Annotated in this window: 60 protein-coding genes (2 of these 60 cut by a window edge); 28 read left to right on the forward strand and 32 right to left on the reverse strand. The window is 56.1% G+C overall.

Annotation, left to right across the window (positions count from 1 at the left end):
• From ruvA to folD, 15 genes are all read left to right on the forward strand, one after another.
• On the forward strand, positions 1-146 hold the 3' end of the coding sequence (ruvA, locus tag ACFIO0_RS02590; RefSeq protein ID WP_390913303.1) for a Holliday junction branch migration protein RuvA. 505 nt of this gene lie to the left of the window's left edge; 146 of the gene's 651 nt are visible here — the last part of the coding sequence; the start codon falls outside the window, past its left edge; it ends in the stop codon at positions 144-146.
• Between the two features lie 58 nt (positions 147-204).
• Positions 205-1,236, forward strand: coding sequence for a Holliday junction branch migration DNA helicase RuvB (gene ruvB, locus ACFIO0_RS02595; RefSeq protein ID WP_390913305.1), 1,032 nt, complete (start codon positions 205-207; stop codon positions 1,234-1,236).
• A gap of 18 nt (positions 1,237-1,254) precedes the next feature.
• Positions 1,255-1,878 (forward strand): hypothetical protein, encoded by a 624-nt coding sequence (locus ACFIO0_RS02600; protein ID WP_390913306.1) that lies wholly within the window; start codon positions 1,255-1,257, stop codon positions 1,876-1,878.
• Complete coding sequence (locus ACFIO0_RS02605) at positions 1,875-2,264, forward strand: YbgC/FadM family acyl-CoA thioesterase (RefSeq protein WP_390913308.1); 390 nt, start codon at positions 1,875-1,877, stop codon at positions 2,262-2,264. The genes ACFIO0_RS02600 and ACFIO0_RS02605 overlap by 4 nt, the downstream gene beginning before the upstream one ends.
• 97 nt (positions 2,265-2,361) lie before the next feature.
• Positions 2,362-3,057, forward strand: a complete 696-nt coding sequence (gene tolQ, locus ACFIO0_RS02610) for a protein TolQ (RefSeq protein ID WP_390913310.1) — start codon at positions 2,362-2,364, stop codon at positions 3,055-3,057.
• A 3-nt stretch (positions 3,058-3,060) separates the two neighbouring features.
• Positions 3,061-3,549, forward strand: coding sequence for a protein TolR (tolR, locus tag ACFIO0_RS02615; RefSeq protein ID WP_390913312.1), 489 nt, complete (start codon positions 3,061-3,063; stop codon positions 3,547-3,549).
• A gap of 51 nt (positions 3,550-3,600) precedes the next feature.
• Positions 3,601-4,677, forward strand: coding sequence for an energy transducer TonB (locus ACFIO0_RS02620; RefSeq protein WP_390913314.1), 1,077 nt, complete (start codon positions 3,601-3,603; stop codon positions 4,675-4,677).
• Positions 4,674-5,993, forward strand: coding sequence for a Tol-Pal system beta propeller repeat protein TolB (tolB, locus tag ACFIO0_RS02625; RefSeq protein WP_390913315.1), 1,320 nt, complete (start codon positions 4,674-4,676; stop codon positions 5,991-5,993). The genes ACFIO0_RS02620 and tolB overlap by 4 nt, the downstream gene beginning before the upstream one ends.
• Before the next feature lie 96 nt (positions 5,994-6,089).
• Positions 6,090-6,608, forward strand: coding sequence for a peptidoglycan-associated lipoprotein Pal (pal, locus tag ACFIO0_RS02630; RefSeq protein WP_390913317.1), 519 nt, complete (start codon positions 6,090-6,092; stop codon positions 6,606-6,608).
• 23 nt (positions 6,609-6,631) lie between these two features.
• Positions 6,632-7,453 carry a tol-pal system protein YbgF gene (gene ybgF / locus ACFIO0_RS02635; protein ID WP_390913319.1) on the forward strand — a complete coding sequence of 274 codons (822 nt, stop codon included), beginning with the start codon at positions 6,632-6,634 and terminating at the stop codon, positions 7,451-7,453.
• The gene (gene tilS, locus ACFIO0_RS02640; protein ID WP_390913321.1) at positions 7,444-8,706 is read left to right on the forward strand and encodes a tRNA lysidine(34) synthetase TilS; all 1,263 of its coding nucleotides are present in this window, start codon (positions 7,444-7,446) and stop codon (positions 8,704-8,706) included. Before ybgF ends, tilS begins: the two co-directional genes overlap by 10 nt.
• An 83-nt stretch (positions 8,707-8,789) precedes the next feature.
• A complete protein-coding gene (gene ftsH / locus ACFIO0_RS02645) occupies positions 8,790-10,706 on the forward strand; it encodes an ATP-dependent zinc metalloprotease FtsH (RefSeq protein ID WP_390913323.1) in 1,917 nt (638 codons plus the stop codon).
• Positions 10,707-10,825: 119 nt separating this feature from the next.
• Positions 10,826-11,425, forward strand: coding sequence for an MOSC domain-containing protein (locus tag ACFIO0_RS02650; RefSeq protein ID WP_390913324.1), 600 nt, complete (start codon positions 10,826-10,828; stop codon positions 11,423-11,425).
• 154 nt (positions 11,426-11,579) lie between these two features.
• Complete coding sequence (locus ACFIO0_RS02655) at positions 11,580-13,256, forward strand: formate--tetrahydrofolate ligase (protein ID WP_390913325.1); 1,677 nt, start codon at positions 11,580-11,582, stop codon at positions 13,254-13,256.
• Positions 13,257-13,390: 134 nt separating this feature from the next.
• Positions 13,391-14,293 (forward strand): bifunctional methylenetetrahydrofolate dehydrogenase/methenyltetrahydrofolate cyclohydrolase FolD, encoded by a 903-nt coding sequence (gene folD / locus ACFIO0_RS02660; RefSeq protein ID WP_390913326.1) that lies wholly within the window; start codon positions 13,391-13,393, stop codon positions 14,291-14,293.
• Here folD and ACFIO0_RS02665 read toward each other — a convergent pair.
• Complete coding sequence (locus tag ACFIO0_RS02665) at positions 14,290-14,688, reverse strand: DUF2306 domain-containing protein (protein ID WP_390913328.1); 399 nt, start codon at positions 14,686-14,688, stop codon at positions 14,290-14,292. The two genes, folD and ACFIO0_RS02665, sit on opposite strands and share 4 nt — an antisense overlap.
• A 108-nt stretch (positions 14,689-14,796) precedes the next feature.
• Between ACFIO0_RS02665 and ACFIO0_RS02670 the strand changes: the two genes are divergently transcribed.
• Positions 14,797-15,534: a LytTR family transcriptional regulator DNA-binding domain-containing protein gene (locus ACFIO0_RS02670; protein ID WP_390913330.1), complete on the forward strand. Its 738-nt coding sequence runs from the start codon at positions 14,797-14,799 to the stop codon at positions 15,532-15,534.
• A 118-nt stretch (positions 15,535-15,652) separates the two neighbouring features.
• The gene (locus tag ACFIO0_RS02675) at positions 15,653-16,435 is read left to right on the forward strand and encodes a LytTR family transcriptional regulator DNA-binding domain-containing protein (protein WP_390913331.1); all 783 of its coding nucleotides are present in this window, start codon (positions 15,653-15,655) and stop codon (positions 16,433-16,435) included.
• 1 nt (position 16,436) lies between these two features.
• On the opposite strand, the gene pdeM is transcribed toward ACFIO0_RS02675, so the two are convergent.
• The 17 genes from pdeM to ACFIO0_RS02760 form a co-directional block, all read right to left on the reverse strand.
• Positions 16,437-17,099 carry a ligase-associated DNA damage response endonuclease PdeM gene (pdeM, locus tag ACFIO0_RS02680; protein WP_390913333.1) on the reverse strand — a complete coding sequence of 221 codons (663 nt, stop codon included), beginning with the start codon at positions 17,097-17,099 and terminating at the stop codon, positions 16,437-16,439.
• A gap of 44 nt (positions 17,100-17,143) precedes the next feature.
• Positions 17,144-19,552, reverse strand: a complete 2,409-nt coding sequence (locus tag ACFIO0_RS02685; RefSeq protein ID WP_390913334.1) for a ligase-associated DNA damage response DEXH box helicase — start codon at positions 19,550-19,552, stop codon at positions 17,144-17,146.
• Positions 19,553-19,602: 50 nt separating this feature from the next.
• Positions 19,603-20,397, reverse strand: a complete 795-nt coding sequence (locus ACFIO0_RS02690) for an NAD(P)-binding domain-containing protein (protein ID WP_390913335.1) — start codon at positions 20,395-20,397, stop codon at positions 19,603-19,605.
• The gene (locus ACFIO0_RS02695; RefSeq protein ID WP_390913336.1) at positions 20,394-21,704 is read right to left on the reverse strand and encodes an ATPase; all 1,311 of its coding nucleotides are present in this window, start codon (positions 21,702-21,704) and stop codon (positions 20,394-20,396) included. The genes ACFIO0_RS02690 and ACFIO0_RS02695 overlap by 4 nt, the downstream gene beginning before the upstream one ends.
• A gap of 87 nt (positions 21,705-21,791) precedes the next feature.
• Positions 21,792-22,289: a prepilin peptidase gene (locus tag ACFIO0_RS02700; RefSeq protein WP_390913338.1), complete on the reverse strand. Its 498-nt coding sequence runs from the start codon at positions 22,287-22,289 to the stop codon at positions 21,792-21,794.
• Between the two features lie 8 nt (positions 22,290-22,297).
• Positions 22,298-23,155, reverse strand: coding sequence for a tetratricopeptide repeat protein (locus tag ACFIO0_RS02705; RefSeq protein ID WP_390913340.1), 858 nt, complete (start codon positions 23,153-23,155; stop codon positions 22,298-22,300).
• 30 nt (positions 23,156-23,185) lie between these two features.
• The gene (locus tag ACFIO0_RS02710; protein WP_390913342.1) at positions 23,186-23,755 is read right to left on the reverse strand and encodes a tetratricopeptide repeat protein; all 570 of its coding nucleotides are present in this window, start codon (positions 23,753-23,755) and stop codon (positions 23,186-23,188) included.
• A 3-nt stretch (positions 23,756-23,758) separates the two neighbouring features.
• Positions 23,759-24,718, reverse strand: a complete 960-nt coding sequence (locus ACFIO0_RS02715; protein WP_390913344.1) for a type II secretion system F family protein — start codon at positions 24,716-24,718, stop codon at positions 23,759-23,761.
• 12 nt (positions 24,719-24,730) lie between these two features.
• A complete protein-coding gene (locus ACFIO0_RS02720; RefSeq protein ID WP_390913346.1) occupies positions 24,731-25,693 on the reverse strand; it encodes a type II secretion system F family protein in 963 nt (320 codons plus the stop codon).
• Positions 25,694-25,706: 13 nt separating this feature from the next.
• Complete coding sequence (locus tag ACFIO0_RS02725; protein ID WP_390913348.1) at positions 25,707-27,152, reverse strand: ATPase, T2SS/T4P/T4SS family; 1,446 nt, start codon at positions 27,150-27,152, stop codon at positions 25,707-25,709.
• 30 nt (positions 27,153-27,182) lie between these two features.
• Complete coding sequence (locus ACFIO0_RS02730) at positions 27,183-28,418, reverse strand: AAA family ATPase (protein WP_390913350.1); 1,236 nt, start codon at positions 28,416-28,418, stop codon at positions 27,183-27,185.
• Positions 28,419-28,661: 243 nt separating this feature from the next.
• Positions 28,662-29,345 (reverse strand): OmpA family protein, encoded by a 684-nt coding sequence (locus tag ACFIO0_RS02735; RefSeq protein ID WP_390915277.1) that lies wholly within the window; start codon positions 29,343-29,345, stop codon positions 28,662-28,664.
• Between the two features lie 19 nt (positions 29,346-29,364).
• Positions 29,365-30,801, reverse strand: coding sequence for a pilus assembly protein N-terminal domain-containing protein (locus ACFIO0_RS02740; protein ID WP_390913352.1), 1,437 nt, complete (start codon positions 30,799-30,801; stop codon positions 29,365-29,367).
• 226 nt (positions 30,802-31,027) lie between these two features.
• On the reverse strand, positions 31,028-31,897 hold the full coding sequence (gene cpaB / locus ACFIO0_RS02745; RefSeq protein ID WP_390913354.1) for a Flp pilus assembly protein CpaB: 870 nt from the start codon (positions 31,895-31,897) through the stop codon (positions 31,028-31,030).
• 202 nt (positions 31,898-32,099) lie between these two features.
• Positions 32,100-32,276: a hypothetical protein gene (locus tag ACFIO0_RS02750; RefSeq protein ID WP_390913355.1), complete on the reverse strand. Its 177-nt coding sequence runs from the start codon at positions 32,274-32,276 to the stop codon at positions 32,100-32,102.
• Between the two features lie 118 nt (positions 32,277-32,394).
• Positions 32,395-32,577: a hypothetical protein gene (locus ACFIO0_RS02755; RefSeq protein ID WP_390913357.1), complete on the reverse strand. Its 183-nt coding sequence runs from the start codon at positions 32,575-32,577 to the stop codon at positions 32,395-32,397.
• A 207-nt stretch (positions 32,578-32,784) separates the two neighbouring features.
• Positions 32,785-32,967 (reverse strand): hypothetical protein, encoded by a 183-nt coding sequence (locus tag ACFIO0_RS02760; protein WP_390913357.1) that lies wholly within the window; start codon positions 32,965-32,967, stop codon positions 32,785-32,787.
• Positions 32,968-33,341: 374 nt separating this feature from the next.
• Between ACFIO0_RS02760 and ACFIO0_RS02765 the strand changes: the two genes are divergently transcribed.
• Positions 33,342-34,154, forward strand: coding sequence for a transglycosylase SLT domain-containing protein (locus tag ACFIO0_RS02765; protein ID WP_390913359.1), 813 nt, complete (start codon positions 33,342-33,344; stop codon positions 34,152-34,154).
• Here ACFIO0_RS02765 and ACFIO0_RS02770 read toward each other — a convergent pair.
• From ACFIO0_RS02770 to tldD, 10 genes are all read right to left on the reverse strand, one after another.
• Positions 34,151-34,918, reverse strand: coding sequence for a hypothetical protein (locus tag ACFIO0_RS02770; RefSeq protein ID WP_390913361.1), 768 nt, complete (start codon positions 34,916-34,918; stop codon positions 34,151-34,153). The genes ACFIO0_RS02765 and ACFIO0_RS02770 overlap by 4 nt on opposite strands.
• On the reverse strand, positions 34,915-35,979 hold the full coding sequence (locus ACFIO0_RS02775) for a GSCFA domain-containing protein (RefSeq protein WP_390913363.1): 1,065 nt from the start codon (positions 35,977-35,979) through the stop codon (positions 34,915-34,917). The genes ACFIO0_RS02770 and ACFIO0_RS02775 overlap by 4 nt, the downstream gene beginning before the upstream one ends.
• Before the next feature lie 143 nt (positions 35,980-36,122).
• Positions 36,123-36,749, reverse strand: coding sequence for a 3-oxoacid CoA-transferase subunit B (locus ACFIO0_RS02780; protein ID WP_390913365.1), 627 nt, complete (start codon positions 36,747-36,749; stop codon positions 36,123-36,125).
• Positions 36,750-36,800: 51 nt separating this feature from the next.
• Entirely contained in the window at positions 36,801-37,604 is an 804-nt protein-coding gene (locus ACFIO0_RS02785) for a hypothetical protein (protein WP_390913367.1), read from the reverse strand.
• 13 nt (positions 37,605-37,617) lie between these two features.
• On the reverse strand, positions 37,618-38,016 hold the full coding sequence (locus ACFIO0_RS02790) for a VOC family protein (protein ID WP_390913369.1): 399 nt from the start codon (positions 38,014-38,016) through the stop codon (positions 37,618-37,620).
• Positions 38,017-38,712 carry a 3-oxoacid CoA-transferase subunit A gene (locus ACFIO0_RS02795; protein WP_390913371.1) on the reverse strand — a complete coding sequence of 232 codons (696 nt, stop codon included), beginning with the start codon at positions 38,710-38,712 and terminating at the stop codon, positions 38,017-38,019.
• A 75-nt stretch (positions 38,713-38,787) separates the two neighbouring features.
• Positions 38,788-39,375: a GNAT family N-acetyltransferase gene (locus tag ACFIO0_RS02800; RefSeq protein WP_390913373.1), complete on the reverse strand. Its 588-nt coding sequence runs from the start codon at positions 39,373-39,375 to the stop codon at positions 38,788-38,790.
• Positions 39,372-42,023, reverse strand: a complete 2,652-nt coding sequence (gene topA, locus ACFIO0_RS02805) for a type I DNA topoisomerase (RefSeq protein ID WP_390913375.1) — start codon at positions 42,021-42,023, stop codon at positions 39,372-39,374. Before topA ends, ACFIO0_RS02800 begins: the two co-directional genes overlap by 4 nt.
• A gap of 121 nt (positions 42,024-42,144) precedes the next feature.
• A complete protein-coding gene (gene dprA / locus ACFIO0_RS02810; RefSeq protein ID WP_390913377.1) occupies positions 42,145-43,284 on the reverse strand; it encodes a DNA-processing protein DprA in 1,140 nt (379 codons plus the stop codon).
• A gap of 115 nt (positions 43,285-43,399) precedes the next feature.
• Positions 43,400-44,821, reverse strand: coding sequence for a metalloprotease TldD (tldD, locus tag ACFIO0_RS02815; RefSeq protein WP_390913379.1), 1,422 nt, complete (start codon positions 44,819-44,821; stop codon positions 43,400-43,402).
• A gap of 202 nt (positions 44,822-45,023) precedes the next feature.
• Here tldD and coxB point away from each other — a divergent pair, with 202 nt between their 5' ends.
• The 10 genes from coxB (at position 45,024) to ACFIO0_RS02865 (ending at position 54,034) form a co-directional block, all read left to right on the forward strand.
• Positions 45,024-45,965 carry a cytochrome c oxidase subunit II gene (gene coxB / locus ACFIO0_RS02820; protein ID WP_390913381.1) on the forward strand — a complete coding sequence of 314 codons (942 nt, stop codon included), beginning with the start codon at positions 45,024-45,026 and terminating at the stop codon, positions 45,963-45,965.
• An 84-nt stretch (positions 45,966-46,049) separates the two neighbouring features.
• Positions 46,050-46,991, forward strand: coding sequence for a heme o synthase (gene cyoE, locus ACFIO0_RS02825; protein ID WP_390913383.1), 942 nt, complete (start codon positions 46,050-46,052; stop codon positions 46,989-46,991).
• Positions 46,988-47,149, forward strand: a complete 162-nt coding sequence (locus tag ACFIO0_RS02830) for a cytochrome C oxidase assembly protein (RefSeq protein WP_390913385.1) — start codon at positions 46,988-46,990, stop codon at positions 47,147-47,149. The genes cyoE and ACFIO0_RS02830 overlap by 4 nt, the downstream gene beginning before the upstream one ends.
• Positions 47,146-47,736, forward strand: a complete 591-nt coding sequence (locus ACFIO0_RS02835; RefSeq protein WP_390913386.1) for a cytochrome c oxidase assembly protein — start codon at positions 47,146-47,148, stop codon at positions 47,734-47,736. The genes ACFIO0_RS02830 and ACFIO0_RS02835 overlap by 4 nt, the downstream gene beginning before the upstream one ends.
• An 11-nt stretch (positions 47,737-47,747) precedes the next feature.
• Positions 47,748-48,590, forward strand: a complete 843-nt coding sequence (locus tag ACFIO0_RS02840; RefSeq protein ID WP_390913388.1) for a cytochrome c oxidase subunit 3 — start codon at positions 47,748-47,750, stop codon at positions 48,588-48,590.
• Positions 48,591-48,680: 90 nt separating this feature from the next.
• Positions 48,681-49,370, forward strand: a complete 690-nt coding sequence (locus ACFIO0_RS02845; RefSeq protein ID WP_390913390.1) for an SURF1 family cytochrome oxidase biogenesis protein — start codon at positions 48,681-48,683, stop codon at positions 49,368-49,370.
• A 1-nt stretch (position 49,371) separates the two neighbouring features.
• Positions 49,372-50,760: a threonine synthase gene (thrC, locus tag ACFIO0_RS02850; RefSeq protein WP_390913392.1), complete on the forward strand. Its 1,389-nt coding sequence runs from the start codon at positions 49,372-49,374 to the stop codon at positions 50,758-50,760.
• Positions 50,757-52,037 carry an insulinase family protein gene (locus tag ACFIO0_RS02855; protein ID WP_390913394.1) on the forward strand — a complete coding sequence of 427 codons (1,281 nt, stop codon included), beginning with the start codon at positions 50,757-50,759 and terminating at the stop codon, positions 52,035-52,037. Before thrC ends, ACFIO0_RS02855 begins: the two co-directional genes overlap by 4 nt.
• Positions 52,037-52,621, forward strand: coding sequence for a GNAT family N-acetyltransferase (locus tag ACFIO0_RS02860; protein ID WP_390913396.1), 585 nt, complete (start codon positions 52,037-52,039; stop codon positions 52,619-52,621). Before ACFIO0_RS02855 ends, ACFIO0_RS02860 begins: the two co-directional genes overlap by 1 nt.
• A complete protein-coding gene (locus tag ACFIO0_RS02865) occupies positions 52,622-54,034 on the forward strand; it encodes an FAD-linked oxidase C-terminal domain-containing protein (RefSeq protein ID WP_390913398.1) in 1,413 nt (470 codons plus the stop codon).
• Here ACFIO0_RS02865 and ACFIO0_RS02870 read toward each other — a convergent pair.
• The 4 genes in view from ACFIO0_RS02870 to ACFIO0_RS02885 are tightly spaced (at most 6 nt apart) and all read right to left on the reverse strand, a layout consistent with a single transcriptional unit that may run on beyond the window.
• Positions 54,031-54,930, reverse strand: coding sequence for a DUF1444 family protein (locus tag ACFIO0_RS02870; RefSeq protein ID WP_390913400.1), 900 nt, complete (start codon positions 54,928-54,930; stop codon positions 54,031-54,033). The two genes, ACFIO0_RS02865 and ACFIO0_RS02870, sit on opposite strands and share 4 nt — an antisense overlap.
• A gap of 3 nt (positions 54,931-54,933) precedes the next feature.
• Positions 54,934-55,464: an adenine phosphoribosyltransferase gene (locus ACFIO0_RS02875; RefSeq protein ID WP_390913402.1), complete on the reverse strand. Its 531-nt coding sequence runs from the start codon at positions 55,462-55,464 to the stop codon at positions 54,934-54,936.
• A gap of 1 nt (position 55,465) precedes the next feature.
• Entirely contained in the window at positions 55,466-56,089 is a 624-nt protein-coding gene (locus ACFIO0_RS02880) for a LysE family transporter (protein ID WP_390913404.1), read from the reverse strand.
• 6 nt (positions 56,090-56,095) lie between these two features.
• Positions 56,096-56,171: the end of a DUF2269 family protein gene (locus ACFIO0_RS02885; protein WP_390913406.1), read on the reverse strand. The gene runs 389 nt beyond the window's last position; 76 of the gene's 465 nt are visible here — the last part of the coding sequence; its start codon lies beyond the right edge, outside the window; the stop codon is at positions 56,096-56,098.

The following is a 56,171-nucleotide window of genomic DNA, read 5'->3' on the forward strand; positions in this document are numbered from 1 at the left end:
CCGAGGCGTTGTCGGCGCTTGGCAACCTCGGGTATGGTCCGGGCGACGCGGCGGGTGCTGTGGCGCAGGCGGCGGGCGAAAATCCGGATGCGCAAACGCCTGCTCTCATTCGCGCGGCATTGAAACTGCTGGCTCCGAAAGGGTAGGCGCGGTGTGTGAACCTTCCTCTGGAAGAACCACACACCTTACTTCATAGATGTGCATATGATCGAACCTGACCCAACATTGCGTGCTCAAGAGCAGCCCGAAGATACGGCCAAGGATTTTGACCGCGCTTTGCGTCCGCAAGCGTTGGACGAATTCGTGGGTCAAGCTGAGGCGCGCGCGAACCTCAAGGTGTTCATCCAATCCGCCAAACAACGCGGCGAGGCGATGGACCACACGCTGTTCCACGGCCCCCCCGGGCTGGGCAAGACGACCTTGGCGCAAATCATGGCGCGCGAATTGGGGGTCAGTTTTCGGATGACCTCGGGGCCGGTTCTGGCCAAGGCGGGTGATCTGGCGGCGATCCTGACAAACCTTGAGGCGCGCGATGTTCTGTTCATCGACGAAATTCACCGTCTAAACCCTGCTGTAGAAGAGGTGCTGTATCCGGCGCTTGAAGATTTCGAACTGGATTTGGTGATCGGCGAAGGGCCCGCGGCGCGCACTGTGCGGATCGAATTGCAGCCCTTCACCTTGGTCGGGGCGACCACGCGGATGGGCCTGCTGACCACGCCACTACGTGACCGATTTGGCATTCCGACGCGACTGCAATTTTACACCGAGGATGAACTGTTCATCATCGTCGAACGCAATGCCCGCAAACTGGGTGCCCCTGCGGATGAAGGCGGCGCGCGCGAAATTGCGCGCCGTGCCCGTGGAACGCCACGCATCGCGGGACGCCTGCTGCGTCGCGTCGTGGATTTCGCTGTCGTCGAGGGCGACGGGCGCGTGACCAAAGCACTGGCCGACAGTGCGCTGACCCGTTTGGGTGTCGACCATTTGGGCCTTGATGGCGCGGATCGTCGCTATCTGAAACTGATCGCTGAGAATTATCAGGGCGGACCGGTTGGCATCGAAACCCTCAGCGCTGCACTCAGCGAAAGCCGCGATGCACTAGAAGAAGTGATCGAGCCGTATTTGTTGCAGCAAGGTCTGATCCAGCGCACGCCGCGTGGCCGGATGCTGGCGCAAAAGGCGTGGGCGCATTTGGGCATGGCCCCGCCACAATCTCGCGGCGATTTGTTTGACTAACACCAACGGGACGTGACGATGGACCATTCTGAGATCGAAAAGATGTTCACCCGCGGCGACGGTAGCTTTGCGTTTGCGCGCTGGGGGCGGCCGTTGGCACCGGTTGTGTTCGGGGTCGATGATGCGACGTTGTCCGTGATCAAAGGCGCAATCGAAGCGGTGTGTCAGGTCGCCGGTCACGAAACCATGGACGGCGACGCCGAGCTTGGCAGCAACTTCATGTGGTTCTTTTTCCGTGGCTGGGACGAATTGCTCGAGGTGCCGCGCCTTGGCGACATGGTGCCTGATCTGGAACCACTGGTGGAACGTCTCAAAGACGTCGACGCCAATCAGTACCGCGTGTTCCGGTTCGACGACAGTGGCGCGATCAAAGCGGTTTTTGTGTTCCTGCGCATGGACCAAGCACTGAGCGACGTGCCTGCGCAAACTTTGGCATTGTCTCAGGTTGTACAGTCGATCTTGTTGTGGTCGGATGTCGCGTTCATGGATCAATCCCCGTTGGCCGTGGCCGGTGAAACGGTTGTGCTGCGCCCTGAAATCGGTGCGCTGATCCGTGCGGCCTATGATCCGGTACTGCCCGCGGCTTCGCAAGATAACACACAATCGCTGCGCCTTGCGGCAAGAGTAGGGACCCTGCAATGACCCACGAATTCCCCGTCACCGTTTATTACGAAGACACCGACATGGCGGGCATCGTCTATTATGCCAACTATTTACGGTTCATTGAGCGGGCGCGATCCGAAGTCGTCGAACAGATGGGCGTTGATCAACGGGCGATGCGCGACATGGACATTGTGTTTGCTGTCACGCGGGTCGAGGCGGATTATTTAGGCTCTGCGCGGCTTGGCGATCGTCTGATCGTGAAATCCGATCATCACGGCCAAGGCGCTGTGCGTTGGGTCTTTGATCAGGTGGTCGAACTGGACGGCAAGCCGATTTTCCGCGCCAAAGTCACCGCCGCCTGCATGACCACGGCAGGTAAACCAACCCGCCTTCCTGCGGAAATCCGCGCATCATTTGCCAAATAACGCAGCCGTGACGCGGTAATGTTGGCTTTCCCCGTTATGATACGGTAACGGTGGGCGTAACGATGGTCTAAAAACTGACCGCAACGAGAGCAGGCAAATGGAAGCAGAAACACTGGCCTTGGCACAGGAGATTGATTTCTCCATGTGGGCCTTATTCGCACGTGCAACACTTACTGTAAAAATCGTCATGATCATGTTGATCGTCGCGTCGTTCTGGTCGTGGTCGATTATCGTCCAAAAACTGATCAGCTTTCGGCGTGCCCGCGCTGAGGCTGCGGAGTTTGATCACAAATTCTGGTCAGGAGAACCGCTAGACGGTTTGTTCGACCAGATTGGAACCGATCCAAAAGGTCAGGCAGAAAAGATTTTTGCATCCGGCATGATGGAATGGCGCCGCTCGCACCGCGATGATGGTGGTTTGATCGCCGGGGCTACGGCCCGCATTGACCGGTCCATGGATGTCGCCATCGCGAAAGAGGCCGAAAAGCTGGAAAAAGGCCTGTCGGTTTTGGCGACTGTCGGATCCACGGCTCCGTTTATCGGTTTGTTCGGGACGGTCATCGGCATCATGAACGCGTTCATCGAGATCGCAGAGCAACAAAACACCAATCTGGCCGTTGTCGCGCCTGGCATTGCCGAAGCGTTGCTGGCTACAGGTCTGGGTCTATTGGCCGCGATCCCGGCGGTTGTGTTTTACAACAAACTGAACGCCGACAGTGACCGCATCCTTGGCGGGTACGAAGCCTTTGCCGACGAATTCGCCACCATCCTTAGCCGCCAGTTGGACAGCTAAGTCATGGGGGCTGGTGTCGCACAAAAGGATTCTGGCGGGACTCGTCGCCGCCGCCGTGGCGGGCGCGCGCGTCCGATGTCCGAAATCAACGTCACGCCGTTTGTTGACGTCATGCTGGTGTTGCTGATTATTTTTATGGTTGCGGCCCCTTTAACGACTGTGGGCGTGCCGGTTGAATTGCCAAAAACCTCAGCCGGCGCGTTGCCCGCAGATCAAGAAGAACCGCTGACCGTAACCATCACGGCCGCTGGGTCCGTCCAGATCCAGACCACCGAAACGCCGCGCAACGAATTGGTTCTGCGGCTGCGGGCTATCGCGGCTGAACGTGACAGCGACCGCGTCTTTTTGCGCGCAGACGGGGCGGTCCCCTATAGTGACGTGATGCAGGTTATGGGCGCGCTGAATGCCGGTGGCTTTTCGAACATCGGATTGGTGACGGATATCGGTGGGCCAAATCTTGACGCCCCCGTTTCCAATCAAACCGACCAATAAAACGGGTGTGTTTTGAACACAGGTCAGATCATATCGGGGACAGGGCACTTTGTGCTGATCAGCTGGTTGCTGGTCGGAAACGTGTTTCGTGCCGAACCCTTGCCGATTGAGGCGACTGAGGTCTCCGTCATTTCTGGCGAGGCATTCGAGGCGTTGATGGCCGCCCAGCAATCCCCGCAGTCTGCGACGGATGTGGCGCAACCTGTGCAGCCCGATGTTGCGAACGACCCCGTCGAGGTGCCGCAGTCAGAAGACACGTCCGTGGCCCAAGAGGCCCCCGAAGTCGCCCCAACCCCGACCGTCGATCCAACGCCTGAAATCGCCGAATTGACCCCCCCGCCCGAGGCTGAGGTCGAAGATACAGCGCCCGTTTTGGAACAGCCCAGCGAAGACGTCGCTGTTGCCGTGCCCGAAGCCAGCGACCGCCCCGTGCCGCGCCCTTCTGATCGTGTCGCCCCCGAACCGGTGGCCCTGCCAGATCCAGAAGCCGTGCCTGATCCGGTGCAGCAGGACGCGGTTGAGCAGGCTGAAACCGGTGAAACTGTGGAAGAGCCGCAAGAGGCGACAGCTCCTGAAGAGGCCACAACCGAGATCGTGACAGAGGCTGAGACTCCGTCAGCGCCCGAAACATCCATGCGTCCACCAGCGCGTCGCCCCAAACCACCCGTGCAGCAGGCAGAAACGCAGCCCGCAGACACGCCGACGCCGGCTGAACCTGCGGAGACGACGGATACCAGCGATGCCATTAATGACGCCTTGGCCGCCGCATTAAACGAACCAGCAGAGACAGCCGCACCCAGTGGTCCGCCATTGTCTGCGGGCGAAAAAGATGCGCTGCGCGTGGCGGTTTCCAGCTGCTGGAATGTTGGCTCGCTATCGTCCGAGGCGTTGCAAACCACGGTCGTTGTGGCCGTGTCGATGGCCCAAGACGGCAAGCCCAATACCAGCTCAATCCGGATGACAGGCAGCTCTGGTGGCTCTGCATCGGCAGCAAAACAGGCATTCGAGGCCGCTCGGCGCGCGATAATTCGCTGTGCCAAGGGGGGGTATGATTTGCCAAGTGACAAATACGGACAGTGGAAAGACATTGAAATGACGTTCAATCCTGAAAGGATGCGCATCAAATGATGGTACGATTTTTGGCCGCCGTTTTGGCGATGATGCTGAGTGTAAGCGTTGGCTTTGCTCAGTCTGGTCCATTGCGGATCGAAATCACCGAAGGTGTGATTGAACCGTTGCCCTTTGCGACCCCCAACTTTGTCGCCGAAAACGCCGGCAGTGCGGACATGGGCGCGCAGCTTGCACGCGTTGTTGCGGCAGATTTGCAAGGCACCGGGTTGTTTCGCGAAATCCCGGCCTCGGCCTTTGTCAGCGGCGTGTCGGATTTTGGCGCAGCCGTAAATTACCCCGACTGGCGCGCGATCAATGCGCAGGCGTTGGTGACGGGGGCGGTCAATGTCTCGGGCAACAATGTCACCGTAAAATTCCGCCTGTACGATATTTTCTCGGGTGCTGAACTGGGCCAAGGCCTGCAGTTCCAAGGGACCACCGCAGGCTGGCGTCGCATGGCGCACAAAGTTGCAGACGCCGTCTACAGCCGGATCACCGGCGAAAGCGGATATTTCGACAGCCGCGTGGTGTTCGTTTCTGAATCCGGCCCCAAGAACAAGCGGGCAAAGCGTCTTGCCGTGATGGATTATGACGGTGCCGGCGTGAAATACCTGACCGACAGCCGGTCTATCGTTTTGGCCCCGCGCTTTAGTCCGACGGGTGACCGCGTGTTGTACACATCCTACGAAACCGGTTTCCCGCGCATCTACGTTTTGGATGTCGGATCGGTTCAGCGCCGCGTTTTGGAAAGCGCGCAAGGCTCCAGCAGCTTTGCCCCGCGCTTTGCCCCCAACGGGCAGACGGTGGTCTATTCCCAAGCGACGGGCAGCAACACTGACATCTACACGATGGACATCAATTCAGGGCGCACCACGCGCCTGACGTCGGCCCCGTCGATCGAAACCTCACCCAGCTTTAGCCCCGATGGATCGCAAATCGTGTTTGAGAGCGACCGTTCGGGCAATCAGCAGCTGTATGTGATGTCGGCAAGTGGCGGCGAGGCCAAGCGGATCTCGTTCGGCGAAGGCCGTTACGGCACGCCTGTTTGGTCACCGCGCGGCGATCTGGTTGCCTTCACCAAACAATCCAAAGGACGGTTCCACATCGGTGTGATGCGTGTGGACGGGTCCGAAGAGCGGTTGCTAACGGCGTCGTTCCTGGACGAAGGTCCGACATGGTCCCCCAATGGCCGCGTGATCATGTTTCATCGCGAAACCCAAGGGGCGTCTGGCCGGTCATCTTTGTATTCGGTCGATATCACGGGGCGTAATTTGCGGCCCGTCCAAACGCCTGATGGCGGATCTGATCCCAGCTGGTCACCGCTGCAGAAATAAAATGAAATGTGCCGTGGTATGACAGGGCGCAAAACACGTGTTAACACATGAGTAAATGTATTCGTACAAATACGGCAAATGATAAGGCAGAGCACTATGAAAATCACCACAAAAGCACTTTTGATCGTTGGGGCGCTGGCCCTTGCAGCCTGTACAAACCCGGACCGCTTTGGCGGCGATGGCGGGGCGCTTGACCCGAATGCGGGTGTCAACACAGGCGTGGTTGCCGGCAGCGCCAATGACCCAAGCTCGGCCGCGTATTTCCAGCAAGCCGTTGGCGATCGTGTGTTGTTCGCGGTTGATCAATCCAGCCTGACCGCGCAGGGCCAAGCCACATTGGACGGACAAGCCGCCTGGCTGACGACCAACGCCGATTACACCGCAGTCATCGAAGGCCACGCAGACGAGCAAGGCACCCGCGAATACAACATCGGCCTTGGCAACAAGCGCGCAGACGCCGCCCGCAGCTACCTGATTTCCAAAGGTGTGCCAGCGAACCGTTTGCAAATTGTCAGCTATGGCAAAGAACGTCCGATCGAAGTATGCTCTGAGGAGGCATGCTATGCCAAAAACCGTCGCGCTGTGACGGTGCTGGCAGCAGGCTTAACTGGATAAACTAGGGTTTGAGTGGGGTTTTGATGCGATACAGTGCTTTGATTGCTGTCTGTGTGATGTGGTTGCCGTTGGCAGCACACGCGCAAAACAGTGAAACGCTGGCAGACGTTCGTCAGGAATTGACGATTTTGAATGTCGAAATCCAAAAGCTTAAACGCGAACTGTCGACCACCGGCGGCTCCAACGGAACGGTTGGTGCTGGTGGTCTGCTGGACCGGGTCAATTCGATTGAATCCGAATTGCAGCGTTTGACGGGCAAAACCGAACAGTTGGAATTCCGCATCGACCGTGTTGTGACTGACGGCACCAACCGCATCGGTGATCTTGAATTCCGTCTGGTCGAACTTGAAGGCGGCGATGTGGGCGCGTTGGCCGAAACATCGACCCTTGGCGGGGCAGGGCAAACGGCCACCACAGCCGTGGTCCCCGAACCAACGACGCCGACCAACACAGGCCAACTTGCAAGCCAAGAACAGGCAGACTTTGAGCGGGCGTCGGAGGCGCTCGCATCCGGTAGCTTTCAAACCGCTGCAGAGCAGTTTGCGACCTTTAATCAGACCTATCCAGGTGGTCCGCTAGCGACCACTGCCGATCTGAAACGCGGCGATGCGCTGGATGCAGTGGGTGACACCCGCAATGCGGCCCGCGCCTATCTCGATGCATTCAGTCAGGACCAAACCGGTGTGGATGCGGCAGAAGCGCTGTACAAACTGGGCGCATCGCTGGGCAAACTGGGTCAAACCAGCGAGGCATGCGTGACTTTGGGCGAAGTGTCTGCGCGGTTCCCGAATGATCCTTCTGCGTTGCTCGCCAATTCGCAGATGCGCAACATCGGATGCAGCTAGACACGGACTGGTTGCTTGCGCAGGGGCAGGACGCGCCGCTTTTGCACAGCGTTAGTACCGGTTTTGGCCGCAAGACCCCTCAAAAAATCGGCATCGCTGTTTCGGGTGGTGGCGACAGCATGGCGCTGCTGCATCTGCTGGCCCGCTGTGCGGCACAAACGGGCCATCTGATCGAAGCGGTCACAGTCGATCATGGTCTGCGCCCCGAAGCCGCGGATGAGGCGGCGATGGTCAGCGCAATGTGCGAGCGCGCGAAAATTCCACACACCACGTTGCAATGGACCGGTTGGACCGGTCAGGGCAATCTGTCGGCCGCCGCCCGCGATGCCCGTTACGCGTTGATGGCGGATTGGGCCAAAACCCGCAGCATCGAAGGTATCGTTTTGGGCCACACCGGCGATGATGTTGCCGAGACATTTTTGATGCGGTTGGGACGCAAGGCTGGCGTCGATGGTCTGGCTACGATGGACGTCAATTTTGAACGCAACGGCATCCGTTGGGCGCGCCCCTTGTGGCAACAAAGCCGGTCTGAGCTGCGCGACTACCTGCGTCGCCATGACGTGCATTGGGCCGAGGATCCGACCAACGATGATCCCAGCTATTCTCGCACCCGTGCGCGCAAAGCGTTGCACACGCTTGCCCCTCTCGGGATCGACGCCGAAACGTTGCATGCGGTCAGTTTCAACATGGCACAAGCCCGCACAGCGCTGGAACACTACACCCGCCAAGAAGCTGACTTGCGCGAGGTTCAGCAGGGCGGTGACATTGTGTTGCCGCTTGCCCCCCCGTTGCCAATGGACATCGAACGCCGGCTGCTGGGCAAAGCGATCCAGTGGATTGGCGGCATCGGGTATCCGCCACGCGCAGATGCGATCCCGCATGTGGAAATGCGCCTGCCAGATGCGCGGCCTCATACGGGTGCCGGTTGCGTGCTGAGCGCTGAAAACGGAGCCATCCGCATCACGCGCGAATTCAACGCAGTTCGGGATGCGAAATGCCCGACGGATCAGATTTGGGACGGGCGTTGGCGTCTGGACGGCCCTCATTCACACGATCTTGAAGTGCGCGCGCTGGGCGATGCGATCACGGACTGCCCGAACTGGCGGGATTCGGGGGTGCCGCGGCGCTCTTTGATGGCCTCACCCGCCATTTTCAGGGGCAAAAATTTGATCGCAGCCCCAATTGCAGGGTACAATCAGGGTTGGAGCGCGCAGATTGTCGCAAATTTCCAAACCTTTCTGCTTTCGCATTGAAGAAATCCCCACGACCTCTATCTTATAGGCAACGGATCGGGCCAAATTCCTAGGCCGCGACCATAGTTTTTAGGAGATTTTCCTTGGGCAACGCACGCAATATCGCCTTCTGGGTGGTTCTGTTCCTTTTGGTTCTTGCACTGTTCAACCTCTTTAACGGGGCGGACACATCGCAGCAAAGCGGTGGCAGCACATATTCCGAGTTCGTGGCTGACGTCAAAAGAGGGGCGGCCAACGACGTCCAGCTTGACGGCGAGCAGGTCACATATGTTCGCAATGGCGAACGGCGCGTGGCGATCATTCCGGGTGACGCAGCCGTCACCGAATTGCTGATCGACAACAATGTCAGCTTTGAAGCGAAAAAGCAGGCCCAAAGCGGCTTTAGCGCATTCCTTTTGACCATCCTGCCAGTGTTACTGCTGATCGGTGTCTGGATCTTCTTTATGAACCGGATGCAGGGCGGCGGCAAAGGCGGGGCGATGGGTTTTGGCAAGTCCAAGGCCAAGATGCTGACCGAAAAGCATGGTCGCGTGACGTTTGACGACGTGGCCGGCATTGATGAAGCCAAGGAAGAGCTGGAAGAGATCGTCGAGTTCTTGCGCAATCCGCAGAAATTCTCGCGTCTTGGCGGCAAAATCCCGAAAGGCGCGCTGTTAGAAGGCCCTCCTGGTACGGGTAAAACACTGCTGGCGCGCGCAATTGCGGGCGAGGCGGGTGTGCCGTTCTTCACCATCTCTGGTTCTGATTTTGTCGAGATGTTCGTCGGCGTGGGTGCATCGCGTGTGCGCGACATGTTCGAGCAAGCCAAAAAGAATGCGCCGTGTATCGTGTTTATCGATGAAATCGATGCGGTCGGCCGTTCACGTGGCGCAGGCTACGGCGGTGGTAACGACGAGCGCGAGCAAACGTTGAACCAATTGCTGGTCGAAATGGACGGTTTTGAGGCGAACGAAGGTGTCATCATCATCGCCGCCACCAACCGCAAAGACGTGCTGGACCCAGCCTTGCTGCGCCCCGGTCGTTTTGACCGTCAGGTCACGGTTGGCAATCCAGATATCAAAGGTCGCGAAAAGATTTTGGGTGTGCATGCGCGCAAAACCCCGCTGGGCCCTGACGTTGATCTGCGCATTATCGCGCGTGGATCCCCGGGCTTTTCCGGTGCTGACCTTGCGAACCTCGTGAACGAAGCCGCCTTGACCGCAGCGCGCATTGGGCGTCGGTTTGTTGCGATGGCTGATTTCGAATCCGCCAAGGACAAGATCATGATGGGGGCCGAGCGCCGCTCTATGGTTATGACCACAGCGCAAAAAGAAATGACAGCGTACCACGAGGCGGGCCACGCGCTGGTTGGCATGACGTTGCCGAAATGTGATCCAGTTTACAAAGCGACGATCATTCCACGCGGGGGTGCGTTGGGCATGGTGATGAGCCTGCCTGAAATGGATCGTCTCAACATGTTCAAGGACGAATGCCACCAGCGTTTGGCCATGACCATGGCGGGCAAAGCGGCTGAAATCCACAAATACGGTGCGGATTCTGTTTCAAACGGTCCTGCGGGCGACATCATGCAAGCGTCAGGTTTAGCGCGTGCGATGGTTCTGCGCTGGGGCATGTCCGACAAAGTTGGCAACATCGACTACGCCGAAGCGGCCGAAGGCTACAACGGCAAGACCACCGGCCTGTCCGTGTCCGCCAACACCAAAGAGCTGATCGAAGAAGAAGTGCAGATGTTCATCCAAGACGGTTATGACTGGGCGATGAAAATCATTCAGGAAAAAGACGTCGAATTTGAACGTCTGGCCCAAGGCTTGTTGGAATATGAAACGCTGACAGGTGAAGAAATCGGGCGCGTGATGCGGGGCGAACCACCGCATGCACCTGAGGACGAGGATGACAATGCCTCAGACGGCGGTAATGCACCCAGCTTGACTGCGATCCCAAAGGCAAAGTCGAAAAAGACGCCGCCACCTGCGGATGACGGTCTGCCGGAGCCGACGTAAACTCTGATCACGAAATCAGATAGGTTTCTCACAAAACATCATCACAGATCAAAGGCCTCGCAACTTGCGGGGCCTTTGTTTTTGGATCAATATTTGGGGGAACCGATCAGGAGAATCCGATGCCAGCCCTTGCCCCCACAGAGTACACCGCCCGCATCACGTGGCTTGGACGTGTCGTGCAGGACGGCGGCACGCTGCGCTCTGAGCCGTTGCAAAGCGCATTCGCCAGCTTTGACGGGTTTGAAGGCGAGGCGCACGGCGGTGCGACACGGTCATCGTGTGTGCGGGTGCGATCACAGTATCCTGAGGGCACGGAAATCCGAAATGTGCGCCAGCTGAGCGTGCTCTCTGTTGAAGAGATCGCCGGGATCGCCGCGACCATGAAACTGGCCGACATCGACCCGAGCCTGATGGGGGTGTCGATGGTGATCGAGGGCATTCCTGATTTCACGCACGTTCCGCCCTCGGCACGATTGCAATGCGAAACCAGCGGAGCGAGCATCGTGATCGACATGGAAAACCGCCCCTGCGTGTTTCCAGGCCGCGAAATCGAGGCCGAGCACATAGGCTTTGGCAAAGCGTTCAAGCCTGCGGCCAAAGACCGGCGCGGGGTGACAGCGTGGGTCGAACGCGAGGGGCTGTTTCAGATCGGCGATACGCTGCGCCTGCACGTACCTGACCAGCGGGCGTGGTCGCCTTTGGGTGATCTGTTTACCTGAGCACACAGCCCAATCGTTTCCGAAAAGAAACCAGATTGCGCGCCAACGCCGCATCAACGGCGGGAAATGTCGGAAATGCAACCTAGTTGAACCCGTACACGGGAGTATGCAGGCGACAAGCATTTCTGCCTGACCACCGAGTAAAGGGATTCTCATGGGCTATAAAACCGACATCCAAATCGCACGCGAAGCCAACAAACTGCCAATCCAAGAGATTGGCGCAAAGTTGGGCATCTCGACGGACGACCTGCTGCCATACGGCCACGACAAAGCAAAAGTCAGCCAAGAGTTCATCAACTCGGTTCAAGACCGCAAAGATGGCAAGCTGATCCTGGTCACTGCGATCAACCCGACACCAGCGGGTGAGGGTAAAACCACAACAACTGTTGGCCTCGGTGATGGCCTGAACCGCATCGGCAAGAACGCCTGCGTTTGTATCCGCGAAGCGTCGCTGGGACCAAACTTTGGCATGAAGGGCGGGGCTGCTGGCGGCGGTTACGCGCAAATCGTTCCAATGGAAGAAATGAACCTGCACTTTACCGGTGACTTTCACGCCATCACATCCGCGCACAACTTGTTGTCTGCGATGATCGACAACCACGTTTACTGGGGCAACGCACTGGACATCGACGTGCGCCGCATCGTGTGGCGCCGGGTTGTTGACATGAACGATCGCGCCTTGCGCACGATCACGGCATCTTTGGGTGGTGTGGCCAACGGCTTCCCACGTGAGGCCGGTTTTGACATCACAGTGGCGTCCGAAGTTATGGCCATTCTGTGCTTGTCCAAAGATTTGCAAGACCTGCAAACCCGTCTGGGCGACATGATCGTGGCCTACACGCGCGAACGTAAACCGATCTATGCACGCGACATCAAAGCCGACGGCGCAATGACCGTTCTGCTGAAAGACGCAATGCAGCCAAACATCGTACAGACGCTGGAAAACAACCCGGCATTTGTTCACGGCGGTCCATTTGCGAACATCGCGCACGGCTGTAACTCTGTTATCGCGACCACAACAGCGCTGAAACTGGCGGACTATGTTGTGACCGAAGCGGGCTTTGGCGCGGATCTGGGCGCTGAAAAGTTCCTGAACATCAAATGCCGCAAAGCCGGCTTGTCCCCGTCTGTTGTCGTTTGCGTCGCCACAGTGCGCGCGATGAAAATGAACGGTGGCGTGGCCAAGGCTGACCTGGGTTCTGAAAACGTCGAAGCGGTTCAAAACGGGTGCCCGAACTTGGGTCGTCACGTTGAAAACCTGAAATCCTTTGGGGTGCCAGTGGTCGTCGCGATCAACCACTTTGTCACGGACACGGACGCCGAAGTGCAAGCGATCAAGGACTACGTTGAAAGCCAAGGCGCCGAAGCGATCCTGTCGCGTCACTGGGAACTGGGGTCCGAAGGGTCCGCAGATTTGGCGACACGCGTCGCCGAAATCGCAGACTCGGGTGTTGCGAACTTTGCACCGATCTACCCTGATGACATGCCACTGGCCGAAAAAATCAACACCATCGCCAAGCGTATCTATCGCGCGGACGAAGCGTTGATGGACCAAAAGATCCGCGACCAGCTGAAAACATGGGAAGACCAAGGCTACGGCAACTTGCCGGTATGCATGGCGAAAACGCAATACTCGTTCACCACGGACCCAACAGTTCGCGGCGCGCCAACGGGCCACTCTGTGCCTGTGCGTGAAGTGCGTTTGAGCGCGGGTGCGGGTTTTGTGGTCGCCATCTGCGGTGAGATCATGACAATGCCGGGTCTGCCACGTGTCCCATCCGCCGAGGCAATCTGCCTGAACGACAAAGGCGAAGTCGAAGGGTTGTTCTAAACCTTTAGGCTTGCGAGAAAACGGGGCGGAGCGATTGGGCATCGAGCCACAATCGCTCCGCCCTTAACGCTTTTGGCGTCAAGACCGCCACATCGGCGGTGAGTATTTGAACAGCGAATGATGGGGTGTCTCAGATGGCAGCAACAGTAATTGACGGCAAAGCCTTTGCGGCAACCGTGCGTGACAAAGTGAAAACACACGTGACCCGTTTGGTCGCAGATCACGGCATTACGCCGGGTTTGGCTGTGGTTCTGGTGGGCGAAGACCCCGCGAGCCAGGTTTACGTCCGTTCCAAAGGCAAAATGACCGTCGAAGTTGGCATGAAGTCAGTTGAGCATAAGCTGGATGTGAACACCTCCGAAGCCGATTTGCTGGCCGTCATCGATCAGTTGAACAATGATCCTGAAATCCACGGCATCCTGTGCCAATTGCCGCTGCCAAAGCATTTGGACGAAGATTTGATCATCAACTCGATCTCGCCCGCCAAGGACGTTGACGGCTTTCATATCTCGAACGTTGGTTTGTTGGGCACGGGCCAAAAATCTATGGTGCCTTGCACGCCGCTGGGCTGCTTGATGATGCTGCGCGATCACCACGGATCGATTTCGGGCATGGACGCTGTTGTTGTTGGTCGCTCGAACATTGTGGGCAAACCGATGGCGCAATTGTTGCTGAACGACAGTGCGACCGTCACCATCGCACATTCGCGGACCAAAGATTTGGCTGACGTTGTGCGCCGTGCCGACATCGTTGTCGCTGCGGTGGGTCGTCCTGAAATGATCCCGGGCGATTGGATCAAAGAGGGCGCAACCGTCATCGACGTAGGCATCAACCGTTTGGACGCGCCAGAAAAAGGTGAGGGCAAAACCAAATTGGTGGGCGACGTACATTACGAATCTTGTGCCGCGCGCGCAGGGGCCATCACGCCAGTTCCGGGCGGCGTTGGGCCAATGACGATCGCGTGCTTGCTGGCCAATACGGTCACGGCGTGCTGCCGCGCCAACGGTTTGGAAGAGCCGGAAGGGCTGACCGCTTAACCGCCGGTCAACACCTCAAACATAATTCTGCCGGGCAATATTGTGAATATTCCGGCGACGACAAGCGCACCAAAAATGAGGGATTTCATGCCTCTTTGGTGCGCTTTTACGTTGTGCATTCGGGCCGCGCGCACGTTCATCACCAATGCCCCTAGCGTGAAAACAGACAGCAGATGAATAAGGCTGAAAGGCCCGAATTGCTGTATCGTGCTGATCCAAAAGCTGGAAAATGCGACGCAACCCATTGAAATCACCCAAGCCCATCCCAAAATGCGGTGAAACCTTGATCCGCGTTTGAATACAAACAGGACCAGAGTTAGGATGACGAGGAACAGGGCCACCATTGCGTGTGCCTGCACTACAAGTGGTGCGTTTTGAAGGGGGGCGAGGGTCATGTCAGTGTCCGTGTTTCAAAAGATACAACCGTTAGGACGGACAATGATTTTTCTCGCAATTGACCATGCGCCAAAGGGGCGATCCTTTCGTGAAAGTCTGCAATTTGGATGGGCAAACCGTTGACGGTGCGTGAAATGCAGTGGCTTTGGATACCTTTAGGCATCTGGGCGATTGCCAGTGTGCTGACGGCTGTGTCCGGTCCGTTCGGGACGCATGAGGCGATGACATTCTTGCCACGTGCCGTTTATTGGTGCTGTGTGTGCGCGGCCTCGGTCGGTCTAAGTACCGTGGCGGTGCGCCTGCAAGATGGAAAATCTCTGCAAATCAAACTGCTGGTTTGGTTCGGTTTTGCGGCGGTGTTAAGCGCGGGCATTCATACGGCAAATGTCGCGCTGTTCAGTGTGTGGAGCGGTTGGGGAAAGTACTTTTACCTGATGGCTATCGTGGGTGTCGTTGTCGCATTGGTGTTTTTGACGATCAGGCTGCTGCGCCCGGATGTGCCCCAAGTTCAAGACGAAAGCCGGCTGGCAAAATTCCTGGAACGCCTGCCATTGGAAAAGCGATCCCGATTGATCCGTCTCGAAGCACAGGATCATTATTTAAAGGTTGTGACCGCCGCTGGCGACAGTCTGATCTTGATGCGGATCGGGGATGCAGCAAAGGAGCTTGAGGACGGATATGGCACGCAAGTACATCGCTCTCATTGGATCGCGCGTGGGGCCGTCAGTGCCCATAAGCGACGGGCAGGGCGTGATTTTTTGACAACCGAAGACGGCGCAGAAATTCCGGTCAGCCGCAACAACCGTGGTCGTATTGCGCGACTTGTGCACCCTATAAGGGAATGACGTTGGGTAATTGTTACCATCGCTGATTTGCGTCGCGCGTGTTCGGATAACGTGTTGATTTTTAATTCTATTGACGCACAATGGCGTCACAGCCCGGCTAAACGCAGAGACCCAAAAATTGATTTCAAAAGATGATACCGCGAGCGACGTAAGATCAAGGCTGGACCCGAAACTTGCCGGATGGGCCGTGCGGATCGGGGTACTGGGAATGATTTCAGTCCTGTTCGCAATCGCAGGGCCGTTTGGCACGTATGAGGCAGGCGATTTTGGCGAACGCTTGCTCTATTGGATGGTCTTGATTGCCACATCTTTGGTGGTCGCTGCTTGCAGTAAGGCATTGATTTCAAAATATTTTGCACGCTACAGTTTTCTCACCCGCGAGTGCCTAGTTATATTGGCAATGACGGCGGTGTTCACAGCATTTTTGCAGGTTTGGACGCAGGCAGCATTTCCCGGTTTGACGGTCTCGCCGCCAGGGTATCTATTGCTTGCCTCCGAGGTTTTGGTGATTTGTGCGGCGTTGTCTGTGATCATTTATTGGGTGCCGCGAATTGCCAGGCCGGCTGAGCAACAAGAGTCTATCGCACAACAGCCACGCCTTACCCGACGTCTTCCGCACGGCTTTTCTGGTCAGATTTTGCGACTGACTGTGAACGGTCACATAGTGTTGGTTGTTACTTCGCAAGGATCCTTTGACCTGCGGATGCGCTTTGCTGATGCGGTCGAAGAAATCGCCGGACTAACAGGATATTTCACCCACCGATCACATTGGGTGAACCAGTCGGCTGTTAGCCACGTGATAATGCGCAAAGGGCGCCCGGTTTTGGTTATGAAAAATCAAGACGAGGTTCCGGTCAGTCGGAAATACCAAACCAACATTGAGGCTGCGGGACTGCTATAGGCTAGCGTGGCATCGGAATTTGGTGAGGCGTGCGACCTGTTAAAATTGCGGTCGCGTCGGATCGCATAATCCGCGTAAGCGCCTCGTCTGAGCTGCGCAAACCGCCAGTGTAAGTCCCATAAGCGGGCATAATCAAACGGTCACTGTCCAACAAAAACGCAGGGCGTGACAGGCTGCGTCCAGGCATCGAAATTTGCGCCTTTGGATGATAGTGCCCTGAAATTTCGGCGCTATTTCCTGTTTGGGCGATGTGGCGAAAGATGATCGGGGGCAGGGGCAATTCGGCCAAGTGACTGCCACCAAGGTCGATTGGGCCGGGATCATGATTGCCTTCGATCCAAATCCATCGACGTCCCGCCTGCAGGCGTGTGATCCATAAACGTTCAGTTTCAGACAGGCTTTGTGCGGCGGCTAGATCATCAAAACTGTCGCCGAGGCAGACTACAATTCGCGCGCCTGTTGCCTCTAGATCACGTTCCAAACGCGACAGAGTATCGCGGGTCTCGTAGGGCGGTAAGGCGGCGCCACCACGACGCAAAATGCGTTCGGATTTGCCCAGATGCAAGTCCGACACGCACAACAAATTATGCGCGTCCCACCACAACGCGCCTGATCCAAAGGCCGTCAATTGCGCGCCAGCCAAAGTGATGTTGCATCCGTTCATGGTTTGTTTCGTATCGTTAACGCCCCGGAATTTCCAGAAGTTTGTTAAGACGTCAAACCTGCCGTTGCCATCAGGCGCGCGGCTTCTTCTGCTAACAGTTTTTCCTCGGCCAGCCCTTTGACAGGAACGCGCCCAACCTCAAGGAAAAGGGGGGCTGCCAACGGCGTGATTTGAGTATTTTCGATCAGGTCAATGCGGCCATCTATTCGGCGGATCATGTCTTCGATCCGGCCAAAATCGATCAGGCCTTTCATCGCTTCTTCGCGGGTGATCTGCATCATAACGTGGTCTGGGTCATATTTGTGCAGTGTGTCATACAGAATATCGGAGCTAAAGGTCGCTTGTCGCCCCGATTTGCGCGCGCTGGGGCTGTTGCGTTCGATCAGCCCTGCGATGGTTGCAGAGGCGCGAAACGTGCGTTTCATCACCGCGTTTCCGGCAAGCCATGTGTCTAGGCCATCGCGCAGCGTTTCGAGATCGAACAGCGCGGCAGGGTCGCGCACGGCGTCCAAGCCCCAGATCATCGTGGCGTAGTCAGTGGCAAGAAAGCCCAACGGGTTCAGACCTGCGTCCTCCATCCGGTTGGTTAACAACAGGCCCAGCGTTTGCATCGCGTTGCGCCCAGCAAACCCGTAGATCACTGTGTGGGCGCGATCGTCGTGCGGAAAGGTTTCGACCAGCAAACGTCCCGGTTCAGGCAGCCGCGACACCTTGCGTTGCAGGGCCAGCCAATCAGCCGTGTGTTGTGGCAACTCGGGCCACGTTTCTTGTTGAAACATCCGCAGGATGCGTTGGCTTAGCTGTGTCGAGGTTGAAAATTTAGTGCCTGAGAACGTCGCGATCTTGGGCTTCTTGTCCGCGCGTTTTGTGACCTCGACGGTCATTTCACGCAGGCCTTCGTACCGCACAATTTGCCCGCCGATCAGAAAGGTATCACCGGGGGTCAGAGTTGCGGCAAAGGCTTCTTCGATTTCGCCCAGTGGTTTGCCGCCGCGACTGCGTTTGAGGCGGACCTTAAGCGTGTCGGTGTCTTGGATCGTGCCGAGGTTCATGCGGATTGCACGGGTGCTGCGCGGGTCACGCAATTGCCACATGCCATCGGGGCGTTGCTGTAAGCGTTTCCATTTGTCGTAGGCGCGCAGAGCATAGCCACCGGTTGCGCAGAAGTCGAGGCACGCGTCAAAATCGGCGCGTGACAACGTGCTGTATGCGCCGGCACTGGTCATTTCGGTGAATAATGCGCCGGCGTCAAACGGGCCTGCGCAGGCGGCGATCAGGATGTGTTGGCACAAGACGTCGCGTGGGCCGGGGCCGCGTGGATCACCGTCTAATTCGCCTTCTTTTGCGGCCTCAAGGGCTGCGATGCATTCAACCACTTCGAAGCGGTTGGCAGGCACCAAAAGCGCCTTGGACGGGGCGTTGTAACGGTGATTGGCGCGTCCGATCCGTTGGACCAAGCGTTTAACGTTTTTGGGCGCACCGATCTGGATCACCAAATCTACGTCCCCCCAATCGATCCCCAGATCAAGCGAGCCGGTACAGACAATTGCGCGCAGATCACCGCGCACCATTGCCGCCTCGACCCGCTCGCGTTGGACCCGATCAAGGCTGCCGTGGTGAATGCCGATTGGCAGGCTTTGATCATTGGCAAGCCACAGATTGTGAAAGAAAATTTCCGCCTGCGCACGCGTGTTGTGAAAAATCAGTGTGGTCTTGTGCTGTTTGATTTGATCCAGCACCGCGGGAATAGAATATTTGGCACCATTGCCTGACCAAGGCGGCGGATCGTCTGTCGTGAGCATCTGAATATCCGGGGCGGGGCCGGGATCAGCGAGCAGGATTTCGCAAGGATCAGGATGGCGGGCAAGCAAGTGCGCGATTGCGTTTGGGTCCTCGACCGTGGCCGACAAGCCGACCCGTTTCAGATCGGGACACAGGGTTTGTAGCCGTGCCAAAGCAAGGAACAATTGATCGCCACGTTTGCTTTCTGCAAGGGCATGAATTTCATCGACTACGACACGCTTGAGCCCTTTGAACGTGCGGTGTGCGTCGTCGTAGCTGGTGAGCAGCGCAAGGGATTCCGGTGTGGTCAGTAGAATATGCGGCGGGTCTGCGCGCTGCCTGCGTTTTTGGGTTCGGGTGGTATCGCCGGTGCGATCCTCAATCCGGATGTTCAGGTTCATTTCATCGACCGGCGTGCGCAGATTTCGTTTGATGTCTGCGGCCAACGCCTTGAGCGGCGAGATGTACAGCGTGTGCATCCCGTCGTGATCTTGGGTGGCCAGATCGACAAGCGTTGGCAGAAAGCCGGCCAATGTTTTACCACCACCAGTCGGGGCAATCAGCAACAGCGCAGGATCATCACTGCGCACCAACATGGCCTGCTGATGCGGATGGATGGACCAGCCTTTTGTATCGAACCATGATTGGAAAATGTGTGGCAGTGCGGACATTCAGCAAGTGTATCTGATGGCGCGATGGGGGCCAGCCCCGACTTTGAAACCTAGGTTGTTTTTGGTCGCGGCTTTAGGGATTTTATCGCAGCTTGCACTGTTTTGGGCAAAGCTGTGTCTGCGCCAATTGGGGCCGCATCTAGTGCGCTGGCGACGTCCTTGACCAGAATGGCGATGGTGTTTGACGGGTCATGTCCGTCACGCGCAAATTCGATGCCGTCAAATCCAGAGGCCAACCAGTTTTGCCCAGACGATGTGTGGATCAAGTTTAGCAAAGCGGTTTCATCGATGCCTGCATCATCCGCCCAATCCAGAACCAGCCGCGTCATCGCAGTGTTTGATGCCGCGAGGAGATTGTTCAAAACCTTGGCTTGCATGCCGCTGCCAAAAGCGCCCATGCGATGAAAGTGTTCGCCCATCGCATTGAACAGCGGCTGAACGGCGTCGAGATCATGAGGCGTACCGCCCAACATAAAGCTAAGCGTGCCATTTGCGGCGGCGATTTGCGCGCCGGACATCGGTGCGTCAATCAACGAAATGTGCTCAGGAATACGGTTGCGCAAGTTCCGCACATAGCGTGGCGACAGCGTGGATGAGACGATGATACGTTTCAAAGAGGGCAACGATGAGAAGTTTTGCGCGCCAAACAACACGTCGTCCGTTTGCTCAATATCGCGCACAACTGTGATCAGCGTTTCCAGGTCCTGCGTAAAGGATACAGGATCGTCGGTGATTTCATCCGATGCCTTAGGGACGACATCGAACCCTTTGGCACTAAAGCCATTTTCGATCAACGCAGCCAGCATAGGTGCGCCCATGCGACCGCACCCAGCAAGCCCGATCATTTAACGATATGCTCGTCTTTGACGAACATGTTGGCCCATGCGCGGTCGATCAATTCCGGCGTCATCTGGTATGGAATTCCTTCGAATTCACAAATTGCGATCATCTGGTCGATCAAAAAGATCGGCTGATAGTTGGCATAAACGTTGTCGATTGTCGGGTATTTCACCTTGAGCAGATGGATTAGCGCCGCCTCATTCAGAGGCATTTTGCGCTTTTTGGCAACCATCGAAAAGATCTTGAGATAGTTCGCCTGATTGGGACCATCAATTTTGATTTTAAAGAAAATCCGGCGCAGGGCAGCCGTGTCAAAAATCTCGTTCGGGTGAAAGTTGGTTGAGAAAATAACCAACGTATCAAAGGGAACTTCGAATTTTTCGCCCGATTGCAGAGCGAGAATATCTTTGCTTTCCTCAAGCGGAACAATCCAACGGTTGACCAATGCTTGCGGCGGTTCAGCTTGCCGACCAAGGTCATCGACGATGAAAATACCACCTGTGGATTTCAACTGAAGCGGGGCCTGATAGGTCCGCGCGGTCGGGTTGTACACAAGATCGAGCATGTTCAAGGACAGCTCGCCGCCCGTGATCACGGTTGGTCGCTCGCAGCGCACATACCGCGTGTCATACCACCCGGTTGTCTTGCGCAAAGTGTTAATATCGTCCTCGGCTTCCTCGATTGCTGTGTGCACAATCGGGTCATACATGGTGATGACCTGGCCCGCGTATTCGATGGCACGTGGAACATAAACCATATCGCCAAGAGCGTCGCGTATGCCGTTGGAAATACTGGACTTCCCATTGCCGGGAGGGCCGTACATCAGGATCGAACGGCCTGCTGAAACAGCTGGTCCAAGGTTGCCGATCAGCTCATCCGGCAGCACCAAATGGCCCATCGCACCGGTTAATTGTTCACGTGTCACCATCAGATTACGAATGGATTGGCGTTTGACTTGCTCGCGGTATACGTCGAGTGGCACTGGCATCGCGCCAAAATATTCGGATTGTGAAAGGGCATCCAACGCGCGGGCCTTGCCGGCGTCCGTCAGCTGATACCCCATTTCATTGCCATTATTTGCGTTTAGCGTTCCGGTCGCTTCGATCAGGTTTTGATCGCGCCCCATGTCGATAAGTTCTTGGGTCACAGGGATTGGCAGGCAGATCGCGCGCGACAGTTCTGTGACCATATCAACGTTCTTGCGAAACATTGTTTTCAACAAAATATCCCGCATCATTACGATAGGGATCCGCATCTCATGGATCCGCTTGGGCGCGGGGGGGGCCATGACGGCTGAGGTCTGCATGTTCATTTCAAACGGCCTTTGAATCTATAATCACAGCGTTTGGATAACAGCCATTTTCGTCAACAATGTGGCCTGAACGGAATGATTGGTCGGTTAAGAAGCACCGAAGGCTGCGCCAAAGCACAGATAGCCGCCCAAAGTCATCGCCAAGGCTAAACCCATCGGAAATTTCTTGCCCTGTTCCCAGCTTTTCCACTCAGGTGCCAAGCGCCGCAGGGGGGTGTGTTTTGCCAAACGGTGTGCGGCCACGGCAGCCAATAAAATGAGGCAGAACATGGGGATAAGCAGGCGTACGTCGCCTTGTGCAATAAACGGTGCAGCGACCGCGATGAATTTTGAATCGCCCGCGCCCATGGCGTTTACCGCATTCAGGATGAACGTCACGACCAGCACAATTACCAACTGAACCAAGCGCCAGACGTAGACGTCAAAGGGCAAAGCGACCAAGCCGACGATCAAAAACACTGCGGCCAAAGCCAGCACAGCCTGATTGGTGATGCGCATTTCGCGCATGTCTGTGAATGCCACGTAAAAGCAAATCGGCAAGACGAAGGGCAAAAACCACAAGGCGGAAAAGGCGGTGATGGACATGGCGCGCTCTAGCCGTTTGAATTGTCGAGCGCTTGAAGCGAGCGCACTGCGGCTTCGAAATGCTGTGGATGCGTGTCGATGGCATCGCGCAGCAGGCTTTTGCCAGTTTCAACGTCACCTTGTTTGATCGCAGACAATGCCATCGTGTGCAGCAGTTGTGCGCGTTCTGTTTGGTCCATCGGGATCACCGGCAACGTGTAGTCACGCTGCGCGCTGCGGGCCAAAATCAGGTTGTTCTTTGCGGTGAACAGCGTCGGGTCCTGGCGAATTGCGTCGCCAAACAGGCGTTCGGCTTCTTTGTATTCGCCGCGCGTCAGCTTGGAATAGCCCCAGTTGTTCATGATGCTGGCAGGGCGCGTCGTTAGGCCCACAGCTGTTTCATAAAAGCTGTCGGATTTCTTCCACTCTTGGTTGCTGTCTGCGACCATCGCTTCGAGGCGGTAGCGTTGGAATGTCTCGTGGGTGGGTGGCACGGTATCAAGGGTCTTTTCGGCCTTGGCCCAATCCCCCGACCGGATCAGCGCGTGGGCATAATCAACGCGATCGCCAGCAGTTGCGCCGTCCATTTTGACCAGCTTGGCAAAGGCGACCGACGCTTCGGTAAAGCGTTTTGCGCGCACCAGACTAACGGCCAGCCCGCGTTGGAAATCAATGCGTTCAGGGTCTTCGTTCACAGATCGGGTGAAGTAGGCGACCGCCTCGTTGGGGTCTGCCACGGTCAACATGACGTCTGTCAGATTGGTTTCGTCAACGACGTTCACGTCTTTGAACGCACGCTCAACGGTGTCGTTGGCGTTCTTTTCTGCGCACGCGGAAAGGAATAGTGCCCCCGCTAATGTTGCGGACACGAAAATAGGTTGGCGCATGTTGTGCGTCCTTTTACTGCTCTGCCTCGGTTATGATGTCGGCGATATCAAGTAGTCGCTGCTACCGCGCCGCACCAATTTATAGTTATTATTTTGAGAATTATCATACGCTGTATTTTCGGATTTTGCGAGCGCTAAGCGTAGATTGTCCCTGATTTGTGTTGTTTTGCCACTATCGAGCGCGAAAGCCTTGCGTAAAACGAGAATTGCCTCCTCGGTTTTGCCCCGTTCCATCAAGATTACCCCCAGATTGTTCCATTCTGGCGGTGTCGGTTCAAATTCTGTGGTGGCGCGACGCAGCAAGGCTTCGGCTTGTCCCAGTCGGCCCAGACCCAGATTGGCGCTGCCCATGCCGGACAGGATTTCGCCGTTCATGCCTTGGGCGAGGGCGGCACGTGTAAAGGCTTTGAGCGCGAGTTCGTGTTCACCCGCCGCAAGTAAGCGGTGCCCGACATCGATGCCATTTACGGCCGTGGCTTTTCGGTCAACACCCGGCGCGAAAACACCGTCCTGAGATGCAGAAAAACCGCCCGGTGAACAGGCGGCAGTTCCTAAACCCAAAAGGGCGGCGACACACGCGCGCCAAAGGTTTGATTTCATGTACTAGTTGCCCATATTGCCCAGCTGCGTGATGCCATGCACGGACGGCCCAACCAGAATGATCAGCAGGGGCGGCACGGTCAGCATCATTGTGGCCAAGGTCATCTTTGTTGGCAACTTGTTTGCGGCCTCTTCTGCACGCATGACGCGTTTGTCACGCATTTCACCTGCATAAACCCGCAACGCGTCGGCAATCGAGGTCCCGAAGGTGGCGGATTGGACCAAAACGGTCACAAAGGATGCCACATCCTGCACGCCGCAACGTGCGCCCATGTCGTTCAAAACGGTGACTTTGTCCTTACCGGCCTTCATCTCGTAGGCGACGACCTCGAATTCTTCGGCCAAGGCGGGATAGGAGGCACGCAATTCACGGGCCACACGTACGATGGATTGATCCAACGATTGCCCCGCTTCGACGCAGACCAACATCATATCGAGGCTGTCTGGAAAGCCTGCGGTAATCTGTTCTTTGCGTTCCTCGACGCGGCGCGTGATCCAGTATTGCGGCATGTAGTAGCCGATGCCACCGGGCCCGACTGTGTACATGATCATCTTTTTGGTGCTGACTTCGGATCCGTCTGCGCCCAAGTAGCGGGTGACGTAAATCACGCCAATAATCAGACCGATGATGCCAAGCACAAACTGGGCAAAGTGGAAAAACCGCACCGCATCTTTGGACTGGTAGCCCGCTTGACGCAGCTCAAGTTGTTTTTTGCTTAGCTCGGCGACATCTTTCGGCTCAAGGAAACTCGCGAAACGGTCAAGTTGTTCGTTGTGCCCGCCTTGACGCAGTTTTTGCGTGTCCGTTGATGTTTGCCCGTTGGCTGTGCGCTTTAGTTTGTTTAGCGGGTCTTCGGGCTGACGCATCATCATCACAACCGTCAGAATAATCATGACAAGCCCAAGGGCACCGGCGATAATAATAGGCCCCAATGGACCAAGCAGATTGGTGATCATTTCCATATCGCGGGCTCCTTATACTTTGATGTTTGTCAGCACGCGCATGACAACAAGGTTGACACACAAGAACAAACCGACGGCGATACATGCATGGATGAAATAAGGGTGATCGCGCACTTCGTCATAGTAATGCGGGTCGCCCAGATTGATCACAACCAACGCCATCAGCGGAAAGCCGGACAGGAATTTACCTGACCATTTTGCCTCGGCGGTGATTGCCTTAACGCGGCGGAACAGACGGAAACGGGCGCGGATCACAAGGGCAAGACCGGCTAGAATTTCTGCCAGGTTACCACCTGATTGCTGTTGGATCGTCACGGCAACCGCGAGGAACCGTAAATCCTGCATATCAAGGCGCTCGGCCATGTCCTTTAGCGCTTCACCAACGTCGCGGCCATAAGCGGCCTCATCAGCAATGACGCCAAATTCGGATCCCAGTGGATCCTGGACTTCTTTGGCAACGATCTGCACGGCGGACACAAACGGGTGCCCAACCTTGAGCGAGCGGACCATCAATTCAACCGCGTCGGGCAGTTGTTCTTCGATCATACCAAGACGTTTGCCAGCCTTGGAACTGACCCAAAAATAAACAGCGCCGACGCCGATAGCGATCGATAAAACAATGCGCATTGGCACCGCAGTTTCGGTCCCCACACTCAGACCCACAAACGCCACGACGCTTAGTCCGCCCATGATCATGATCAGCTGCTGAGGCGTAAAGGCAATGGCCGCTTTTTGCGCTTTGGACGACAACAAGGAATACAAAGGGATCGACTTTGAATTCATGTGCTGCTGCATTTCTTTGCGCAGCTGGTCCAGCACTTCTTCGCGGCGACCGCCTTTGTTCAACATCTCGAGGCGTCGGTTGACGCGGTTGTTCAGGCTGATGGATTTGCCAAAGGCCACCAGATACAGGCCTTCGACCAGCACCAGTACGCCGATGAAGATCAGGCCATAAATGATTGGTTCTGCACTCATTATCTTTGGATCCTTATTGCGCTGCTACGGGTTCGTAGATGGCTGCGGGCAAATCGTAACCCCACATACGGAAGCGTTCGGCATAGTGGCTGCGCACGCCTGTGGCAGTAAAGTGACCGATGATTTTGTTCTCGGGGGTCAGGCCGACACGCTGGTAGCGAAAGATTTCTTGCATCGAAATGACGTCGCCTTCCATGCCTGTGATCTCGGTGATCGAGGTCATGCGGCGCGAACCGTCTTGCAAACGCGAGGCTTGCACGATCAAGTTAACAGCCGAGGAAATTTGCGAACGTACGGCCTTCAGCGGCATTTCGATACCTGCCATCGCGATCATGTTTTCCAGACGCGACACACCATCGCGCGCCGAGTTGGCGTGAATCGTGGTCATTGATCCGTCGTGGCCGGTGTTCATGGCTTGCAGCATGTCGATAACTTCTTCGCCGCGGGTTTCACCGACGATAATGCGATCAGGGCGCATCCGCAGGGCGTTTTTCAAACAATCGCGCGGGGATACTTCGCCTTTGCCTTCCACGTTTGGCGGACGGCTTTCCATCCGGCCCACGTGGGTCTGTTGCAGCTGAAGTTCGGCGGTGTCTTCGATTGTCAAAATACGTTCGTCGTTATCGATGAACGAGGACAGCGCGTTGAGCGTGGTCGTTTTACCCGAACCGGTACCGCCAGAGACGATGATGTTCAGACGAGTAGCCACAGCCGCTTGTAGATATGCGGCCATCTCTTCGGTGAAAGCACCGAAATTGACCAAGTCATCAATACCCAGCTTGTCTTTTTTGAACTTACGAATGGAAACCAGGCTGCCATCGACGGCCACCGGGGGCACCATTGCGTTGAAACGTGATCCATCTTTCAGGCGCGCATCGACGTAAGGGTTGGATTCATCAACACGACGGCCAACGGCAGACACGATTTTGTCAATGATGCGAAGCAGATGGCGTTCGTCCTTAAACGTAATATCCGTCAGTTGCAGTTTGCCGTCGCGTTCCACAAAAATCTGCTGTGGGCCGTTCACGAGAATATCGTTGACGGTTTCATCTTTTAGCAGGGTTTCAAGCGGGCCAAGGCCGGTAACTTCGTCATACAGTTCCTGGTTCAGGGTCTGGCGATCCTCGCGGTTGAGGATGATTGCCTTTTCCTCAAGGAACTCAGCCGCGATAGACTGAATTTCCTGACGCAGATCTGCTTCTGTCGCATGTTCCAGCGCGGCCAAGTTCAAATTGTCCAACAAAACGCGGTGCAATTCGAGCTTCAGTTCGCCCATGCGTTCCTTGCGTTTCTTTTCCTTGTCCATCGGCGTCACTTGTGCGGCGGCCTGTGGGGGCGCTTTGCGGGCAACTTTTGAGGGCTCGGCAGCAGCTGCTTTTGGCAGTTCGGTCACTTTTGCGACGGGTGCTGCAGCAGGTGTTGCTGTTGGTGCTGCGGTTTTTTTGTACTTGGAAAACATGGATTACCCAGTCTTGGAAAAAGGTTCAGATCAGGCCGCTTTGGCTTGCTCTTCTTTAAGTTCATGAATGGAAGCCGCCAGTTTGGCGATTTCGCGACGTAGCGGGTTTTTCGGAGCCGAAGTGGCGAGAGGAAGACCGTGATCACTGCCTTGCGTGATCGGTTTACCGCCATCGGGCAGTTGCAATTCAATTGCGATATCAAGGCTTTCGGCCATGCGTTTGATCCGGCTTTTGCCGCTAAGGTCGGTAAATTTCGGCGCACGGTTCATGACGTAACGCAGTTTTTCTACCGGCAGTTCTTCTGATTGAAGAGCGCGTTTGAAACGCAGCGTGTTTTGCGCAGACCGCATATCCAATTCGATCGTGGCGAAATAAACATGCGCGGCTTGCAGCACGGTTTCGCTCCATTGAACCAGGGTTGATGGCATGTCGATGACCACATAATCAAAGTGGCTGCGGGCCATTTCGATCACGCGGCTGATGTCGTCAGGACCCAACAGATCAAGGGGCAACATATCTGCGGGGGCCGTCAGCACCTGCAATTTGTCGTCAAAGGTCAGCAGGGATTGCGCGAAAATTTCGGCGTCCAGATTTTCAGTGTCCGACAGCATGTCATAGACAACTTCACGGCGCACCAAATCCAGGAACGTCGAAACGGCACCGAATTGCAGATCCAAATCGATCAGGCAGACAGACGGTGATGCATCGCCATCGATGTTCGCCAATTCCCAAGCAAGGTTAACGGCCAAAGTCGTCGCACCGGTTCCGCCGGCCAATCCGTGGCTGACGATCACGGCACCGTCTTTGCTGGCACCGGGTTTTAGCTGCGTTGTTGGGGCCGCGACAACCGCAGGTGCATTGGCTGCCCGCACATGATCGATGGCCTGTTGCAATTCGCCTTCGGGAAGGGGGTAGGGCACGAATTCGTCAGCACCTTTTCGCAGCAAGGAATGCAACGAGGCAGGGGTCACGTCTTCGGCGATCAGGATAACCTTGATGTTGCGCTTTTTGGCTTGGGCAATGATTTCGCCCATCAAAACAAGGTTGTCTTCGTCGGTATCATCCATCGCAAGGGCAATAAACTCCATGGCTTCGGCTTCGGGTTGCCCGAAAAAGGCCAGAGCCTCGGCAAATCCCAAATCGCCCCAGCTTTCGCCCAGGGCCGATTCCATATCTTCGATCAGCAAGTCAAAATTCTGCACGTCACGGCTGACGGTACAGGCCACAATGGGCGTCGTTTCGGGTTGCGGCATTACACTGCTCATTGCCAATCGTCCTTTGTTAACGGCACGGCGGGGAATGGCATGATGTCATTACTCGCTTGGCGCCCGCATCCAGCAACTTTGGCCAGACGCATTTGTCCTATTGAAGCGAATATGTCGGTGAACTAGGGCGAGATTGGGGCCGAAAGAAACCAATTGTTTGATATCTTGGGACGATCAACCTAATTTAGGTTGTATTGTATCGCTCTGCCGCCGTAACAGCAGAGCCGATTTTTCAGTAAATTCTTACTGTTCAGTCCGCAGGTCAGACCCTGAAATACCTTCAAGCTGCGACGGTGCCGTCGCGCTGTTCAGGTAGTCGCGGTAGATGATCTGAGCGTACTTGCCGTCGAGCACATTTTGGTGCGTGTTCACAAAGCCGGTGACTTCGGTCACGGTGCGACGATTGCGGCGTTCACGCCCCTGCGTCACGATCAGTGGTTGTGTTTCACCCAAAGAGGCGACGGCCTCGAGGCGTGAACGACTGATTCCTTGTGTCGTCAAATAGTGCACAACAGCGTTGGCACGTCGCAGCCCCAAACGCTTGTTTGAATGTGCGCCACCGACAGCATCGGTGTGTCCGTAGACGCGAAAACGGATTTCCGGGAATTGACGGATCCAACGCGCCTGTTCGCCAAGCGTGTCACGGGCCCCTGCATCCAACGTCGCGCTGTTGAAGGCAAAGTTGACGGTCGTCAACACTTCGGACGAGAATCTGTTAGCTAAATCAAAGGTATACTGGCGCTCACCGGTTTGGATCAGCGTGTTGTTCAGCGTCGCGTTTCCGAATTGACCAGTGTCGGCCAAGGCCCCGGCTTCGCGGTAAAACTGCGTGTAAACAGGGTCACTGCTGGGCGCACATGCGGCAACGCCAACCGTAATGGCAGCGATGGCGCTTACGCGAAGTTTTGTACGCTTGGTCAGCTGCATTTTCCCGATCTGCTTTTTGTTAGTCCAGAACATAGCCATATGAACCACTGAAGTCTTGTTTGGCAACCTCGGCAGCGGCACCCTTTTTAGGTGTACGCGTTCCGGCGGCTGTGCGTCCGAACAAGAACAAGTCTTTTTCGCTTGGCGGTTTGATCCGATCGGTGGGCAATGACAAGACATCGCCACGTGTCGGGGTCACCAAATGTGCGGTGATAATAATGACCAGCTCGGTTTGGCTGCGCTGATAGCTGGCAGAACGGAAAAGTGCGCCCAAAACAGGGACATCGCCGATCCAAGGCAGCTGCGAATTGTCGTCAGTAAAGTCGTCTTGCAACAAACCGGCGATTGCAAAGCTTTCGCCGTCGCGCAATTCGACCGTGGTCGATGTTTCACGCCGCGAGAATGCGTCGATCGACAGACCACCATCCGTGGTAAAACTGTTGGTCGGGTCAATCGCAGACACAGCTGCCTCGAGTTCGAGGTTGATCAGGTCTTTGTCCACAACGCGGGGGATAAAGTTCAGCTCAACACCGAAAGGTTTGTATTCAACCGTGATCGCGCCGTTGTCTTGGCTGACAGGGACGGGGTATTCGCCGCCCGCCAGAAATTTCGCTTCTTGGCCCGATAGGGCAACAAGGTTCGGTTCTGCCAATGTGCGCACAACGCCTTTGGTTTCAAGGGCTTCGAGCAAGATACCGACCTGAGTCGACCCTGCATTAAAGCCAAACAAGATCGCGCCGTTGTTGGTGTTTGTACCTGGAACGTTGCCACCTAGGGCTGTCGCGATGCCACCAGATGTCACATTTGTGCCAGACCCTGCGCTGACTCCAAGACCGCCAGTCGTGTTGCTGAGGGACAGCGACGAGCTGAGCGATTTTGATACGTTGCGCTGCATTTCTGCAAAGCGCACTTTCAGCATGACTTGTTGGATGCCACCAACGCTCATCAAATTGGACACCCGTTCAGGGGCGTAGCGTTCGGCCAAATCAAGCGCGCGTTGCAAGCGGGACGAGCTGGACACGATGCCAGACATTACGATCCCGTCGTTTGCGGTGCGCACTTCGATTTTTTCGCCCGGTAGGATCTGGCGAAGCCGTTCTTTGAATTCTGAAATGTCTGCGGACACCCGAACATCGACGTTTGTGATCAACTTGCCGGACGCATCCAGCAATGTCAGCGTCGTAAGGCCCGGTGATTTGCCCAAAACATAAATCGTGCGATCCGAAAGCGATGAAATGTCAGCAATTCCGGGGTTTGCGATGCTTAGTTCCGCAAATGGAACGTCGCTTTCCACAACCACGGCGCGGTTCATCGGCACATCTAAACTGCGCGACGTGCCTTGCTTGAGGACACGAATATTATTCGCCCAGCCCTCACTCGCGGTAAGAACCGCAAGGGGCGAAACGGTAAGTGACAGCCCAAGAAGGGCCGCTTTGAATAGCTTATCAATTTTCATGTGACCTGCCTTTTTGATCACGCCTCGGGATTGGGTCTTTGTGCCCATGTTGTAATCACCATGCGCCACTTTGGCTTTTTAATCAAGAATCAATGACTTCGCGGGAATTGTGCATGTGGATAAATCGCAACAGGGTAAAAATGACACAGGTGCCGCCTGTCGAGGCGACACCTGATAACCGTTTGATCGGGAGGGATTTCTGAAGGTCACCCCGACCGTTGTTTGATTAGTTTGTGCAGGGAATTGGGATTTCCAGTACTTCGGCACCACGACGTGTGCGGATTGTACAGACTTTTTCTTTTTCCAGGGCGACGGTTTCTTCGCGTTCAGCCAGACCCAAGAGCGAACGCTGATCGACGTTAACAGAACCCGCAACCGTGTCATCGTCCGCACCGACCAGCGACAGCGACAGGCTGCCTGTGGATTGTGCTTGGGCGAGGGCACCAACCTGCTCTGGTTTAACAGAGACGGTGACGGTGCGCGCAATCACAGCGCCGTTCAGATCGCCGGCGGCGGATTGGTCGATCGCGATCAGCTTTACGCCCGCTTCGATTAATTTTGTGACTTCGCTGGTGCTTGCTCCGACGCTGTTGCTGCTGCCGCGTTCCAGGCGGCCGGTCCAGTAGATGTCGACGCGGTCGTCGGGGCGCAAAAAGCCTGACACGCCGCTGGCCACATCAACACGGATCGCAAAGGCGCGCATGCCACGTTCTAGGCGGGATGTAATGCCTGCTTCTTCGCCAGGGGCGGACACTTTGACGGCCAAAATGGCTTCGTCTTTTTCCATTGCCCGCAGAACAACACGAAGCTGATCTTCGGTTTCGGAATACAGGCTGTGTTCGCCGATGAATGCGCCTTCGGGGATGGCGTTTTCAGGCCAACTGACCATCCGCACGTCCTCTGCCGCAAGGGCCTCGCCGTATTTCAATTGGCGGTCCGCCACGTAAACTTCGACAGTGGGGACAATCTTTTGACGGGCGGCACGTTCTTTTGCCAGCTCGGTTTGATATGCGCCAAATTGCTCTTTGGCGAGATAAACCGCACCACCAGCAAGCGCAACGCCTACGATAAGCACAAGTCCAAATACCATTCGCATGATGTCACCTCTTTAAATTTCTAGACCACTTATGTGGCCCTTTTGCTCGACTTAATGTGCGCCGCTAATTGTGGCGACTTGAAGGAACTGCTGTGGCCATCGCACGGCATTTTGCGCGTGAAACGAACCCAACCTACAGTCTCAGGGATGCAAACCAGCGCGCGACATTTGCCGCGCAACAATCCTGCCGGACAAGGGGGGGTTAAAACGACCAACCGGACAACAATGCCGTGATGTAGCCTGTCAGAACCAGGATGCTTGATTGCATTGTCGCGGCAATTCCTGCTGCCATTGCAACCAGCGCTGCCGTCAGAACAACCCAATCAACAGTGATCGCGCCGCTGTCTTCTTTGAAGAACATTTTCACTCGGTTAAACATACAATTTCCTTACTCTGTCTTCCGTTGCACAAAGGGCCGCGTCCGAGTGAACGGTCGCGGCCCCAAAATCTGCGGTTCAGACTAGGCCAAACGCGCTAGCCCGAGGCCAGACCTACGCTTATGCGTTAGGGTCTTGTGCTTGCAAGAATGTGTCTGTGTCGGTTGTCAGCTCAGTCGCACCGGTTTCGATGGATGTGTATGCTGCAACGGCCAGGCCAACAACTGCGGCTGTCAAAACAACCCAGTCAACTGTTACGGCGCCGTTTTCGTCTTTACGGAAGTTTTTGATAAATTTCATCATGGTGTGTCCCTCCAAAGGATCAATATTGTCTAAGTTCTACCTTGTCGTTTTTGTGGCTCACTCTCTCAATTGAGCCAGTTCGACGGGGTATGAACATATTGTGCACTGTGATTGAGGCATGAATTTGACCGGATAAAGGTTCTCTCAAGGCCTCAAATTTTAGTCCCGAGCTAGATCCACAGACCTAGCCCGAGGCCAGACCTACGCTTATGCGTTAGGGTCTTGTGCTTGCAAGAATGTGTCTGTGTCGGTTGTCAGCTCAGTCGCACCGGTTTCGATGGATGTGTATGCTGCAACGGCCAGACCAACAACTGCGGCTGTCAAAACAACCCAGTCAACTGTTACGGCGCCGTTTTCGTCTTTACGGAAGTTTTTGATAAATTTCATCATGGTGTGTCCCTCCAAAGGATCAGTGTTTTTAAGTTTCAACCTTGTCGGCGTTGGCGGCTCACTCTCTCATTTGAACCTGTCCGACTTGGTATGAGGATGTTTTGCACTTTGATTGAGGCATGAATTTGACTGCAAATATGGCTTTTGCACTTTTTAGGAAGCTTCCTGGGAAAGAGCATTTAGTGCGTTGTTTTTAAATGATATTAAACTTCGATGAATTTTCAAGTATTGATGTTTTGTTAATGAAATCTGCTAAATGTGGCGGTATCGCCTTGTTCTGTGCCCGATTTGCTGGCTGAAACGGCCAAAATCTGCAATAACAGCCCGACAAAACAAGCAAAGCCGAACAATCGGCGCACGAGCAGGCAGAACATATGCGGAATTTTTTAATAATCGCCATCTTCGGGATGGTTCTGTCTGGAATCGCGCAGGCAGAAGGCCCAAAGCCGTTTCCGGATTTTTCTGCCAAGCGTGTGAAGCCGCCAAAAGCCAGCGGATCCAAACGGATCACTATCCAGATTGATCCAGAGGCACAGGTGCAAACACCAAAGCCTGCGAACCCAACGGTGCAGGCCAGCGCGCCAGCCCCGCGTCGCCCGGACGCAAAATACGATTGGTTCTGGGACAAAGTCTCGCCTGATCTGGAAAACGCGGGGGCAGGGCGCTTGCAGCTGGCAATGTCGGCTTTGGCCGGGTCCAACGCCAAAGTGGCCAGCCCGCGATTGGCCGTGATGCAAGGCATTGCAAAGGTGCAGGGCATCGAAATCTTGAAATCAACGATCGGAACCGACGTGTCGCCGGCCTTGGTTTTGGCTGTGATGACAATTGAATCAGCGGGCAAGGCAGACGCTGTCAGTCGTGCCGGGGCCCAAGGGTTGATGCAACTGATGCCAGCCACAGCCGCGCGCTTTGGCGTCAAAGACAGTCTTGTGCCAGCGCAAAACATCGCAGGCGGCGTCAAATATCTGAACTGGTTGATGGGCGAATTCGACAATGACCCGATCATGGTGCTGGCCGGATACAACGCGGGCGAAGGATCAGTGCGCAAATACGCAGGTGTGCCGCCGTTTGCAGAAACCCGTGATTACGTCCCTAAGGTGCTCGCGGCGTTCCAAGTGGCGCGTGGCTTGTGCCTGACGCCACCAGAGTTGATCAGCGACGGATGCGTGTTCGCGCTGATGAACTAGACGCCTAGCGCGGCAAAGATATCGCGCCATAGCAAGAGGCCGTAAGCTTCGTTCATGTGCGCGTAATCCGGTTTGACAGGATCGGTCGGCGAAATCTGTTTTCGGGTCCCGGTGCCGTATTGCTTTAGGCTTAGCCCGTGTTCACCGATGGTTTGTTTGGGTTGTGCAATGTTCTGGATGCCTATTTCCAGCAGGCGCGTGGCAAATAGGTCTGCGGCGTGCTTCCAGACGTACGCAGATGCGCCGAGGTCCAGCGTACTGTTAAAGGGCTGCTCAAGCGTCGTTTCATTGCGCCGTGGCATGCCGACATGCAGAACACGCGGCACTTTCCAGTTGTGCCAGCTTTCTGTCGGTAAGTTTTCCTGAATGTTCTGGGCCAGGATGTGCTCGAACGCGGGACGCGACATTTTCTTGCCACCCGCATCCGCGTGAATGCCGTCGATTTCGAACTGGCGCAGCAGCGACATCAAAAGGATCGTATCAAAATACCACCAGCCGATGCAGATCACGGCGGCAAACGGGGACAGGTCTATCGACAGACGTTTGTTGTGGCGCATCGCATGGCGCAGCAGCTCTGGATCTTCGCCGTCTTGGGGGAAACAGCCAAACCGTTGCTCGGGTTCGACCGACATTGCCCGCAGGCCTATCTGATGACCGCGAAAGAACGACACATCAATGTCCGGGCGCAATTGTTCCAGCTGGTTGTACCATGCCAACTGTGGGGCCGTGGCGTGCGAATTGCCAATCACAGCAATGCGCATCATTTCGAGAACGCCTCCAGCAGCACGTCCTCGCATTGCGCGTCGGCTTCGGCTTTGGCGTAAGCATTGGGAATGCTGAGCTTGGCGGGGGCATCATCGGTGTCGTCGGGGACAGGGGCCCCATGCGCGCTTAAGAACATGCGCATCGCCTTGGCGACACCTTCTTTGGTGACACTGCGCCGGTTCTCGGTGAAATAGGCCCCCCCGGACTTGGCCGAAGTGATCGCCTCGTAGGACGCAAAGTAATCGACGTCATCGTAGTCATCATACAGCGCACCGCAAACCGCACGCAGTACGGCTTTTGAATGGGCGGTGGCGACTTCGACGTGTTGACCACTGGCTGTCGCGGTCAACGGTACGGGCGACACGGTCAGCAAGAATTTGACGGCTGGATTGCGTTGTTGCAGCATTTTGCGGAAGGTCAGAAAGTCTTTGATGATCTCGTCGTAGCGAAATTTCTTGAACACATGGATGTCAGGATCATACGCGCCCGCGATGACGCCCGGTGCGGTTGGATAGACGGTTTCGCTGGCGCGGTGCATCCATGCTTCGGTCAGACCCAGCGTCAGAACCACCACATCCGCCTTGAAAAACGCGCGCCTGGTCAGCAGCAAATGCGAGGTGCGATGGCTGTTGACCAAATCGGCAGTGTCCAAGCCTTCGGGTTCCACCGCAGGGCGCATGGCGTCAAAAAAACGACCGTCTTTTTCCCAAACCGCATCTTCGGGGGTGAATTTTCCACGCGCCTCTCTGAGCAGCTGAAGCAGTTGGCGCATCGTGTAGACGTTGCCATACCGCGCCGAGTACATCCTGTAGCCAAAGCGCTGGGCCACGCTGTCGCTGACGGCATCGGGCAAGGATTCTGTGTCGATGACGTTGAATTCAGCACCGCGCAGTGCCTTGCCCACGTGCTGTGCAAAGCAGGATCCAACCGTCAGGATCGCAGTTTCAGGCGTGATTTCAAACTTCGGTTGATACAGATCGCCAGGCGTCATCGGATCGGTTTCGGCAACTGCCGTGCGCCAATAAGCGTTGGGCGATAAATCTGTGTATGGGTTAGGCATTGGGACCTCGGGATCGCGACGGCTTTGATTTAGCATATGCACCGATCACTGATTTACAAACAGTGTTTGGCAGTTTCGATCCGGAACAACATGTCTTTGGTCAAAAGCGCACCGCGCAAATGGATCACGCGGTGCGACTGGTGTTAAACGATTTTGGCTTGGGTGGCGGCCCGCAGTTCTGCCTCGGTCACGCCGTCTGCGCATTCGACGATGGCCAAGCCACCCTCGACAACATCCAGCACACCCAAGTTGGTGATGATGCGGTCAACCACGGCTTTGCCGGTCAAAGGTAACGTGCATTCGGACAAGACCTTGCTGTCGCCGTGCTTGTTGGTGTGATCCATGACGACAACCACGCGACCAACGCCTGCGACCAGATCCATCGCACCGCCCATGCCCTTGACCAGCTTGCCGGGGATCATCCAGTTGGCGAGGTCACCGTTTTCGGCCACTTCCATCGCGCCAAGGATCGCCATGGCGATTTTGCCGCCACGGATCATGCCAAAGGACTGGGCGCTGTCAAAATATGCGGTCTGTGGCAGTTCTGTGATGGTCTGTTTGCCGGCGTTGATCAGGTCGGCGTCTTCGGTCCCTTCGATCGGAAACGGACCCATGCCCAGCATGCCGTTTTCCGATTGCAGCGTGACTTCGATGCCTTCGGGAATGTAGTTGCTGACCAGCGTCGGGATGCCGATGCCAAGGTTCACGTACCAGCCGTCTTGCAATTCGAGCGCGGCGCGTGCCGCCATTTGATTTCTATCCCAAGCCATGTTTTTGATCCTTGTTGGCGATGTTCGGGGTGCCGCAGCAACCCAGTGTGGTTAATGTTGATGCAGTGTGGGGCACTGCTGGATTTTATCCAGAACCGCGGCCCACACTTGTTTTCCGTAATCCGGGTTCATGTGGGCCAAATCCTGGCTCGGGTGGTGTTTGCCATTGCGAAGCCGCAAGGATCCGATCCCGTATTGACGTCGGGTCAAGCCGCTTTGCGCCAGCGTGTGTGCAGGTTGCCGCAGAAAGGTTATCGCGTGTTGTGCCATAGCGTTCTCAAGCCGGTCACAGGCGAGATCAAAAACCTCGCGATACCCAGCCGTAGGTTCATCGGGGCGTTTGGGGGCATTCTGACTGTCCAGAATGGCTTCGCTGCGACGGGGTGTTTCAACACAGATGACGTGTTTGCTGGTCCAGCCGTGCCATGTGTCGGGCAACATGCTGCGCTGACAGTAGTCTTGCAGGATTGCATCAAACGCGGGCCGCGACATAAGCGTTTTGGCCCCGTGATGGGGCATGCCATCAATATTGACGCGGCGCATGAGATCGCGAAGAAATGCGGGATCGTTGGACCAGCCAACATGCAAAACCACATCGGCGTCACTTAATAATACAGCACGATAATCCTGCACGTATTGATCTGTAATCTCGGCTTCTTCCAGCTGTTCACCGTCGGGTGCATACCAGGCCATGTGATCGCCAATCTTGATCCGGTTCAGCTTTTCTTGCCGTCCTGCGAGGTAGTTCACTTCAATATCGGGGAATCCAGGACCTAACTCATCCCACGCGAATTTCATGGCACTCGCATGGGATGACCCGACCAGAACAATTTTCAATTTGCGCGTTTTGCTCATGACTGACCTGCCATCATGCGCTGTGTTTTAGGTCAGTGAAGAACATCAAGAACCCGTCTGGGTCTTTGACATGCAATTCTCTGGCCCCGTAATCGCGCTCAACCGGACTGATGGGCAAAAGGTCAGGGTGATCGACAAAGCGGCCTTTGATCTCGTTCCAATAGTCCGCCACGTCATCCACCCAGAACTGGGCAGATACGTTGTTGGCCGTGGCGTTTAAGGCGGTCTCGTCGGCGGCGTTGATGAACGCAACCATCAGATTGCCGCGGCGCATCAACGCATACCCGTGATCTGGATTGTACAGCGCGCGTTCGAACCCCAAGCAAGTCTCGTAGAACGCAACGCTCACCATCACATCGCGCACGGCGACGATAGGGGCGGTGCCCGAGAGTTCAGGGGGGGCGTCGCTCATTTAGGCCGCTCGCGTGGTGCGCTGTTCGATGCGTTTCTCGTGATCGCCTTGAATGATGCGGTGCACGTAGATGCCGGGCAGGTGGATGCTGTCGGGGTCCAGCGAACCTGTCGGCACGATTTCTTCGACCTCGACCACACACATTTTGCCACACATTGCGGCCGGCGGGTTGAAATTGCGGGCGGTTTTGCGGAACACAAGGTTACCCGTCGCGTCCGCTTTCCATGCCTTCACAATGGCCAGATCGGCAACGATGCCTTCTTCCATGATGTAAGTTTCGCCGTTAAAATCTTTGTGCTCTTTGCCCTCAGCAATCACGGTGCCGACACCGGTTTTGGTGTAAAAGCCCGGGATACCACAGCCGCCTGCGCGCATACGTTCGGCCAACGTGCCTTGGGGGTTAAATTCCAGCTCCAATTCGCCGGACAAATACTGACGCATGAATTCTGCGTTTTCACCGACATACGAACTGATCATCTTTTTGACCTGCTTGGTTTGCAGCAAAATACCGATGCCAAAGTCATCAACGCCGGCGTTGTTGGACGCAAACGTCAAATCCTTTGTGCCCGCGTCCTTGATCGCGTCCAGCAGCAATTCAGGGATTCCGCACAGGCCAAAGCCACCTGATGCGATGAACATTCCATCGTGCAAAAGACCCTCAAGGGCCTCGGCTGCTGATCCATAGACTTTTTTCATGGGACTTCCCTTTTGGTGCGTGTTGGCAAAGTTTTGACGCTGCGTTGCGGCAGAGTCAATCGCGTCTGGGGGGTATTAGACGTCGCGGATCATCGTGGTGGCGCTTGCGAACCCGAACAGCCATTTGAACGGACCAAGGTGTTCTTGGGTGGTGGCGACAAACCCGCGACGTTCATACAAAGCGCGCGCACGCGGGTTCGTGTCGATGACGTCCAAACGAACAGCGGTTTTCCCCAGATCTTTGGCGGTCTGGACAATCGCATCTAACAGAACTGTACCGACACCTTGTCCACGCGCTTGCTCGCTTACAAAAATGCCGTCCATTGTCAGAATGTCCGGCGAATGCGTGCGCTCCAGCAGAGATAACAACGGGACGCGCCACGTGGACCCAATCGTGCCGTAGATCGCGGTCATGTCCGACCATTCAGCAGCAGTCAGCGCGCCATTGTCGGATTTATAACCGGCAACGCCCCACAAATCGCCATCCGGCCCAAGCGCGGAAATGGCGTGGGTGGGATCAAAGACACGGGTGAAAAATGCGCGCGCTTTGGCCTCTGGTCCCATCACTTTACTTAGTTTTGGGCCAAAAGCTTGCCAATATAGATCGACGGCGCGTGCGATGTGGTCAGGCGCGAGCCCGTGTTTGCAGGTAAACCCGCTCACGCATCGTCCTTTTTCGCCGCCGCTTTCTTCTTGGGGGCTGCTTTTTTCTTTGCTGCGGGCTTTTTGGCGGGTGCCTTTTTCGCTGCGGTTTTCTTGGCGGCGTGCTTCTTCTTGGTCGCTGCTTTGCGCTTGGCCGGGGATTTCGCCAGTTTTTCCTCGATCAAGATCACAGCTTGATCAACCGATAAATCCTCAGGCTCGATCTCTTTGGGGATCGTAGCGTTAACCTTTTCCCACTTCACATAAGGCCCGTATTTGCCTTTCATGATGTTGATCACACCGCCCATATCAGGGTGTTCGCCCATCTCGCGGATCGGAACTGCGGGTTGCCCACGGCTGCCGCGGCTGGCGATTTTCTCGGCCAACAGTTGCACGGCGCGGTTCATGCCGACGGTCCAGACCTCGTCGATGCCCTCGAGGTTGGCGTTGGTGCCGCCGCGCTCGGATGTCGAAACCGCGTGTTTCAGATACGGACCATAGCGCCCGATGTTGGCCCAAACCATCACGCCGTCTTCGGGGTGTGGCCCGATTTCGCGGGGCAGGGACAGCAACATGAGGGCCTGTTTCAAATCGACATCGGCGGGTGGCCAATCCTTAGGGATCGATTGGCGCGGTGGTTTTTTGTTTTCTTCCGTCACTTCGCCGCGTTGCACGTAGGGGCCAAAGCGCCCTTTGAATGCTGAAATCTTGTCGCCGTCGTCTTCGCCCAGAACTTTGCCTTCGGGTGGGATGCCACCGTTGTCTTCGGCACCGGGGGGGCCGAATGCGCGGGTATAGCGGCATTCAGGATAGTTCGAGCAACCGATGAACGCGCCGCCGGACCGTGCCGTGCGCATCGACAAGCGGCCGATTTCGCAGTTGGGGCACAGACGTGGATCGCCGCCGCCTTCAAGTGGTGGGAATAAGTGTGGTTCCAGCACCTCGTTGATTTTTTCCAACACTTCCGTGATGCGCAAATCAGACGTTTCAGCGATCGAGGCCGAGAAATCCTTCCAGAAGGAATTCAGCACGTCTTTATAATTACGGTCACCTGCGGACACATCGTCCAGCTCTTCTTCGAGGCTGGCCGTAAAATTGTAGCCGACGTACTTGCGGAAATAATTCTCAAGGAAGGCAATGACCAAACGGCCTTTGTCCTCTGGAATCAAACGGTTCTTTTCCTTGCGCACGTATTCACGGTCTTGGATCGTGGTCACGACAGAGGCGTAAGTCGACGGGCGCCCAATGCCCAATTCTTCCATGCGTTTGACCAATGTCGCCTCGGTGTAGCGGGGCGGTGGTTGCGTGAAATGCTGCTCTGGGTTGACCGATCTTTTGTCGGCTTTTTCACCTTGGGTGATCTGCGGCAGACGCTTGTCATCGTCATCCACAACCACATCATCGCGGCCTTCTTCGTAGATTTTCATGAAGCCGTCGAACAACATGACCTGACCCGTGGCGCGCAGTGTGACCTGTTCGTCATCCGATCCGATATCAACCGTTGTGCGTTCCAGACGCGCTGATTCCATCTGACAGGCCAGCGTGCGTTTCCAGATCAGATCGTATAGCTTGCGCTGATCCGCATCCATGATTTTCAGGTCATCAACGGCCTTGGTCATTTCCGTCGGGCGGATACATTCGTGCGCTTCTTGGGCGTTTTTGGCTTTGTTTTTATAGACGCGCGGGGCAGAGGGCACGTATTCGGCACCATACCGGTCTTTGATCGCATCGCGCGCCATCACGACAGCCTCGGGCGCCATATCGATGCCATCGGTCCGCATGTAGGTAATGTGACCGGCCTCGTATAGGCGCTGGGCGCTGCTCATGGTTTGGCGCGCACCCATGCCGAATTTGCGGCTGGCCTCTTGTTGCAGGGTCGAGGTCATGAACGGCGGGGACGGATTGCGCGAACCGGGCTTGGCCTCAACCGACTGAATTTTCAGATCGCGACTGCTGATTGCGGTTTCGGCCAGTTCGGCCTGCGTCTGATTCTCGATGTCAAAGCGTTCAAGCTTTTTGCCGGCCAGTACAGTCAGCCGGGCTTCAAACTCTTGACCACGCGGTGTCGCAAGGATCGCTTTGACGGACCAGTATTCGCGGTTGCGAAAGGCTTCGATTTCCATTTCGCGTTCGGTCAGGATGCGCAGGCAAACAGATTGCACACGCCCCGCAGATTTCGCGCCGGGCAATTTGCGCCACAGAACCGGCGACAAGTTAAACCCAACCAGATAATCCAGCGCGCGACGGGCGAGATACGCCTCGACCAAAGGCATGTCGACCTCGCGCGGATTTTTCATCGCTTCAGTGACGGCCGTCTTGGTGATCGCGTTAAAAACAACGCGGCTGACGGGTGTGCTTTTGTTGATCGCCTTGCGTTTTGTCAGTGCTTCTTGCAGGTGCCAACTGATCGCTTCGCCTTCGCGGTCCGGGTCAGTTGCGAGAATCAGTTCGTTGTCGTCTTTCAATGCATCGGTGATCGCTTTGACGTGTTTTTTGCTGTCGCTGCCGATTTCCCAGAGCATCTCGAAATCGTTCTCGGTGTCGACAGATCCGTCCTTGGGTGGCAGATCACGGACGTGTCCATACGAGGCGAGGACCGTGTAGTTATCGCCCAAATATTTGTTGATGGTTTTGGCTTTGGCCGGGGATTCAACAACAACGACTGGCATGTACGGGGGCACCTTTTGCGAAGAAATTCAGGGCGTCTATGGCTGCGCAAGATGTGAGGCGCAAGGGCGGAATGTCAACACACGTCGTTCGGGAGGCCGATATAGATAGTGAATGCAGCGCCTAATTGGTGCGCGCAAGCAATCCGCCATCTTGGCGCGCGATCTGACCGTCCAGCTCTAAATCCAGCAAAACCGGAGTGATATCGGCAGCACTGGTTTTCAGATCACGGATCAGTTGATCTTCGGCTAAAGGCGACGGACCGAGGCGCGACAAAATCTGCATGTGCAGATCAGATGTGTCACGCAAATCGCTGTTTTGGGTCGCTGGTTCGTCCATCGGCAGCATCTGCTGTGTGGGCGCAAGTGGTGTCAGCGCTTCGATTACGTCTTGGGCGCTGCGCACCAAGGTCGCGCCATCGCGGATCAACATATTGCAGCCAGAGGCGCGAGCATCAAAGGGGTGACCGGGCACGGCCAATACATCGCGCCCTTGATCCAAAGCATCGCGCGCGGTGATCAAGCTGCCGGACTTCGCAGCAGCTTCGACCACCACGGTCGCGTGTGACAAGCCAGAGATGATCCGATTGCGGACGGGAAAGTGGCGGGCCATTGGCTGTAGTCCGATCGGCATCTCGCTAAGACGCAGACCGGTGTTGGCAATCGAGGCCGCCAAATCAGCGTTTTCAGCAGGGTAGATCACGTCGACCCCGCCGGCTTGAACTGCGATTGTGCCGGTTGCCAAAGCGGCATGGTGGGCAGCGGCATCAACTCCGCGCGCAAGGCCCGAGACAATGACATAGCCTGCCTCGCCCAAATTTGCGGCAAGCGATTTTGCCATGCGTGTGCCCAGCGACGATGCATTTCGCGCGCCAACCAGCGCAATCATCGGGCGGTTCAGAAGGGAAATATCGCCCAACGCCCATAGAAACGGCGGGCAGTCCGGAAGATCCAGCAGGGACTGTGGAAAGTCGGGATCATCCTGAGAAATCAATTGCGCCCCAAGCGCATAGCCGGTCGCGATCTCTTTGCGAATAACTGCTTCGGGGCAAATGTCATACCGCTGAACGCCGGCGGCGCGCGCTACCTCAGGCAGCGCGGCCAACGCGTTTTGCGCCGTGCCGTGTTCAATTAGCAAACGTTTATACGTCGATATGCCAACCCGGCGGGATCGCAACAGACGGAGACGGTGAAATATGTCGACTTCCGGGGTGGGTAGGAGTGGGGGGTGAGTGGAAGAAGGAGTATTTCCTTTGACTGTCATCCGTGGCTCCGTCCGTTGCTGAGAACTTTATAAATTCAAAGAGGTTAACGACGAATGAATCAATTCCTCACTATTTATGGGGAAATTGGCGGGTATTTTCGCCAAAACGACGGTTTTATGTCGCCGATCCGCCAATTGTTAATCCGCCAATCATCAGCGTTGGTTGCCCGACGCCGACTGGCACCCATTGTCCAGCCTTGCCGCAGTTGCCCATGCCGGGGTCGAGCGCCATGTCGTTGCCGATGGCGCGAATCTGTTTGAGCGCGGTTGCGCCGTCGCCAATCAGTGTCGCTCCGTTCACTGCTTCGCCGACCACGCCGTTGCGCACGCGGTAGGCTTCGGTGCAGCTGAACACGAATTTTCCGTTGGTGATATCGACCTGGCCGCCACCGAATCCGACGGCGTAAATACCGTCCTTTAGATCAGCGACGATATCGCCGGGATTGGTGTCACCGCCCAGCATGTAGGTGTTGGTCATGCGCGGCATCGGCGTGTGTGCATAGCTTTCGCGCCGCCCGTTGCCTGTCGGTTCAACCCCCATCAGGCGCGCGTTTTGGCGGTCCTGCATGTAGCCGACCAGCACACCGTCTTCGATCAGCGTGTTCTTGGCGGATGGCGTACCTTCGTCGTCCACAGAAATAGACCCACGCCGGTCGGGAATCGTGCCGTCATCTAACACAGTGACACCTTTGGCGGCGATCTGTTGACCCATCAGGCCCGCAAACGCGCTAGATCCTTTGCGGTTAAAATCGCCCTCTAGGCCGTGCCCGATGGCTTCGTGCAGCAAAATGCCGGGCCAGCCGGGGCCAAGCACGACGTCCATCACGCCCGCGGGGGCGGGGACAGCTTCGAGGTTGACCAATGCAACGCGCAGTGCCTCGCGGGTTTTTTCCTGCCAATCGTTAGGATCCAACAACCCATCAAGCCCCACACGGCCGCCGCCGCCTGCGGATCCTGATTCGCGCCGCCCATTGTGTTCGACGATGACAGAGACGTTTACGCGGGTCATCGGGCGGATATCGCTGACGGATCCACCTTCGGGGCGCAAGATCACGACCTCTTGGAGCGATGCGGCAATGCTGGCTGTGCATTGCACCACACGATTGTCCAAAGAACGGGCGAAATCGTCCATTGCGCGCAAAGTGTCCAGTTTCACAGGGAAAGTGGCCCCCGCAATCGGGTCTTCATCGGTGTAAAGCTTGGTATTTGTGGCCTGAGGTGCGTCTGCCCATGTACCACCGCCCGCGCCAACAGCCAGACGTGCGGTTTGTGTTGCGCGTTTCAGCGCGGCCTCGGAAATTTCTGTGGAATGGGCGTATCCGGCGACCTCGCCACGGACCGCGCGCAGACCGAATCCTTCGGATGCATCATAGCTGGCCGTCTTGAGACGTCCGTCATCAAACATCATCGCCTCGGAACGGCGGCGTTCTAGGAACAATTCGCCGTCATCTGCCCCGGCGGTCGCTTCGCGCAGCGTTTTAAGGGCTGCATCGCGGTCCAAATCCGTTTCGAACGGTGCAAAAGGGGCCTCTGACATGTTTGGTTTTCCTGATTTTTAAGGCCGGATTGGCACGCTAGGATTGATTTAGATCAAAAAGCGTCCGTTTGCCGCGCCTGAATGTCTTTATCTTGTAGTCAGAATATGATTGTAAGCTGCAAGAATACAACGGTCGACCGGTACGCGAATGTGCGAATGGTCAACTCCGGCATCAACAGTGATCACCAGATCAGGACGACACATGAAAAAGCTTATTTCCAATTTCGCCGCAACGGCCACCTTGATGGCCTCTTTTGTGGCGCTGCCAGCAATGGCGCAAAATACCACTCAGATTGAGGGGCTTGAAATCATCGGCGCGCCAATCGATGGCAAAATGGGCTTTCAGCCAGCTGTGACATCTGTCGCCAGCGATTTGCAAAACCTTGATTGGTTGTTGTTGATCATCATCACCGTGATCAGCGTGTTCGTAACGGGTCTGATGATCTGGTGCATTATCCGCTTTAACAAAAAGCGCAATCCGGTGGCGGCATCCTTCACGCACCACACAGGGATCGAGATCACCTGGACGATCGCGCCGATTGTTATTCTGGTTCTTCTTGGGGCGTATTCCTTGCCGGTTCTGTTCAACCAGCAAGAAATTCCAAAGGCTGATCTGACGATCAAAGCGACGGGCAACCAATGGTACTGGACGCATGAATATGTGGACCACGGATTTGAATTCGACAGCTACTTGCTGGGCTCTGCGGCCACGCTGGACACAGACGCGCGCCCCGCAGATGCAGACGTCACGCCACAAATTCTGGACGCCGCAATGGAAGCCAAGCTGGTTGACGCAGGCTACAGCCGTGATGAATGGTTGCTTGCCACTGACACAGCCGTCGTGATCCCGGTGAACAAAACAGTTGTTGTTCAGGTCACTGGTTCAGACGTTATCCACGCCTGGACGATCCCGGCGTTTGGCGTAAAACAAGACGCGGTCCCTGGCCGTTTGGCGGAACTGTGGTTCAAAGCCGAGCGTGAAGGCATCTACTTTGGTCAATGCTCAGAATTGTGCGGCAAAGACCACGCTTACATGCCGATCACCGTCAAAGTTGTCTCGCAAGAGGTCTATGATGCGTGGCTGGCCAGCGCGATCGAAGAATACGCTGGCATCGCGCTGCCGACGCGCGTCGCTTCTAACTAATTTGACAAGGGCGAGGGATCATACCTTGCCCTTGGTCGTTTTCTATTGCGCAAGCCCAACAGCCCGCCAGACAAGAGTGATCGCATGACAGACGTCAGCTATACTGCACAGACGGAACAACCGGAGGCGTCCTTGCGGGACTACTACGAGTTGATGAAGCCACGCGTGATGCAACTGGTTGTGTTTACAGCTGTTGTTGGTCTGATTGCGGCCCCAGTTTCCGTGCATCCGGTCGTTGGATTCGCATCCATTCTGTTCATCGCAATCGGGGCTGGTGCCTCTGGCGCGCTGAACATGTGGTGGGACAGAGATATCGATTCTGTGATGAAACGCACGGTTAAACGGCCGATCCCCGCGGGCAAAGTTCTCCCGGGGGAGGCGTTGAACCTTGGCGTGGCGCTGTCCGGTCTGTCGGTGATGATGCTGTGCCTTGCTGGCAACTTGCTGGCAGGCGCGATGCTGGCCTTTACCATCTTCTTTTACATTGTCATTTATTCCATGTGGCTGAAACGCTCGACCCCGCAAAACATCGTTATCGGTGGCGCGGCGGGGGCCTTTCCACCAGTGATCGGCTGGGTTGTGGCGACGGGATCCATGGCGATTGAACCGTGGCTGATGTTCGCGCTGATCTTTATGTGGACGCCGCCGCATTTCTGGGCGCTGGCGCTGTTCATGCGCAATGACTACGACGATGCGCAAGTGCCGATGTTAACCGTCACGCATGGCCGTCCCGCCACACGCCGTCACATTCTGATTTACACGGTATTGCTGTTTGTTCTGGCTGTCGGAACCGGGTTCACGTCGATTGGTGGGCCGATTTATCTGGCCGCTGCGGTGATCCTGAACGTGCTGTTCCTCAAGGGGGCATTCGCAATCTGGAAACGTGACGAAGTGATTGCAGACGCGGATGACTATCTCGTTGAACGCAAGTTTTTCAAACTGTCGCTGTGGTACCTGTTCTTGCACTTTGGCGCGATTTTGGCCGAAGCAATTCTGCGTCCCTACGGTCTAGGTGGTTGGTCATGAGCCTTAAGCACGAGCACGAAATTCACAAGCGCCGCAAATCCCGCAACGTTGGTGTTGGCCTGATGCTGGGCGGGTTCGTCGTGCTGATCATGGCGCTGACCTATGTGAAAATCACCTCCGGCGCGTTCGAGCTGCCAAAGGTCGAGGTTTCGCAGTGAAAAATCCGTTGTTTCGCCTTAGCCCGAAAGGGCGCACCGTTGCACAAACAGCCGGCTTGGTTGTTGTGATGGCGGGGTTGGCGTGGGCATCGGTGCCGTTTTACGACTGGTTCTGCCGGGTCACGGGCTTTGGTGGCGTCACCCAAGTCGCAACTGTGGGATCCGAAGACATCTTGGATCAAACGATCACGATCCGCTTTGATGCGTCCCTGCACACAGATATGCCGTGGGAATTCAAACCCGAAGTCCGCCAGATGGAATTGCGCATTGGCGAAACGGGGCTCGCATTTTACGAGGCCTACAACCCGACAAACAAACCGATCGCGGGCTCTGCCAGCTACAATGTTGCCCCGTACCAAGCGGGTGGCTTTTTCAACAAAATCGACTGCTTCTGCTTTGAAGAACAGGTCTTGGCCGCGGGCGAACGCGTCATGATGCCAGTGACATTTTATGTTGATCCCGAAATCGTTGCGGATCGCGACGGAAAATACGTGCACACGATCACGCTAAGCTATACATTTTATCAAATCGATCTGCCCGAAGGCTATGCGGCCCTCGCGACAGAGAGTGACACCAACCTGAACTGAGGGACGCTTCAATGGCCCACGCAAAAGACCACGACTACCACATTCTCACCCCGTCCACATGGCCGCTGTATGGCGCGCTGGCGGGTTTCATCATGCTGTTTGGCGGCGTTGTTTGGATGCGCACGGACGACGGTGGTGTGCCCATCTTGTTCGAGGCGATCACATTGTCGGGTCCATGGATGTTCCTGATCGGCCTGGCTGCCGTACTGTACGTGATGTTCGGCTGGTGGCGCGAATGCGTGATCGAATCCGAAGTCGGCGATCACACGGCGGTTGTTCAAATCGGTCTGCGCTACGGCGTCATTTTGTTCATCACCTCCGAGGTCATGTTCTTTTCCGCATGGTTCTGGTCGTTCTTCAAACACGCGATTTACCCGATGGAAGACTACTTTGGCACCGAATATGTTGCCCCGTTTGTCTACCCGGTCGACGCGCTGCACTTGCCGCTGATCAACACGCTGGTGTTGTTGCTGTCTGGTTGTGCCGTGACTTGGGCGCACCACGCGCTGGTTCATGAAAACAACCGCAAAGACTTGATCACCGGCCTTGCGATCTCGATCGTGCTGGGGGTTTTGTTCACCGGTTTGCAGGCCTACGAATACCAGCACTTGCTGCACGAAGGCTGGGAATTCGGTGTAGATGAATTCTATTCCAACTTCTTTATGGCCACCGGTTTCCACGGTTTCCACGTTCTGATCGGGACGATCTTTTTGACCGTCTGCTTGATCCGCGCGATGAAAGGTCACTTTACACCAGAGCGTCACATCGGCTTTGAAGCGGCCGCATGGTACTGGCACTTTGTGGACGTGGTTTGGTTGTTCCTGTTCTTTGCTGTGTACCTCTGGGGCATCTAAGAACAGTTTGCACATCGGTGCAAAATCCCTAAAACCTGACAAGGCGCACGTATCTTCGTGCGCCTTTGTCTTTTGCAATGATTGGGCGCAATGAAACGTTTGATTTTCTTTTTGGGCATTGGTCTGGGTGGGGCTGCGATCCTGATCAGCCTTGGTGTTTGGCAGATCCAGCGTTTGACCTGGAAACAAGCCATTCTGGCCCAGATCCAGGAACAGATTGTTCAGGCCCCTGTAGCGTTGCCAGTTGGCGCAAATGCTGGTGACCACAGCTATCTGTCCGCCACGGCGACGGGCACAGTTGGCACCGAATTCATACGGGTGCTGGTGTCCAAAAAAGATGTGGGCGCGGGATATCGTGTCATCAGCAAACTGCAGTTGGCCGACCAATCCATCCTGCTCGATCGCGGATTTATTCCTGCCTCGGCCACGATCCCGAATGCACCTGACGGCCCCGTCACGATCATTGGCAACCTGCAATGGCCCCAAGAAACCGACAGCTACACGCCTGATCCGGATATCGCCAAGAATATCTGGTTCGCCCGTGACGTCGATGTGATGGCCAAAACGCTCGAGACGGCCCCGATTATGCTGGTCGCGCGTGAAAAGTCGTTTGACGATACGCCCATAACGCCGTTTCCCGTGGACACTGTCGGCATTCCAAACGATCACTTACAATACGCAATCACCTGGTTTTCACTGGCCGCGATCTGGCTGCTGATGAGCCTCTATTTCTTACGCCCGACCAAACAAAGCCCTACCAAACAAAGCAGAGATATTTGACGTGAAATACATCTCCACCCGCGGCCAAGCCCCCGCGCTGACATTCGAAGACGCAATGCTAACCGGTCTTGCCCGTGACGGCGGGCTGTATGTGCCTGAAACGATACCGACGCTCAGTGCTGATCAGATCGCAGGCATGGCTGGCAAGTCTTACGAGGACGTCGCGTTCACAGTCATGCGCCCCTTTGTTGGCGACGTGTTCACGGACACGGAATTCAAAGAGATCATCGCGCGCGCCTATGCAGGGTTCGGCCACGCCACCCGCGCGCCTTTGGTGCAATTGGATCAAGGGCATTTCCTGCTCGAATTGTTCCACGGCCCAACTTTGGCGTTCAAAGATTTCGCGATGCAGCTGATCGGTCAGCTGTTTCAGACCGCATTGGGCCGTCGCGGCGAACGGGTCACGATTGTGGGCGCGACGTCCGGCGACACGGGCTCGGCGGCGATTGAGGCGTTCCGCGGCCTCGACAATGTCGACGTGTTCATCCTGTACCCGCATGGCCGCATTTCCGAAGTGCAACGCCGTCAGATGACCACACCGACTGAATCCAACGTGCACGCGCTGGCGATGGACGGTGATTTCGACGATTGCCAAGCCCGCCTCAAGGACATGTTCAACGACTTTGAATTCCGCGATGGCGTGCGTTTGGCAGGGGTCAATTCGATCAACTGGGCGCGGGTTTTGGCACAGGTGGTGTACTACTTTACGTCGGCTGTGTCCGTCGGCGCACCGCACCGCAAGGTCAGCTTTACCGTGCCAACAGGCAACTTTGGCGACATCTTTGCAGGCTACATCGCCAAGCAAATGGGCCTGCCGATTGACCGTTTGGTTGTGGCGACAAACCAAAACGACATTCTACATCGCTGCCTTGGCGGGCAGGGTTATCACAAAGGTGAAACCACGCCGTCAATCAGCCCGTCGATGGACATTCAGGTTAGCTCGAACTTTGAGCGCGCCCTGTTCGATGCTTACGGGCGTGATGGTGGTGCGGTGGCGCAGTTGATGGACGAACTAAAAGCAGGCGGTTTCGACGTCAGCCAAGGTGCCATGCAAGTGCTGCAAGATCACTACGATTCCGGGCGCGCATCCGAGGATGAAACATCGGCCACGATCACATCAACATTGAAAACCACCGGCGAGTTGCTGTGCCCGCATTCGGCCATTGGCGTCAAAGTCGCGATGGATCAAAACCTCGGCGAGGTGCCAATGATCACGCTTGCCACTGCGCACCCCGCGAAATTCCCTGATGCGGTCGAGGCCGCCAGCGGTATCCGCCCACCGTTGCCCCCGCGCATGGCCGATTTGTACGACCGCGACGAACGGGTCACACGCATTGCAAATGATCTCGACGCGCTGAAAAGCCATATCAAAGGACATATCCGCCCGTGACCACCACCAACACAGCGACGTTGCAGCAGCACAAATTGTCCAACGGCTTTCGCATCGTCACCGAACACATGCCCGGCTTGGCCTCGGCCACAATCGGCATTTGGGTCGGCGCCGGTGCGCGTCATGAAACCGCGCAGCAAAACGGCATCGCGCATTTTCTGGAACACATGGCGTTCAAGGGCACTGCCCGCCGCACCGCGTTGCAGATTGCTGAATCCATCGAGGATGTTGGCGGCTACATCAACGCCTACACCAGTCGCGAAGTGACCGCATATTACGCGCGTGTGTTGGAAAACGACGTACCTTTGGCGCTGGATGTGTTGGCTGATATTCTGCTGAACCCCATCTTTGACGAGGCCGAAATCGAAGTCGAACGCGGCGTGATTTTGCAAGAGATCGGTCAAGCGCTGGACACGCCTGATGATGTGATTTTTGATTGGTTGCAGGACCAAGCCTATCCGGACCAATCTATGGGCCGCACGATTTTAGGCCCTGCTGAGCGCGTTTCGTCGTTCAATCGCAGCGATTTGTCTGCCTTTGTTGGCCAGCATTACGGCCCCGAACAGATGATCCTGTCTGCGGCGGGTGCCGTGGATCACGACGCGTTGGTGCAGATGGCCGAAAAACTGTTTGGCCACATGACGCCAACGCCTGCGTTTGATTTGTTGCCTGCGCGCTTTGCCGGTGGTGAATTTCGTCAGTCCAAAACCCTTGAGCAAGCACACTTTGCGCTCGGTTTCGAAAGCCCAGGATACCGCGACGATGACATCTACATCGCGCAAATCTACGCCAGCGCCTTGGGCGGCGGCATGTCGTCGCGATTGTTTCAGGAAGTGCGTGAAAAACGCGGCCTGTGCTACACGATTTTTGCCCAAGCTGGCGCGCATGCAGACACTGGCATGACCACGATTTATGCGGGCACCAGTGCCGAGCAGATGGGCGATTTGGCCGAAATCACGATCGACGAGATGAAGCGCGCGGCCACCGACATGACTCCTGCCGAAGTCGCGCGCGCACGTGCGCAAATGAAGGCGGGCTTGTTGATGGGGCTAGAAAGTTCCTCCAATCGCGCCGAACGTTTGGCGCGTCTGATTCAGATCTGGGATCGCATCCCGCCGCTTGAGGAAACTGTGTCGTTGATTGATGCGGTGACCACAGGCGATGTGCGTGACTTTGCGGAAAAAATGGCGGGGCAAGCACCTGCTGCCTTGGCGCTGTACGGTCCGGTCGAAAATGCGCCGAGTTTGGCGCAGTTGCAGGCACGGCGCGCCGCCTGATGCTTTTGACGAAACGCAAAATCAGGATCGAAACAGAGCGTATGACGCTGCGCCCGCCGATCCATTCTGATTTTCGCCCCTGGGTCGCATTGCGCACGCAAAGCCGCGAATTTCTGACAGGTTGGGAACCCAGTTGGGCCAAGGACCACCTGTCGCGCAAGGCCTTCACCAATCGTGTCTATTGGGCGCAACGTTCGATTAACGCTGGCACTGCGATGCCGCTGTTTCTGGTGCGCCGCAGTGACGACATGTTGCTGGGTGCGATCACCTTGGACAACATTCGCCGCGGGCCGTCGCAATCGGGGACGCTAGGCTATTGGACGGGCGAACCGTTCACCCGCCAAGGCTACATGCGCGAGGCAATTTTAGCCGTCGTTCATCACGCATTTACCCAGCTTGATCTAAGTCGGCTTGAGGCCGCTTGTTTGCCTGAAAATGCCGCATCGCGTGGGGTGTTGGAACGCTGTACCTTCAAATACGAAGGCGTGGCCCAGTCTTATTTGCAAATTGACGGGCGTTGGCGCAGCCATGTTTTATACGCGGCTTTGCGCAGTGATCGTCGTGGTAAAACCGAGGTAGGTTAGATGTTGAATTCACTGTCACCTGAATTAGAAACGGCGCTGCGTGCCGCGCTGCCTGCGGACCGGTTTCAAGCCACATCTGCCAAATATCTCGAAGAACCAAGAGGGCGTTATGCAGGCCAGGACGGGCTGGTGGCAGTGCCGCGCAGTACGTTGGAAGTCAGCGCAATTGTTCAGAAATGCGCCGAGGCCCGCGTCGGGATTATCCCCTACGGCGGTGGTACCGGGTTGGTTGGTGGTCAGGTCGCGGCGGACGGTCCGGTCCCGCTGATTTTGAGCCTTGAAAAGATGACTGCGATCCGCGCCGTCTACCCACAGGAGAACGTGCTGATCGCTGATGCTGGCGCGATTTTGGCGGATGTTCAGACAGCTGCGGCAGATGTGAACCGGCTGTTTCCCTTGTCGCTTGCCGCAGAAGGATCCGCGCGCATCGGTGGGAATCTGGCGACAAATGCCGGTGGCACCGGCGTGCTGCGCTACGGCAATTCCCGCGATTTGTGCCTTGGGCTTGAGGCGGTGTTGCCCAACGGCGACGTGCTGAGCGGCCTGAGCCGTTTGCGAAAAGACAACACCGGTTATGATTTGCGACACCTGCTGATTGGGTCAGAAGGCACGTTGGGTGTGATCACGGCAGCCTCGTTGAAATTGTCGCCGCGCCCGGCGCATATGGGCACCGCGATGATGGTCGTAACTGACCCCGCCGCAGCGCTTTCGTTGTTGTCATTGGCCCGCGACCAGTTGGGTGACACCGTCAGCGCGTTTGAGCTGATCCACCGCCAAGGCTATGATTTCCTAGGCGAAGTTCTACCAAATGTCCGCCATCCGTTTGTGACCCCGCCAGAATGGTCCGTGCTGATCGAGATCGGCGTCGCGCAAGCGATGGACCCGGCAGACGGCCTGATGACCCTGTTCGAAACAGCGGTAGAAAAGGGGTTGGTCAGCGACGGGATCATTGCCCAATCGCAACAACAATCGCACGATTTTTGGTCTGTGCGCGAACACATCCCAGAGGCAAACCGCCTGATCGGGTCGGTATCATCCCACGATATTTCGGTGCCTTTGGGCGCGCTTGCGACGTTCATCGAACAGGCCAACGCGCGCGTGGCGGCGATGGGTGATTTTCGGATCAACTGTTTTGGCCACGTTGGGGACGGCAATCTGCACTACAATGTTTTTGCGGCCCTAGGGCGCGATCGGGCCGATCACGTCAATCAACGTGATGAAATCAAACGCGTTATCCACGATTTGGTCGATGAGCTGGGCGGCTCTGTCAGTGCAGAACACGGGGTAGGGCGGATGAAGGTGGACGATCTTGAGCGTTACAGCGATCCCTCAAAACTGGCAGCGATGCGCGCGATCAAAGCGGCGCTTGATCCGTTGGGCATCATGAACCCTGGCGCTGTTTTGCGCGCTTAGTCGTAGGCTTGCCAGCGCCCGTCTTTGCGCGTGATCAAAGCGGTCGAGACCGGATAACTGAACAGGTTGACCGACGGGTGGACCAGATCGCGCAAGTCCGTCACGGCCTTGGCATCGTTGCCATTCACAAACAACACCAGATCACGCGCGGCGACAACGGCGACAATCGGGCCGGATTGGGTTTCCAAATTGTCCCAATATTCGTCGTCCATCAAAAAGCTGGTCTCGAAATTGGAATCGTAGGCCAGCATGTGCAAATCATCCTGGCTGCGCACTTCCAAATCTTGCGTCAATTCACGCAAGTTTTTCACCGCTTGCTGCTTGAGCGATTGGGCGGACAGTTTTTGACTGACAAGCATGTCTTGGGTAATGAATTTTATTGTGCGCGGTGTATCCTCGACCAGATAGACGCGCATGTCGGCGGCAAATGGAAAGCTGGCAAGCGTGTAATCCTGATCGTCGCTACCGCCCTCAAGCGGGGCGTTTTGATCTGGATCGGCGTGCAAATTGGTGGGCATCAAGCCTAAGCTTTGATGGCGAATGACGGGATAAACATTTTGAACGTTGATTGGGGCATCTAGCTGACTGCCGGCAGCACCAGCCGTTATGTTTTGCAGGTGCGTTGCCAAAATTTCCGACCGCTCAGCGTCTGTTTCTGCGTTGCTCAGCAAAGAATGCAAGTTGTCGGGAAAACTGATATGCGGTCCGGTCCCATCAAATTGAAACTTGATGTAGGATTCATCAAAGTCGACAACAATATCTGTGATCAACGTGTTGGCGCTTAGCTGGTCTCGCATCAGGACAAGCGTTTCATCAACATTTTTGGGGGCAGCGATATCGGCCAGAACCGGTGTGGCCAAGATCAAAGTGACGATTGCTGCCCACAAAAGACGCATGGCTTATTCGCCCTCAAATGCGCACAGAACTGTGACATCCATCCCCATCGCTTCCAGCTTTTTGCGGCCGCCCAGATCGGGCAGGTCGATGACAAAAGCACAGGATACGATTTCGCCACCCAAGCGTTCGATCAGCTTGATACCAGCCTCGGCAGTACCGCCTGTGGCCAGCAGGTCATCAACAACCAGAACTTTTTCGCCAGCCTGAATTGCGTCATCGTGCAGTTCAACAACTGCCTCGCCGTATTCCAACGTGTAGGCTTGGCTGATCGTTGTGCCGGGCAGTTTGCCGGCTTTGCGCACGGGCACAAAACCGACAGACAGCTGGTGCGCGATGGCCCCACCAAGGATAAATCCGCGCGCTTCCAGCCCCACAACCTTGTCGATTTGCAGGCCGACGTAGGGGTGCAACAGCTGGTCAATCGCCAATCGAAAGCCGCGCGGGTCGGCAAACAATGTGGTCACATCGCGAAACATGATCCCTTCGTGTGGGAAGTCGGGGATGGTGCGGATGTAGTCTTGGACGGTTTTCATGTCAGCTCGCTTTGCGAAGGGTTGCGGTCAAAAGACCCATGACGATCAAAGTGGCCCCGCCGGCGCGGGTCAGCCACGTGATAACGTGCGGTTTGCCAATGGTGCGCCGCATCTTGTCGGCCAGCAGGGCATAAGCCAGCGCATTGGCGGCGGCAAGGCCAACAAAGGTCGAAATCAGGATCGCGAATTGCGGCAACAACGGTGCGTCTGCGGTGATGAACTGCGGCACAAAGGCGATGAAAAATGCGATGGATTTCGGGTTAAGCGCGGTCACTGCAGCGGCGTGTTTGAACACACCTTGTGCTGTGATGTCAGTGGCTTGCATCGCTAATCCTTCGGAAGGTGCAGATCGGATCAGCTTGATCCCGAGCCAAATCAAATAGGCGGCACCGACCCATTTCAAAACGGTGAATAAGGTCGCAGAGGCCAGCACCAATGCGCCCAAGCCCAATAGCGAGGCGGTCATCGCAACGAAATCACCCAATGCGACCCCCGCTGCAGAGGCCACAGCGACAGAGCGACCCTTGGATAGAGCATAGCTAAGCACCAACAATACCGTCGGTCCGGGGATCATCAGCAAGGCAAAAGAGGCGGCGACGAAGGTCAACCAAAGTTCAAAAGACATAGCGGGTTAGCTCCATAAAACGGGTTTGTTGACCATCAGCCAGAACACCATAACGAGCGCCCCAAACGCAGGCCAGCCCAAG

The sequence above is a fragment of the Pseudosulfitobacter sp. SM2401 genome (assembly GCF_042932805.1).
GTDB lineage: Bacteria > Pseudomonadota > Alphaproteobacteria > Rhodobacterales > Rhodobacteraceae > Ascidiaceihabitans.

What these genes read in the sequence shown, in the direction of transcription:
- ruvB (WP_390913305.1), top strand. Translation starts at nt 205, where the DNA reads ATGATCGAACCTGACCCAACATTGCGTGCTCAAGAGCAGCCCGAAGAT.
- ACFIO0_RS02600 (WP_390913306.1), top strand. Translation starts at nt 1,255, where the DNA reads ATGGACCATTCTGAGATCGAAAAGATGTTCACCCGCGGCGACGGTAGC.
- ACFIO0_RS02605 (WP_390913308.1), top strand. Translation starts at nt 1,875, where the DNA reads ATGACCCACGAATTCCCCGTCACCGTTTATTACGAAGACACCGACATG.
- tolQ (WP_390913310.1), top strand. Translation starts at nt 2,362, where the DNA reads ATGGAAGCAGAAACACTGGCCTTGGCACAGGAGATTGATTTCTCCATG.
- tolR (WP_390913312.1), top strand. Translation starts at nt 3,061, where the DNA reads ATGGGGGCTGGTGTCGCACAAAAGGATTCTGGCGGGACTCGTCGCCGC.
- tolB (WP_390913315.1), top strand. Translation starts at nt 4,674, where the DNA reads ATGATGGTACGATTTTTGGCCGCCGTTTTGGCGATGATGCTGAGTGTA.
- pal (WP_390913317.1), top strand. Translation starts at nt 6,090, where the DNA reads ATGAAAATCACCACAAAAGCACTTTTGATCGTTGGGGCGCTGGCCCTT.
- ybgF (WP_390913319.1), top strand. Translation starts at nt 6,632, where the DNA reads ATGCGATACAGTGCTTTGATTGCTGTCTGTGTGATGTGGTTGCCGTTG.
- tilS (WP_390913321.1), top strand. Translation starts at nt 7,444, where the DNA reads ATGCAGCTAGACACGGACTGGTTGCTTGCGCAGGGGCAGGACGCGCCG.
- ACFIO0_RS02650 (WP_390913324.1), top strand. Translation starts at nt 10,826, where the DNA reads ATGCCAGCCCTTGCCCCCACAGAGTACACCGCCCGCATCACGTGGCTT.
- ACFIO0_RS02655 (WP_390913325.1), top strand. Translation starts at nt 11,580, where the DNA reads ATGGGCTATAAAACCGACATCCAAATCGCACGCGAAGCCAACAAACTG.
- folD (WP_390913326.1), top strand. Translation starts at nt 13,391, where the DNA reads ATGGCAGCAACAGTAATTGACGGCAAAGCCTTTGCGGCAACCGTGCGT.
- ACFIO0_RS02665 (WP_390913328.1), bottom strand. Translation starts at nt 14,688, where the DNA reads ATGACCCTCGCCCCCCTTCAAAACGCACCACTTGTAGTGCAGGCACAC.
- ACFIO0_RS02670 (WP_390913330.1), top strand. Translation starts at nt 14,797, where the DNA reads ATGGGCAAACCGTTGACGGTGCGTGAAATGCAGTGGCTTTGGATACCT.
- pdeM (WP_390913333.1), bottom strand. Translation starts at nt 17,099, where the DNA reads ATGAACGGATGCAACATCACTTTGGCTGGCGCGCAATTGACGGCCTTT.
- ACFIO0_RS02685 (WP_390913334.1), bottom strand. Translation starts at nt 19,552, where the DNA reads ATGTCCGCACTGCCACACATTTTCCAATCATGGTTCGATACAAAAGGC.
- ACFIO0_RS02690 (WP_390913335.1), bottom strand. Translation starts at nt 20,397, where the DNA reads ATGATCGGGCTTGCTGGGTGCGGTCGCATGGGCGCACCTATGCTGGCT.
- ACFIO0_RS02695 (WP_390913336.1), bottom strand. Translation starts at nt 21,704, where the DNA reads ATGAACATGCAGACCTCAGCCGTCATGGCCCCCCCCGCGCCCAAGCGG.
- ACFIO0_RS02700 (WP_390913338.1), bottom strand. Translation starts at nt 22,289, where the DNA reads ATGTCCATCACCGCCTTTTCCGCCTTGTGGTTTTTGCCCTTCGTCTTG.
- ACFIO0_RS02705 (WP_390913340.1), bottom strand. Translation starts at nt 23,155, where the DNA reads ATGCGCCAACCTATTTTCGTGTCCGCAACATTAGCGGGGGCACTATTC.
- ACFIO0_RS02710 (WP_390913342.1), bottom strand. Translation starts at nt 23,755, where the DNA reads ATGAAATCAAACCTTTGGCGCGCGTGTGTCGCCGCCCTTTTGGGTTTA.
- ACFIO0_RS02715 (WP_390913344.1), bottom strand. Translation starts at nt 24,718, where the DNA reads ATGGAAATGATCACCAATCTGCTTGGTCCATTGGGGCCTATTATTATC.
- ACFIO0_RS02720 (WP_390913346.1), bottom strand. Translation starts at nt 25,693, where the DNA reads ATGAGTGCAGAACCAATCATTTATGGCCTGATCTTCATCGGCGTACTG.
- ACFIO0_RS02725 (WP_390913348.1), bottom strand. Translation starts at nt 27,152, where the DNA reads ATGTTTTCCAAGTACAAAAAAACCGCAGCACCAACAGCAACACCTGCT.
- ACFIO0_RS02730 (WP_390913350.1), bottom strand. Translation starts at nt 28,418, where the DNA reads ATGAGCAGTGTAATGCCGCAACCCGAAACGACGCCCATTGTGGCCTGT.
- ACFIO0_RS02735 (WP_390915277.1), bottom strand. Translation starts at nt 29,345, where the DNA reads ATGCAGCTGACCAAGCGTACAAAACTTCGCGTAAGCGCCATCGCTGCC.
- ACFIO0_RS02740 (WP_390913352.1), bottom strand. Translation starts at nt 30,801, where the DNA reads ATGAAAATTGATAAGCTATTCAAAGCGGCCCTTCTTGGGCTGTCACTT.
- cpaB (WP_390913354.1), bottom strand. Translation starts at nt 31,897, where the DNA reads ATGCGAATGGTATTTGGACTTGTGCTTATCGTAGGCGTTGCGCTTGCT.
- ACFIO0_RS02750 (WP_390913355.1), bottom strand. Translation starts at nt 32,276, where the DNA reads ATGTTTAACCGAGTGAAAATGTTCTTCAAAGAAGACAGCGGCGCGATC.
- ACFIO0_RS02755 (WP_390913357.1), bottom strand. Translation starts at nt 32,577, where the DNA reads ATGATGAAATTTATCAAAAACTTCCGTAAAGACGAAAACGGCGCCGTA.
- ACFIO0_RS02760 (WP_390913357.1), bottom strand. Translation starts at nt 32,967, where the DNA reads ATGATGAAATTTATCAAAAACTTCCGTAAAGACGAAAACGGCGCCGTA.
- ACFIO0_RS02765 (WP_390913359.1), top strand. Translation starts at nt 33,342, where the DNA reads ATGCGGAATTTTTTAATAATCGCCATCTTCGGGATGGTTCTGTCTGGA.
- ACFIO0_RS02770 (WP_390913361.1), bottom strand. Translation starts at nt 34,918, where the DNA reads ATGATGCGCATTGCTGTGATTGGCAATTCGCACGCCACGGCCCCACAG.
- ACFIO0_RS02775 (WP_390913363.1), bottom strand. Translation starts at nt 35,979, where the DNA reads ATGCCTAACCCATACACAGATTTATCGCCCAACGCTTATTGGCGCACG.
- ACFIO0_RS02780 (WP_390913365.1), bottom strand. Translation starts at nt 36,749, where the DNA reads ATGGCTTGGGATAGAAATCAAATGGCGGCACGCGCCGCGCTCGAATTG.
- ACFIO0_RS02785 (WP_390913367.1), bottom strand. Translation starts at nt 37,604, where the DNA reads ATGAGCAAAACGCGCAAATTGAAAATTGTTCTGGTCGGGTCATCCCAT.
- ACFIO0_RS02790 (WP_390913369.1), bottom strand. Translation starts at nt 38,016, where the DNA reads ATGAGCGACGCCCCCCCTGAACTCTCGGGCACCGCCCCTATCGTCGCC.
- ACFIO0_RS02795 (WP_390913371.1), bottom strand. Translation starts at nt 38,712, where the DNA reads ATGAAAAAAGTCTATGGATCAGCAGCCGAGGCCCTTGAGGGTCTTTTG.
- topA (WP_390913375.1), bottom strand. Translation starts at nt 42,023, where the DNA reads ATGCCAGTCGTTGTTGTTGAATCCCCGGCCAAAGCCAAAACCATCAAC.
- dprA (WP_390913377.1), bottom strand. Translation starts at nt 43,284, where the DNA reads ATGACAGTCAAAGGAAATACTCCTTCTTCCACTCACCCCCCACTCCTA.
- tldD (WP_390913379.1), bottom strand. Translation starts at nt 44,821, where the DNA reads ATGTCAGAGGCCCCTTTTGCACCGTTCGAAACGGATTTGGACCGCGAT.
- coxB (WP_390913381.1), top strand. Translation starts at nt 45,024, where the DNA reads ATGAAAAAGCTTATTTCCAATTTCGCCGCAACGGCCACCTTGATGGCC.
- cyoE (WP_390913383.1), top strand. Translation starts at nt 46,050, where the DNA reads ATGACAGACGTCAGCTATACTGCACAGACGGAACAACCGGAGGCGTCC.
- ACFIO0_RS02830 (WP_390913385.1), top strand. Translation starts at nt 46,988, where the DNA reads ATGAGCCTTAAGCACGAGCACGAAATTCACAAGCGCCGCAAATCCCGC.
- ACFIO0_RS02840 (WP_390913388.1), top strand. Translation starts at nt 47,748, where the DNA reads ATGGCCCACGCAAAAGACCACGACTACCACATTCTCACCCCGTCCACA.
- ACFIO0_RS02845 (WP_390913390.1), top strand. Translation starts at nt 48,681, where the DNA reads ATGAAACGTTTGATTTTCTTTTTGGGCATTGGTCTGGGTGGGGCTGCG.
- ACFIO0_RS02860 (WP_390913396.1), top strand. Translation starts at nt 52,037, where the DNA reads ATGCTTTTGACGAAACGCAAAATCAGGATCGAAACAGAGCGTATGACG.
- ACFIO0_RS02865 (WP_390913398.1), top strand. Translation starts at nt 52,622, where the DNA reads ATGTTGAATTCACTGTCACCTGAATTAGAAACGGCGCTGCGTGCCGCG.
- ACFIO0_RS02870 (WP_390913400.1), bottom strand. Translation starts at nt 54,930, where the DNA reads ATGCGTCTTTTGTGGGCAGCAATCGTCACTTTGATCTTGGCCACACCG.
- ACFIO0_RS02875 (WP_390913402.1), bottom strand. Translation starts at nt 55,464, where the DNA reads ATGAAAACCGTCCAAGACTACATCCGCACCATCCCCGACTTCCCACAC.
- ACFIO0_RS02880 (WP_390913404.1), bottom strand. Translation starts at nt 56,089, where the DNA reads ATGTCTTTTGAACTTTGGTTGACCTTCGTCGCCGCCTCTTTTGCCTTG.